We start from the raw sequence: 57,671 nt of genomic DNA, 5'->3' as shown, positions 1-57,671 counted from the left end.
ACTTTAAAGCCCGAATTCCTGAGCACTGATTTAATATGCTGAGATACAAGATACTCGTCTTCGACAATCAATATTTTTTTCATAAATGGCACCAAAATCATGAGAGGGAGATGCTGCTCCATAATTAAAAATCTTACCCTTTCAGATGACAGATAAGCTGTTGTAAAAACAGCTTTTTTTCTCATGTCCCTGAGTTAAGAACGTTTGTCGGAAGCATTCTTATCGCATGATAAATATTCGTAAATGATGTAAACCCGAACTAAAGTCGGCAATTTATCGCAGGTTTTCAAAACCTTTTCCTGAGGTTTCTCTGCGGATGGACTGCCCATGGTAATTCGCAAAAAATGGCATGGTTTAAATTCCCAAAACAGACGAAATATCATCGGCCATTTTTTTTAAAACAGACGAAATACCGTCTGTTTCTGTTATTAGCCCCCACTCCTACACCTTTTGGGCGTATGGCACAGCTTTGGTTGAAAGCGCTAAGGCAATCAAATCATTTTACGGCTATCCCTAAAACTATGACTGAATCTTTAAATATTTCGAACGCTTCTCTCAATGGGCCTGCCTCGTGGCTTTCTGATACGATGGACCGGCTGGAATCCCTTTCCAGCTTCACCCGGACACTCGCAGGAATACAGTCTGCAACGGAATTATACCAGTTGATGAAAAGCCTTGTTTCCCCGGCCTTTGGTATCCACGAATTCGCGATCTTTTCACTCCTGCCGGAAACCGGCATCCTTCACAATCTCCTTTCAGAAGAGGAAGGTTTACCAGCTTCAGCATTTTTCAGGGCGTCTGTATCACTGGTTGAAACACCTTTAGACATAGAGAACCCTCCGGATATAGACAGGCTATGGCCCCTTGATATTGAAGAGGCCATAGCAGCCCAAAATGCTGTGCCATTTCTGAAGCCGGGAAACGTGGCGGACCGGCATTTGTACCACCTCTTTGAGCTGCGCAACGGTGCCGAACTAACCGGGCTATGTATATTTATATTCAACAATAGTAAAACAGGAATTTCCACCCCTACCGCATCCCTACAGTTGCTTTTCGACCAGATAAGCTTGACTGTAAGCAGGATCATTATCAACAAAAAAGTTCAAAAACAACAAGAAGAACGAGAATTGCTGCTGGCGGTAAGTACTTCTATAGCAAAAGTCAAGGATCAGGCACAGTTACATGAGGCACTTACCAAACGCTTAAAAAATTATTTCAGGTTCAGCCACATCGCCATCGCCATGAATGACGAAAACCGGAAAACGTTCAATCTCTTTCTTTTAGATCCGCTGTCAAAATCGAGGAATCATCCGGACTACGAACACCTCAGATCGAAGAGCTACGAGCTTAATGATCAGTTTGTGAAGACGATCAGCGCATCACCCTATCCGGTAAGCATCGATCTCCAATCCTACTCTAACGAGGAACTTCCGCTCTATCTCCGCATCAACAGGGAAAGCGGGATCAAAATGATATGGGGACTTGCATTCAGGACAGAAGAAAAAACGATCGGCATCCTTACGTTCTTTTTTGAAGAACCACGGCAGCTGACCGCCAACCTAATGGCACTGATGACCGGCATAGGACATCTTGCCTCTGTGGCCGTTTCAAATGTCATAGCGTTGCAGCAGGTGAACAAGCTACTGTCATTCAAATCGACAATGCTCTCTTTCGGGATCGAACTCAGAATGACAAAAGACAAACGCGCATTGTCCCGGATCATCAAAAAGCAAATGGCTGAACTCCTGGGGGTCAGAGGCTTTGCAATATTACTGATCTCTGCTGACCAGGCGGCCGGAGAGCTTTTCTTTTATGACCATGACCAGCCCGTTACCGGTAACGCAGCCTTCACTGAAATGGCTGAAAGGCCGGTGCCGCTTAATTCTGATTTTTATAATGAAATACTGAAAAGCCCTGCGCCTGTAAGATTCCCTAATGACAGCCTCAAAAGTAACGTACTTGAGCAGCTGCTGAGCCTGGCGCCGGAAGACGTCCTCGTGGGGACAACAATAAAGCTTGGTGATAAACTTGCGGGTATTATGGTCATGAACTGCAGCGATATGCGGATCATCAGCCGCGACCGGCAAATCTTCGACAGCTTTTGCTCTCAGATAGGTATCGTAATCACCAATATACAGGCGCACAAAGACCTGGAGGCCCAGCTAAAAGAAACGGAGAAATACCGTGAGCAACTGGAAGTAGAAAAAAAATATCTTGCAGAGGAGATCAATATTCTTCATAACACTTCAGAGATCATCGGTGAAAGCAGTTCTCTTAAAGGTGTTTATCAGCTGGTATCCCAGGTAGCCAAATCAAGCAGTACAGTACTTATTTTAGGGGAAACAGGAACCGGTAAAGAGCTTTTTGCACGTGCGGTACATAACAACTCGCCGAGGAAAGACAAAGTCATGATCAAAGTGAACTGTGCAGCTATCCCGGCCAATCTTATTGAAAGCGAACTCTTCGGCCATGAAAAAGGAAGTTTCACCGGCGCAACAGAACGCAGGCTGGGAAAGTTCGAACTTGCCAATGGCAGCACACTTTTCCTTGATGAAGTTGGTGAAATGCCGCTTGACCTTCAGGTAAAGTTACTCCGCGCCCTCCAGGAAAAGGAAATAGAACGTGTCGGCGGCAGGACTACGATTGGCGTCGACGTGCGAATCGTTGCGGCTACCAACCGGAATCTCGAAGAAGAAATGGCTGCAGGTAAATTCCGTAGAGACCTCTACTACCGGTTGAATATTTTCCCGATCGATCTCCCGCCGCTCAGGCAGCGGCGGGACGATATTGAGATGCTTGTGAACCATTTTATAGAAAAATACAACAAGCGATGCGGAAAACAGATCACAGGGATCGGCGCTAAAGCGCTTGAAGACCTCAAGCGTTACGGATGGCCGGGAAATATCCGTGAGCTGGAACATATGATAGAAAGAAGTATTCTGCTGGCCAACGATAGCATTATCAGGCATATTCCGCTTCCGGTCGTTAAAGACGATACTGTAAATATTCCGGACCAGGAGGCACAGTTTGCATTAAAAACGATCGATGAGAACGAAAAGGAGCACATTCTGAATGTACTCAATTACTGCGCAGGACGGATCGCCGGCAAAGGCAATGCCGCGGATATCCTCGGTGTCCCGCCCACGACACTGAACTCAAAAATGAAAAGGCTGGGTATCAGGCGCGGGCATACCAGCTGACGATCGCGTATAATTCTGTTTCCGCTGAAAGATCATTCAATACTGCGGGCAATGTCGCCTGCAGAAAAACTTGATATATACATATATGAAAAAGGTAAAATTAACTTTACTGGCTGCATGCAGCCTGTTGGTGATCAGCGCCAAGGCCCAGCATAAAATGGATATGCCGGATGTAACTGCAACACCTCCTAAGGTCATTTTTTCAAAAGTGCTGAACACAGCTTCGCTAAACAACCAGGAGTTCAAACTGGTGGTCGTAAATTTTGCTCCGGGTGAAAGCTCATCAGCCCACCGTCACCCTATCCCGACTTTCGGATACGTGCTGGAGGGCGAACTGGAATCGACTTTCGAAGGAAAAAAATACCGCTATAAAAAAGGGGAAGCCTTCTACGAAGAACCAAACGGACTGCATAACGGTACGCGGAACGTGAGCAAGACCAAACCGGCAAAACTGCTCGCAATGTTTATCGGAGATAACGGAAAGCCCTTCCTGGTGCCGGAAAAGAAATAACGCTGAAGCCGTAAAGTCTGAGAGAGGGCTTTACGGCCTTCACAGGTACTATATATCGTCAGGCAAAGGTACATCCGCGATATGCAGTTAGCTGCGGGAAACCCTAAAGCCACATAACATACTGTTGTGCAATATATTAACAAACTGGAACACAACTTGAAATCGTAACCATATCACAGTGCATTCGATTGAACGAAGGCATTAAAATATCTTAATATGAAAATAGTAGTAATCGGCGGTACCGGCCTGATCGGTGCCCAGCTTGTTGACAAGCTTCAGTCACTTGGCCATGAAACATTAGCTGCATCTCCGGCGAAAGGTATTAACAGCATCACAGGAGAAGGGCTTGACGATGCATTGTCAGGCGCAGATGCTTTGATCGATGTTTCAAATTCACCCGTTTACAATGAATCGCTGGCTTTCTTTGAACAATCAGGCAATAATCTTGCCGCAGCAGCAAAAAAAGCGGGGATCAGGCACTACGTGGTTTTATCTATCGTAGGTACCCCTAAACTTACCGGCAGCAACTATTTCCGCGCTAAAGAGATCCAGGAAACCATTGCTGTCCAAAGCGGTATCCCGTATACCATTGTCCGGGCCACTCAATTTTATGAATTTATGGGGGCGCTCGCTAATATGTATGAGCAGGATGGAACTGTTCACCTCACTCCTGCCATCGTTCAGCCCATTGCATCAAGGGATGTCGCCTTTAAACTGGCGGAAGTTGTAATTGCAGCACCGCTGAACCGTATCATCAATATAGCCGGTCCCGAACGCTACAGTTTACCGGATATCGTTGCCGGTTATCTTAGGAAAAATAATGATGGCAGGAAAGTGGTTCCTGACGAGAAAGTTGGTTATGACGGCGTGCCGGTCACTGATGACCGTTTATCTCCTGAATCAGCAGACTGGACATCTGCCCAGGCATTCTCAACGTGGTTTGACGAGCATTTTCAAAAAACCGGTCAATAATAAGCGAAGGCGGATGCCCGTCATTATCGGGAAGGTTTTGGCTTTTGTAATCTATTCTTTTTTTCCTATTCTACATGTAGAATCTTTCTGTGCCGGCGGCATCGCCTTAAGAAGCCGGGTTAACGCCCGGCTTTTCCTTTTGTGTCCGGGAGACTTCGGCAGGCCTGCGCCTTTTCAAGTCGCGGTAGCTTCAGTAAAGTCTGGTGCATTTTATGAAAAAATCCCGAGCCTCCCGAGGCTTAAAACACATAAAAGAGGAGTTGAAGGCATCCGGATTTGATGAGATGAAGCCGTTCGGCGATATAAAGTAGAGCAACCAACCAGAAATAAGTATAAAATACTGATATACAATAATTTAAATCAATGGCATTTATTTTGGCATAATGGAACCTATAAATATCTGTGATTATGGAAGCGTCAAAAATAATTCCGGCCTTAGGCCTTGCAGCCGCAGGGCTAAGGCCTGTTCCGGGCATCAAATTTATCTGCGATCAGGATATAAAGGATGACTCATTCGGGATCCTTTGCAAGTATGTTCAGGAGCTTACCGGTATAAGGTTGGCAGAGGAGGATATATCTCTCCTTTTACAAGCTGCTAAATTTAAGACACTTCGAAAAAGGCAGTACCTTCTGCAGGAAGGAGATGTCTGCAGGTACATGAATTTTATAACGAATGGCGCCTTGAAAATGTACTCGGTCAATGAGCGGGGACAGGAGGCGATCATAGTGTTAAGTACAGAGAACAGCTGGATCGCAGACCGTGAGAGCATGGGCCTGCAAACATCATCGATCTATAATATTGAAGCCATTGAGAAAACCCATATCGTCCAGTTCACTCCTGGGCAGCTTGACGCTTTGGGACAGGCAATTCCGGCGATTGCCGAAATGACGCGTTTGCAGAACAAGCAGCTCGCAATCGCTACACAAAAAAGGATACATGCAGCAATAAGCATGACAGCGGAAGAAAGATATCATGACCTGATCAGCTGTTATCCTGAATATATCCAGCGTTTTTCTCAGAATATGCTGGCTTCCTATCTGGGTATAAAGCCGGAAACACTCAGTAGAGTGAGGAAGCGCTGAGGGTGTTAGATTTTACTTTGGAAGCCATCCTGTCTCCGGGAAGGGCGCTGATATGCATTTGCCGGCAAAAGAAAAAATACCTGCGGGTAAATTGTGCGGCTGTGCCCGACAGCCTGTTTTCATAGTCCTGTAGCGCTGTAATGATCCTTTAGAAGGATCGGGGCACCGTTGCGGGCACAGGTCAGAATAAATTGTTCCACAGCATCGCGAACATCATTCCGGTGCCTGTACGGAAATCTCTCCTGGCTGCAGAAGCCAGTGCCACCGCTCCCGGCTGCATCATCTTTTCTCTATTGGGGTAAGCCCTCCCCTTTCTGGCATTAAGCTTAACGTTTTTGTCCTGGTCCGGAAGTACTCCTGCATTCGTTTTCATAGTCGGGATATAGATATAAATGATTTTTTGTAATTACGGACAGATTACCGGCTCTGGGCCTGCAAAACGCCTTAACATTACACAGTAAAATTACGGCATTGTGAACCGGCGAACGTTGACTTATGTGATAAATAGATATTGACCACTGAAAGGCCCCATCAATAAATTAAAATATTCAGCTGTGTTATAATTGCCTGAACGGCCTGGCCAGGTGCCCGAAAATGAAAATAACCGAACAAATGAGTAAGCCGGTCAACCAAACCTGTTGATGAATGTCAAATTTCTTTTTTGATGAATGTCATCAGTACAGCCGCTGCTTCCTTTCAATTTTGCAGTGTTCGAACATTTGATATTAATTAACAACGACAATTATGAAAAACTTCATCAAATCTCTTCTGCTGATCGGCGTGATTATGCCACTTACTTTGAAAAGCGCGTTTGCCCAAAGTGAAAAAACAACTCCATCGTCTTACATCAGTATCGGCCCGGATGCCGGAATCCCTATTGGTGCGATGCACCACAGGTATGACTGGAACCTTGGCGGTTCGGTACAGGTAGGCGTACCTGTTTCTGGGAAATCGCTTTATTTTGTAGGCAATGCAGGCTTTAATAACCTCTTTTCCAAAAATGACGCTGCCAATACCCATAACCTGCAGACGCTTCCGCTAAAAGCCGGCCTGAAATATTTTGCGGCCGGTAATTTTTATGTCCAGGGGCAGGCCGGTGCCGCGTTCCTTTTTAACAAAGAGAAAAGCGGTTATGACAAATCCACGGCTTTCACATATGCACCACAGGTAGGTTACCAGTTCCCGGCAGGGGCTAATTACATCGACGCCGGCATCCGCTGGGAAGGCAACTCAAAATTCAATACAGGCGGAGGTTGGAATAACTTTCTCGGCCTCAGGGTGGCCTATGGCTTCGGACTGTAACAACAGAATGGAAATTATGCCCGCAACAAGGCAGCATCGCGGGATGCTGCCTTTTGATCTAAAAGAATATTGATAATTGTCAATATTCTTTTTTGTCTTTAATCAAAATTAACGCGCCACCATATAGTGACCTTTGCATCAGCAGGTGCAGTTCAGAACACCCGCCAAAATGATCAGTATGATATAGATCATGTGCATCGCTTCCGTTATCTGGATCATCCCGGCATTACCAGGCCAGGCATCATATCTTATGTAAAAGAGAGTTGTGGCACAAATGCCTGCGGAACTCATTCAGCAGACAGGGCATAAAAATTATAGTAAACAGGAAAAATGAAAAAAACAAACAGCTTATACCGTGTTTCATTCAGGAGCGAAACTGCTAAGTGTTCACCGATGGAACGTTTCGCTACAAATATCCTGAATGCTAAAAATATAATGGAAGAGCCGGGCCTCAAACTATGCCAGCTTGAGGACGGGACATTGCTTGAATTTTACGGCACAGGCTCCTTTCCCCCCGAGAACATGTTTAAAAACGGAGATACGGTCATCAGTTTCCGTGTACAGGACCTTCAGCAGTCGGTCACCAGGCTACTGGAGGAAGGCGCCCGGTTGGTCGCTGACATCAAATTTCCATGTTCTGGCCTTGCATTCTGCCATGTTCAGCTGAAAGATGACCATGTCATCGGCATCTTCGAGGAAAAATAAGCTTATTGTGGCGGCAGGCCGAGACGTATCTCCGGCCGCCCGGCAAATACGAAAGGAGCTTTCTTAACTTTGGTTTCATCAGCCAGGCGGCCCCAATAACCGGAATCAACGGATAGCGAATAATCGATCAGCTTCTCTTCATATAACGCTGCTCCCCTTTTCCAGTGTTGCCTGAGGTGCCGGACAAGATAAGAAGCCGTGGCCTCTCTCGAAACATAGCTCAGATAACCTGTAGCGTTAAGCTCCTTCATAGCCGTATCCACTGATGTTTCGCCTGTTTCGCCATTCTTCCATTGCTCGAAGAGTTTTTTTTGCCGGCCCGATATCTTTATTGGTTCCTCATTATTATGGCCTTTAGCCTCCAGCTGCTTTCTTTTAAAAAGAAATTTGCAGTGGTCCCTCCGAATAAGCCCGGAAACAAGCTTGCCCGCAAAACCGGTACGCCTGCCATCGACGGACTTGCTAATGCCCCAGAATATTCTTGCAGGAGATATACATCCGGATGTTAGCCATGGGCTGAGGCTATCCGGACAAATATCATGATAACCACTGCTCAACGCTGCCTGAACCGCCCCCAGCCGCGCCAACGCAACATCTTCTCCTCCTGTGTAACTTCTGTTAACAGGCGGATCTGTAAATGAAGCCGGAACACCCAGTTTTGCAAGTGCCGGCATTTCTCCCGGGTTGAGTATTACAGGCGTTCGCAGGTCATTGATTTCCGGTAACAAAGCCCGGACGCAGCTATCTCTGATCAGCTTTTTTTTGAATACAGCGAAATCGTCCGGAATATCAGCGATACGAAAAGGCATATCTTCCTTGAGATACAGGGTATCCGGACTGAAGTATCGCAGGGGTACCTGCATTTTCCACAACAGCTGTTCCGTTTTCTCCGAAACAAAATTCTCGTAGGGCGTCACTTCTGCATGATGGTAAACAGCGGATACATGATACTGTTCCGCCAGGCGCGATACCAGGACGGCCGGATCGCCCGTCCTTATGATAAGGTCACTGCCACTTGCCCTAAACTTTGCGCGAAGTGCGGCAACGGATTCCAGAAGAAACCTGCCGCGGAAACTCCCCGTCCGGAAAAAGCCATATTCGTTCTTTCCGAAATAATATGGATCGAATATGTACACGGGTAAGATCTTTCCAGCCTTATGCAGGGCCTCAAAGACCACTTCATTATCAGAGATGCGCAGGTCATTCCTGAACCAGATCATAATGGTTTTGTCATTCATGGTAAAATATTTAATGATGAGATATTCCGGCTTCCTTCTCCGCTTAAAGCCGGAGATTAAGCGATACATAAGGGTACCAGCCCTCGGATGAATGGCCGGCAAGCACCTGAACGATAGTTAAACCGGCAGGAGCGAAATAAACCCCTCCGCCTGTCCCGTTATGCCATTTCTCCGAGCGCTCTCCTTTTACCCATACGCGGCCGGTGTCGTTGAAACCGATCAGCCCTAATTCGCCCGGCATAATATAGCTGGCCACATTGAATAGCCGCAGGCGTGCCTGGAAATTATTGTAGGCCATATGATCACCCGCAAACCTGTTTTGGAGATACCCAAGCAGATTCCCTTGCCCGCCCAGAAACACGGATTGGTAGAATGCCGGGCTTCCGGCCGTGATGCCTCCGCCCGTACGGTCGCTGATGACCAGCGCTCCGGCATGATCGATACGCTGGTACCAGGTCAGTTCCGGCCTGATCTGTAAAAATGAACGGCTGTAGCTGTTCAGCCCTTTGTAAGCCCGGATACCCAATTCAAAATAAAACCCTTGGGAAGGTAAAAGCCGCTGATCTCTCTGATCGGCCTTAAACAGCACCGAGAGCCCCAGATGAGCTTTGTCCCTGCTAACCGATGTGCTGTCGTAGCCGCGAATCCCGGCAGATAAAGAGCCGATGAGGCGCCCCGCATTTTCAGCGGGGTCCATATGATAGAATTCAAACCCCGGGCCTGCACTCAAGGATGCTGACCTGCCTAACCACCAGCGCAAAGCAGGCTCCAAACGGTAAGTATCGTACCGCGTCCTGTAAAAGGTAAGGTAGCCCAGAAATTTCATCAGCGGCGTTTCATTGCCTCTGCCAAAAAAATTCTGCGTATTGTTAGGCGCATTGATCACAGCATCCATCATAAGATCGGCCTTGCCGGCGATCTGCACCCATTCGCCGTGATAATTTACACGGAACGCAGAGGTCGCGAATGAATGCGTCACCATCAGCTGCTGCATAGTAGCGTAAGGCTGCTTTCTGAACCCGTCGTGCTGTATGTAACGGAAACCTGCGCCGAGCAGAAAACCGTCATCTCTGTTTCCGGCGGCCATGGCCAGCGGCATCCATACGTTATAGGGGTCGTTCTGAACAAAATGTATATTGGATGTATCTGCCGATAAATGCGCCCTGACATTATCTTTATTCCCTATAATTCGGATACTGTCGGGTTTGCTGTAGATCCCTACCTTCTTTAGCGTCGACCGAACCTCATATTCCTTATTTCCGTCCCGTCCAATCAGCCGCAGCCTGATCGGCGAATTTTTCACATTGATATCGACCCGGTCATTGCCGCCTTCCACATAGATCCGGATCTCCCTGGTGATCTCCGGATAGTAGGCCGTATTCAGGAGTTCTGAAGCTACCGTACCTTTACTGTTCATTGCCTCAATTCTTACCCTCAGCCTGCCATCGCCGTCATCGGTTACTGCAACCCGCTCACCCTTGTCCGAAAGCCGAAGGTCAACAACCCTGTTAACGAACCTGAAATAGCTGTCCATCGCTGCGGGGATATGATCGCGCCGTTTCTTCAGCTTTTCATAAAGCTCAGCATGCCTGATCCGATAGATCTCGGCCGGCAGCCTTCTCAGTGCGTTGAAAAGAACCGAATCATTTTCGGCTTTTACAAACTCACGTGCAGCTTGCATCCAGTCTTCGTAGGAAAATTGAAAATCGGGATAAGGCTGGATAAAACGGGTTTTAGCCAGTGAGTATTTCGGCCTCGGGATATCACCGTCAAAATCATCCAGCAGAGGATTGATCCACGATACAGCCGCTATTGATGGCCCTATGCCCTCCTGTACGTGGAGCACCTGGTCGCGATCACGCGGAATGCCTGTGTACGTTTTTTTATTTCCGCTGTTCCTGAGCACCCAGCGCCATTGTTCTTCGTGCCTGTCCCAGTCACCTACAAGCAGGTCAAGCATCCTTGCCTTTAAAAAGCTCTGCCCGTCAATCCTGTAGTCGTGATCGGAGAGCACCCTGGCCTGCATTTTTACCGTGTTATCAGATTTTCCTTCGGGCTCCCTTTCTTCAAGCAAAACAACCATATGCTCAAATTTCTTGTTGTACTCCCCTAAGGCAGTATCCTTTACAACAACACCAATAACGGGATTAGTATGCGGAACGCCGGCTGCCTCAGCCAGCGGGGGCACGATGAGCGCACCATACGGGTGCTGGCTACTCATGGCATCATCAAACCAGTCGAGCACAAAAGTCTGCCTCAGTTGTTCAGGCAAAATCCTGTCAGGGCTTTTCTCAATACTCCTTATAACCCAGCCCTGCCCCCCGGCATCTGTCAGGCGAAGTGACGTGGACTGCATCCCGCCGCCTTCTCTAACCGGCCTAAGCCCCCCCGCAACCGCAGAGGCCCTTATTAAAGGGAGCTTTACTTGTGTTGCCCATTCGTTCCTGTAATTGCGGCCAAAAAGCCAGCGGTGCAAACCTCCGGCTTTATCATACCGGGGGCGGATACTCACCGTTATGCTATCGGGAAAGCCGCTGCCTGATTGTGCCCGCAATGATTCCTGCGACGCAAGGCTAAAAACTACTGAAAGAATAATGATTACGGCGTTTTTATAAAACATCTTATATTGAATTAACTGACGATCGAAATTTTAGCGGCAACATATAGCCCCGGGAAACCTGTTATCTGTTGGATGGGCACTCGCGGCATCTGTTGCTTTGCGGTAATTCGGCCCGTTCAAAATTCGCCCTATGATCACAGGCAGCCGATGATAAAAAGCATGAAAATATCTTGACAAAAGTCAATTGCCTGATAAATTGCAGGCGTTCAATCCGGGAGTGTTGACTTTTATCAATGATATTTCCTGCCCTTTGTCAAGAAACGGTGTTGGTTTAAGTATTCAACTTTGTAGTAGTTAAGAAACTGATAATGACACTATGAAACAACGGCAGAAGCCCGACGGTGCAACGACAGCAGCAGCAGTGCTTTCGTTGCAGGGCCTTACAGGTATAGAAAAAGCCGGGGCCGGCGCGGGAAGTGGACGTTAACTTTCAGTTGGGGCTGATGGCAATTAAAAAGCAGCCCCTCTATATTCCGGCACGCTACTCATCCGGGTAAAGGCCGTTTTATTAGGAAGTTTAAAAACGTTTATTTTGTACCAATGGCCAAACCTCCACGAATATCGGATATCAGAGCTACCGTCAATGCCCACATCACTTTTGAGAACAGGGCTGAAGGGTTCGGTATGAACAGTTTTGACATCGCCAATTCGATAGAAGAATTTGTTGTGCTGAGCAATGAAGGTGCCTTGAAAACAGGGCCGCCGCTTAAAACTGACTTTTTCATTCTCATATTATGCCTTGAGGGTGTGTCTCAAAAAACACTCGGCCCGTTCAGCCTCGATGTCAGGCCACGAACTATACATCTTGTGTCACCTCGCTATATCAGTTCTTACCAGGATAAAACGGATGACGTTAAGCTATACATGCTACTTTTTAAACCGGAATTCCTTACCGAATCTTTCATAAAAAAAGAACTGATCGAACAGCTGCTGGATCCGGCAACCGGCCAGCCGCCTATATTTGAGCTCGATGAGGATAGTTTCCGGCAACTCAAATTTCTTTTTGAGCAAATAGGCTGGGAAGTAAAACAGAAAAAAAACTTCAGCAGGCAGGTCATCAGGCTACTGCTTATTCAGGTGCTGTTTGAGATAAACAGAGCCTGCGAGACATGCAGTTCAACCGCGCTGAGACAGACAAGCCGGCAGCATACAATTACCTTAAATTTCAGGAAGCAGGTGGATGAGCATTTCCTGGAAAAACGTACTGTACGTGAATATGCAGACCTGGCAGGCATCTCGCCTAAATATTTGCTCGAAGCTGTCAAAAATGAGACCGGGCAGACCGCTTTGCAAATCATACACAACAGGCTCTATCTTGAAGCCCAGTACCTGCTGAACCTTTCCGGCAAAAGTATTAAAGAGGCCGCTTTGGAACTGGGTTTCTCTACCAGTTCGCATTTCAGCAGGTTTTTCAGGCAGATGAGCGGCAGGTCGCCTGTAGAATATCAGCAGGAACGGTAAAATTGGTCCTATTTACCGAAAAACAGGAACGTTCCCCGGCCGGGTGTTGCTGAACTTTGTGGTGTTCCGGTAAAGGAATACAAAACAAAGTTAACAAGGCATGAACGCAGCAGCTATTTTCCGGACAGCTTTTGATCCTGTACGTTACCGGCCATCGGCATTTTTGCCGCGCCTTTATACGAGAACGCTGCACTATCCCGGGAAATATGATCCCCGCGCAGGCAAAGCCCGGGGACTTGCCCAATACTCCCGGCCGAATCTTAAACTCAGTTTACGTTTTTCATTTCAGGCCGGACCCCTTACCCTACTCAGCGAGACCAAAGCGGAAGAAATAACAGCATTTCAAGGTAAAAGCGAGGATAGCGGGTATTCATTTTTTCAGAAACCGCTCAAATTATCTCATTATGATAACAGAAAACACTAAAAGGCTTCAGGCTTGTACCAGGCTTGAAGATGATCAGATATACTGCCCCGGCCTCACACCAGGAGAGGGTACCGGTGAAGTGTATCATCTCGGAAAGGAACAGGAGCTTGCGCTCTTATTCCTGGGCCTATATGGCTACACATCCCTTATAGAAGAAAACAATAGTTACGATGCCCTTTTCGTGGCCCGCCACTTTCTTGAAGAGTCAGCCAAAACCGTGAGGATACACGGCGGCCAGATCGTTGAAGTTGCAGGAGACTGTATTTATGCTGCATTCGGGGGCCAAACAGCGCCTGATGTTGCGGTGCAGTCTGCCCATGCTGCGGCAATAACTATTCTGTCTCTACTGGATTCTTTCAATGAAAAACATCTTACCGGAGGCCGCAGCGCTGTTGCGGAAGCCGGCATCGGGATACACAAGGGAAAAGTCATTGTAGGCTTATCCGACCTGACAGGTAAAGAACAGATGGCCATTATGGGCCCTGCAGTAAATGTGGCAGCAGGGATACAGGCGGAAACCAAAACGTTAAATAATAACCTGCTCATTTCTGCTGATGCCTGTCGGTTGCTCCATCAAAAGTGCCGCCGCTACAGCGCCGCAGAACTTAACCTCCGCGGGATACCTCAACCGGTCAAGGTTTATCTTTTGGGAAAACCATATGAGACGGCATCCGGGCCTGTCCCCCCTGTTCAGCAAGACCTTTCATTCTACATGGCTATCGCCGGTTAATTATTAGAGTAACAAATTAAAGCAAACACATTTTAAACAGACATGAAAAATATCCTTCATATCATTTCGAGCCCGCGCGGCGAGTCTTCCTTCAGTATCAAACTTGGAAAAGCCATCGTTGAAAAAATTCAGAATGTTTATGCGGGGAGTTCGGTTACAGAATATGGCCTCATCTCAAAGAACTTCCCTCATCTTGAAGAACATCACGTCAGGTCTTTCTACACGCCTGCAGAAGAAAGAAGCCCGGAAGCGGTAGCGGCACTTGCCCATTCTGACGAAGCGATCAGTGCGATACGCAACGCAGACTTTATAGTCATCGGCGCCCCCCTTTATAACTTCGGGATACATTCTTCACTAAAGGCGTGGATCGATCATATTACCCGGATCGGCGAGACCTTTAAGTACACAGAGAAAGGGCCGGAAGGCCTGATCCACGGTAAAAAAGTGTATATCGCGATGTCCTCGGGTGATGTTTATTCACATGGAGAAGCAGCCGGCTACGATTTTGTAAGCCCCTATCTAAAAACGATACTCGGCTTCCTGGGCCTTACTGACGTCACAGTATTCCGTATTGAGGGAACAGCTATCGACGGCATTAAAGAGGGCGCGGTGGAAAAAGGGATAAACAGCATCCTCATTGACTGACCGGATCCGAAACGCCCTCCTTTCTGATGCATCAAGGCTGTTTTTCCGAAGACAGCCTTTTTCTTTATACCGAAAGCTTTATCTCATCAACGGAGAATCTTGACTTTTATCAATTATTCGTATCAAAAGGCGGCCTAATTTTACATCATCTGCTCCGGGCAGATGCCTATCTAAAAACAATACGAATATGACAGCAAAGCAAACTCCCGTTGCGGTTTCTGAAGACCCCGCAATTTCAAAATCAACCAAAGCCTTCCTGGCTGCACTGAACGGGCCGGGTGGCCCGGGGCTGGAAACACTCTCACCGCAGGAAGCCCGTGAGGTACTTGTACAAGCCCAACGTTCCGCAGAAGTGGATTATTCCGGTATCGAAGAAACTAAACTGGATATCAGCGCAGACGGTTATCAGATCAGGTTAAACATTGTGAAGCCGGAAAAACCCGGAACGGCACTGCTGCCCGCTTTTATATTTATCCACGGCGGCGGCTGGGTACTGGGTGATTACCCAACACATAAAAGAATGGTCCGCGACCTTGTCGTGTTATCCGGAGCAGCCGGCGTATTCGTCAATTACACCCCTTCGCCCGAGGCGCAATATCCGCAAGCCGTCAACGAGATCTACGCCGCTTCAAAATGGGTCGCTGAAAACGGTGCGTCCATAGGCATTGACGGCGGGAACCTGGCTATTGTCGGTAACAGTGTCGGCGGTAATATGACCGCGGTTACTGCAATAAAAGCGAAGGAAAACGGGGGGCCGCTGTTCAAGGTACAGATCCTGATGTGGCCTGTAACAGATGCCACCTTCGACTGGGATTCTTATCACTTGTACGGAAAAGACAGATTCCTGACTGCTCCGCTGATGCAATGGATGTTCGACAATTACACGCAGGACCCGGCACAACGGAAAGAAATATATCTTTCTCCTCTAAATGCTACTCCGAGCCAGCTGATAGGGCTGCCGCCTACTCTGATACAGGTTGCCGAAGCCGATATTCTGAGAGACCAGGGTGAAGCATACGGCCGTTTGCTGGACGAAGCAGGCGTGCCGTGCACGACGATCAGGTACAATGGAATGATCCATGATTTCGGTTTATTAAATCCGCTGGCACATCTTCCGCAGGTGAGGTCGCTTTTTGTCCATGCTGCTGCGGAACTGAAAAAGTTTTTGGGTGTTTAATTTTCATGTGTGGCCCGTCCGTAAAGGGCGGGCCTTTTTCCATGTAACGCGGGCACATGAACCCTCCTTCTGTGGCAAGAAAAGCCGGCGCAGTTCTCCCTGTAGCAGTGCCGTAAGGATATGCACTTTATGCTATTTTTTTTGCACGGGACATGGAAAATATGCCAGGATGCACGAGGGTATCTGCCAGCTACTAAACCCGGAGAGCGGTTTAACAGGGCTTATTACCTGTTTAGGAAAGCCTTCAGGGGCAGGACGCCAGGCCTATAGCCTGTGATATTGGAAAACCTTTAATTAACAATTATAATTTTATCGATGAAAACCATTAAATTCCTTCTCTACTACCTATTCTTAACCAATGTACTTATTGGCATATGGGCGTTGTTCTTCGCCTATTCATTTTACGAAAACTTTCCAGGCTTCGGATTCCACTGGATCAGTATTTTCGGCCCCTACAATGATCACCTGGTGAGGGATGTCGGCGCGTATTTCATCGCGATGGGCAGCCTGCCCATGTACGCCATCATCAAACCGGAGGAGAACAGGATACAAGTGGCCGCCTATGTGTCACTTGTTTTCGGTATCCCCCACCTCGTTTATCACCTGATGATGATGGGCATGTTTCCCACACTTGCTGATAAGATCGTTGGCGTGACATCGCTTTCGCTGCCTGTACTCTTCCCTGCCATCATCCTGCGGGTGCTGGGAAACATCAAACACGGCGCTCCCTACTCATCTTCCCTATAGCTTCAGGATTTAACACAGTAACCTTAAATAATAATAAAATGGAAGCAATAACTGAAATCGACCAGATATACATCAATGGAAAGTTCGTAACACCCAACGGAACCGAAGTGCAGAGCCTTTTCAATCCTTCTACGGCGCAGATCATCGGCCGGGTCAGGTTAGGCAATGCAACAGATGTTGACCATGCTGTCAGCGCTGCAAAAGCGGCATTCAAGATGTATTCAGGCTACACTATCGAACAAAGAAAATCGATACTTGAGAAAATATACCATGCGATATCAGCAAACCAGGATAAACTGAATGAAGCGGCAGTGGCCGAATACGGCTCGCCTCTGGCAGCAACTAAATTCAGGACAAGCCTTGCCGCGCAATTTTTCATGGATGCAAGCCACGCGCTCGACGAAATCGAATTTGAAAAGAAATTCGATAAAGCCGTTATTGTAAAAGAGCCCGTAGGTGTGGTTGCTGCCATTACGCCCTGGAATGCCGATTACATCCACATGTGCGGGAAGATCGCCCCGGCGCTGGCCGCAGGCTGTACGGTGGTGATCAAACCCAGCGAATTCAATGCGATCGAAACGCAGCTTCTTACAGAATGTTTCCGGGATGCCGGCATTCCGGATGGCTTGATCAATATCGTCAACGGAACAGGTGCGGTGGTTGGAAGCGCGCTTTCTTCGCATCCCGACGTTGCACTCGTCTCTTTCACCGGTTCTACCCAGACCGGAAAAACGATATCCAGATCCGCGGCAGATACAGTTAAAAGGCTGGTGCTTGAACTTGGCGGCAAATCGCCGAATATCCTCCTGGATGACTGTGATTTCGAAGCAGCGGTCCCAAGGGCGCTGCTCATCGCATTCAGCAACAGCGGACAGGCATGCCACGCCGGAACAAGGCTCATCGTCCCGGAAAATAAGCTTCCCCTGGTTTCTGAATTGCTCATAGATGCAGTGAACAAACTGAAGATCGGGGACTTGTTTGCAGAGGATGCGCAGATCGGCCCGATGGTCAATGCCCAGCAGTACCAGAGAGTGCAGTCTTACATACAAAAAGGTATTGATGAAGGTGCTACCCTACTCGTCGGCGGCCCGGGGCATCCTGATGGCCTGGAGGGATTCTACGTCCGGCCCACTGTGTTTACCAATGTAAGCAATGACATGGCCATCGCAAGGGAAGAAATATTTGGCCCAGTCCTGTCCGTGCTCACCTATCGCAGTGAAGAGGAAGCGATCAGTATTGCGAACGACTCGATATATGGCCTTTCCGCATATATCAGCAGCGGCGATGCAGAACGCGCGAAACAGCTTGCAAAAAAGATCGAATCGGGCAGGGTTATCATCAATTCCGTGGTCAACTCCGAGCCGAAAACTCCTTTCGGCGGGTTTAAGCAGTCAGGAATAGGCCGGACGGGCTGGACTTACGGTATCGAGATGCATCTCGAACCGAAAGTGATCGCCTTTTGACGCGTTGCCACAGGATATTTTGTTGATATATGGAAAGAATTCCGCAGACAGTTGCGGAATTCTTTTTTCAGTTTAATGTAGTCGCTGTAAATCAATTAATTAATAACCAGAACGGACACCGGTAACAGCTATGTAAGTCCCGGGAGCTGCCTGCGCAACTGGGCTGTGAACTCCTTCGCGGCTTTTTTTTCATAAGCACCGGATAGCCTGACGAATGCCGCTTTTCTCAGCAGGTTTTTCTCTTTTATGGGGATCGTGTGCAGCGAGCTGTTGCGTACCGTTACCTCTACCATTATACTATACCAGCGCCCCGTTCTGACAAGATCAAGGACAGCGGAGATATCATTGATCTCCATTTTAAAATCAGGTTTCAGCCGATGATTTCTGAACAGGCGCAGAAAAAAGTGGTCAGCGCTATGCTCCTTGGTGGCAATAGCCAGCGGAAGCGCGGCGATATCTTTTAATGACACGGTTTTATTTCCTTTAAAATGCGAGTCATCGGCACAAATCAGGGCCATGGGAGAACTAAAAAGTGTATCATAGGCCAGTGCCTCATCCTCAGGTTCGCCGAAGAATACCAGCGCAAGATCCAGATCGTACGACCGTACTTTTTCCATCAGCTCATCGGAGGTGCCGAATACCGCACGGACGCTGATCCCCGGAAACCTTTCACTGAATTTGATCAGCACCGCAGTGAACAGGCTTCTGAGTCCGTAGGTCACACCTATTTTAAGTGTACCGGTATGCATATCGCTGAGATCTTTCAGCAGAACGGCCCCGTCATTTGCCTTTTTCAGGCTCTCTGCAGCGAACTGATAAAACAGCTCGCCGGCTTCTGTTACGGTTATCCGCTTACCAAAACGGTCGAACAGCAATACCCCAAGCTCATCTTCCAGCTGCTTCACCTGCTGAGAGAGGGTGCTTTGTGTGATATTCAGGCTTCTGGACGCTTCCGTGAAGCTGCCCAAGTCTTTTGTTCTTACAAAATAGCGCAATTGCCTAAGTTCCATCCTTATCGTTTTTACCGATGCCATGCATCGAAAAATACCATTTTGCCAATATAGCAGATTGCCGGAACTTTGTGAAATGAAAACGATCAGTTTATCGTTGAAGGAAACTACACCTTCATTATTCACGAACCTGGGGCTGGGAGCCGGGCAGATATTGCTTTGGGGTGGCTCCTACTTCATCCTGTCCGTACTTTCAAAACCAATCATGGTGGAAACGGGATGGACCTACCAGATGGTTTACGGGGCATTATCCTTTTCACTGGCCATTTCAGGGCTGGTACTGCCCGCCGTCGGGCGTATGATACAATCGCTTCAGCGCAACCATATGCTCAGATATACCGGACTGGTGATGGCCGGAGGATTGACCATTATGGGATTATCAAAGAATTATCCGATGTTCCTGCTGGCATGGGCAATAGCCGGTATCGCCATGGGTATGGGCTTGTACGACGCTCTTTTTGCTTCTATCGGGAAATATTTTGGAAAGAGCACGAGAAATATGATCGTTAAGGTTACCCTGATCTCCAGCCTGGCACCGACCATTTCCTGGCTGATCACCTCATACCTGCTTGGGCATTTCGGCTGGCGCGATACCTGTTTCATATACGCTGCTGCCTTGGCCTTAGGGATATTGCCTCTTCATTTTTCACTATTCCCGCCAACTGCCGCGGCTATTGATGAAAGCAATAAAACTCCGCAAGAGGATGCCGCAGGCCCTGAACCGAAGCTATTTCTTTTACTCATCAGCAGTTTTACGCTGGGTGCTGTGCTCACCACCGGTATCATCCTCAACCTTATCGATATCCTCACCGGGAAAGATATCACGATGGCTGCATCACTGGCAATCATCTCATTTCTTGGCCCGAGCCAGGCGGGTGTCCGTTTACTCGAACTGGTTATGCCGTCTGCAACACCGCTGAAGATGTCTGTCATATCAGCCTTAGCGATGCTCGCAGGTGTGATTTTACTGATGGCCGGCAATAGCCTGGCAATTCCGGGAGTCATCCTTTTCGGCATGGGAAATGGTATGCGGTCTGTAGTGAGAGGGACGCTGCCGCTGTCTCTTTTCGGAGAAAAAAGCTACGCGGTGCTGATCGGAAAACTCGGGCGCTGGCCACTCATTGCACAGGCGGTAACGCCGGTCGTTGCCGGCGTTATCATGCAGAAGTTGGGCAGCATGCATTTCCTCGGGGTATTTCTCGCCATTGCGCTGGCCAACGCTTTAGTGTCGATGGCAATTTACGGGGCGGCAAAAAAAATAAAAGAGAACAATCCACCATTACAACAAATAAAACAAAAGATATGAACTACGAATTCCAACAGGCAAAACCCGGTGACCTGGAAGCGATCTGGGAAATAATGCTTTTTGCTATCAGTAAAAGAAAGGCTGAAGGCAGTGGCCAGTGGCAGGATGGCTACCCTAATCCGGCAGTAATAGAAAACGATATAAAACAAAGAACGGGTTTCGTGCTATTGAAAGACGGGACTATTGCCGCGTATGCCTCGATTGCTAAAAACCAGGAACCGGCTTACGAAAGGATACAAGGCAAATGGCTTACAAGCGGCGATTTCCTAGTTGTACACCGGATCGCCGTTTCATCAGAACACGGAGGAAGGGGTATTGCCGGGCAGATCATGGGGTTTGCTGAAAGTATGGCACTCCGGCAGGGGATACACAGTATAAAGGCAGATACAAACTACGACAATGCTGCCATGCTGAAGACATTTGACAAAAGAGTATATAAATATTGCGGCGAGGTCTCAATCCGCGGGCAATCCAGAATGGCTTTTGAAAAACAGCTTGCATATACTCAGGGAAACTGATTTTTCAACGATCCTGTTATTTTCAACAACTCTGGCGATCGATGATAAGTGGTTTTATTTTAAGGCGAGGACACTCCCCTATACCGGACCATTACAAACTTTCGGATTTCGTTTCGTTTGAAAAAGATAACAGTGCTGGTTATAAGGGTCGCTGCTCGCCGCAGCAGGAAGCAAATATCTATCGCTGGCTGAAAGCGCAGGGCTTCGGTATCAGCGCGCAGGACGATGAACTGCTGATCTTCCGTCGCACAGGTGAAGAGATCCGCCCGGCCTCCGTGATCACTATGAAGCGAAACTTCCTCAATTTCCTGGAGACGGCGAGATTCATCGGCCTCGGAAATGGTATAGTCCTGAATGACCTGATCAACTGGTTTTACGACACTCCGCCCTTAAGAGAAACGAATGCTTCCTCAGCTGCTTAAAAGACGACCTGAGCACGGAGGAGTCTTTTTTCTTTCGAGCCATCTGCGCATAAATCTTCTTACATTGTTCATTGATCTACAACAACTTCAGTAAGCTGTGATCAAAATGATTTCGAGATACGGATTCGAAAAAAAGCCGGACCTAAAAATTACATGTCAGCAACATTACCCTTGCAGAACGCTAACGACAGGAAGATACTGTATGTCTGATCATAGTTTTCCCCTATCTTGTCATGATTCTTAAATGCCGGCTTACAGCAGCAGGGTCATTTTGTTACCATCCTTAAGGCCGCTTACGCCGCCGCCTGTATACCTGACCGTATACCGGTGTGCAGAAAGCTCGTACTTATCAGCGAGGCTGATCATCGTTTTGACACTGCTGTGCGCAGGAACGATCGTAAAAGCCGAAGCGGGCGGCGGCATTACTCGCCTTGCCATAGCGCCCCTGAATGCTGCTTCCTCCCCTTTTTCATCCATGATCCTGAAATATTTACCGATCGCCGGCTCAAAGGGTGTTTCCCACTTACAGAAACGTAAAGGCTTGTTTGTAGGGTTCGTCACGGTAAACACTAGCATGGCGCTCCCTTTGCCGCTGTTATTCCCGGGCTGAAGACGGACTTCGAGCTTTTGCGCCTCACTGATATAGGACTGTTCATTTTTTGTGTCGCCGGCGGTCTTTTGAGTGCGACAAGCTGATAAAACGATAGTTGCGGCGATGAATGAAATATTAATCTGACGTATCATAATTTATTATTTTAAGACGATCGGAACCGATGTTGTTTTAAACGGATAAATCAATTATCAGGCCTAACCTTACTGCAGGGATTACGTGATCAACCGCGAGGCTGAAACAGCTGTCACGGGTGTTATTTTTAAAACGGTGATTACCAGTCAGTAAATTTTATGTTAAAAACCGGAGCGGAGGATTGCAGGCAGATAAAATTACTGAAAGATGATGCCCGGCGGCAACGGCACGCTTTATACCTTGGACGGCGAGAGCCCATACGCCCGTCGGAAAGCATAGGTAAAATGGGACAGGTCTTCAAGTCCAAGTTTATTATAGATTTCGGAAGGACGCTTACCTTCTTCCTTGATGAGGTAGTATGCCTGCCCCAGCCGCCACCTGACAAGCCAGCGGCCGGGTGAAGTACCGAATATTTTTTAAAATCCCGTTTAAACGTACGAGGCTTCTGTCCGTCAGAAAAGCGAGTCTTCCTATATCGGTCTTGATAAACGTGATACGCCTTAAGAAGCAGCGGAACGATTGGTGAAAGATGACCTTAATTTTTTTTAGGTGATAGACCAGGTTGGCTTCAGATCGCGCGGAGCCTTCAGCCATAATTTTATAAAGCAGTTCGGTATTGCCCCAATAGAATTCGTGAAAACGCAAAAGGGGAAATAAGTCAGCACTTACGTTTTGTTTGCCCTTCCTGTCATATATATTTTTCAGTTCAATACCATAATCTTTACTTTTCTATTTTAAACGCGTTAACTTTAAGCCCCGCAATTTATCGTCGGTAGGAAATATCGATGAATCCGATTTCTTACTCTTTAAATCTTCTTTTTTATACTCTCGTTCGTTTTCAAATTAGGTTCAATGAAAATTAAAACGAAATCTACCTATCTTAACGATTTTTTGCTAAATTTACTCTATAAGCATTAGCGAAAATTGAATATATTTTGAGGTGACCTATTCGGTTACCTAGAAAAGCGAAAGAATATAAAGCATTGATTCAGAGAGCACAAAAGCCTTTCGATTGTTCCCTCCCTCTCCGGAATTAACATATCAAACTTTACAAAAGAGCCCTTAAACACAAGATTTAAGGGCCCTTTTTGATTTAAGACAACACCAAAGTATTTAAGCGCTCGCATTCCTGAAGTGACCTATGAGAGACCTTCAACGAACGTCGGTCAAAACATATGCATTTGCGACCGTATATATACTCCGACAAGTATATTTCTTGACTACTTTCTTTAATCCATCGACCGATCATTACTTGATCTTCCCTGAATCAACCAGGTTTCTATAATAACATCGGACCTCGCCTGTTATCTTGATAGGAAGGTACACTTGTGTATTAATATAATCTATAAGCAACAACCTTCATTTGTTTACTTAAAAAACGCTTGTCGTTGCTGCTCAGTTTTATTTTCATTTTTCGGCCAGGAGCTGCATTAACCGTTTCTATCAAAACATGATTCCAGCCTTTTTCAAGAGGCATGGCTTTATAAGTGTTGCCCAAAGGCTTTTGGTTTAGAAATACATTTATGCCGCTATTGGTTATTACATCAAGGTCAACTTTGGGCATGTCTGGCTCAAGTAGCAAATTTGATAACGACCGCGGGGTATAAACCCAAAAGCTGTAATAACCCACTCCCTGTGCCTTATCCTGATAAGCTACCGGGCTGAAATTACTTTCCTCATCAGCATCGGCCAATTTCCATTTTTGCCCGTTAGTAATTTCTCCGGGTATAAAATTAACACCTGCCTTTTCGTTACCGGAGGTTTCGCTTCCAGGCTCAAAAGGCAAGTTGGCAGACGTTTCGAACGGGCCTAAAAACAATGCCTTTTTCAGGAACCCTTCTTCGCTTATCAAACTTTTTGCTGTCCCTGCGGATTCATTGGGTGCTACCCCAAGATTTGTCAACATCTTGCTGATAATACCGGGTGCCGACTTATACATCAGCAATGGGTTCACAGCCATCACGTATATTCCGCCTTTAGCCGCAGGTAAAAAAACCAAAGTGTTGCCATCTGGCTTGGCTTCCCGCTCGCTACGGATCACAGCAGCCGTTTTCAGGTATTCTGCCTGTTTATTCCATACTCCCCAATCGGTATTAGCAGCGGTTAATATCGTTTTCCCCTTTGCTACTAACGGCCCTGAAAGGCCGTACCGCCCCACCGGCTCATTCGCTAACTCAGAAAAGTAAAGGTCGCTGTCGCATAAATTATTCATGATCGCATCCGCCTCCTTGATCAAATAAGAGGTTGATGGCCGTTCCGTAATATCAACGGGTAATGGTAGCATCGTATTTATTTTTTCTTTCGATGCCGGGGTAATTCCCCAGATCAATACCTTCCCTTCTTTTTTTAAAACCTCGTCCTTCAGCTTTATACTTTCCGCATCTATGGGGGGATGGATGCCATCTATCACTAACAAAGGTACCTTGCCTTTCTCAGGTTTACCGGGCGTAAAGCCTGCTTCAGTAAAAACATGTTGCATGGTCGAATCCGGGTCTGCCGAGCGGAGCATCAAATAAGCGTTAGCGGGCGGAGGTATGGGTGCACTTGCCGGCATTGAAGTAGGTTTGCTTTCCGCTATCGCACCGGTATCAGCGAATGAGCGCTGGACCGCATCAAAAAGAGCCCATTTTTTATAGAGTGGGAGATGCGGATCATACCCGGGATTTAGTGTAGTGGTGTATGGTCCGAGGCGTTCGGGCTGTATACCCCTCTTCCCCTCTTCATATGGCCTAAAAAATACACCATCGGTTGGGGTTGGTTTTCTTGTGGTATCCGCCAGGCCCAACTCTAAAGGCTTCACACTATACCAAACAATATTAAATATGGATAAATAAGAAGCGTGATAACGTTTTTGCGCGTTAAGAAGTTCAATGGCTTCGGTAGCAAGCCCCTGCATCCTACCCTGCTGCGAACGGTAAGAAACATTGCCGTTATATTCGGCGGTTTGCTTAGGCGTTCCGTAATAAGCCATTCCTGCTTCGCCTATGCCCCATGGTCTGCCTTGTGACGACCAATCCCTGAATGTATTTTCGTCGCCATAGTGCCCGATAACCACCGGCAGATCGGTAGGTTCATTGGTTTCGCCATCGCCGGATATCCAGGTTCTTGTCGGGTCTAATTTACGAGTGATGGCCACCCATTTATTGATCTGTGCTACTTGTTTTTTCACTAACGAATCGGGCGCGTTAAATACATTCAACGCTACCGCCATGGTCTCATTGCATACGCTCCAGCCAAAAACCGACGGATGATTCCTGTCGCGCAGTATGAACCGTTGGAGATGCGCGTCGGCGTTCTTCCAATATTCGCCGCCATCGATCTTAGGGCCGCCATCACTTGCCCAAAGGGCGGTTTCGTCGAGCACACATATGCCCATTTCATCAGCCATATCCAGGTAGAACGCAGGATACGGTTGTGCGTGCAGCCGCACCGCATTTGCCTTAGCATCTTTCAACATCGAATACCATGCCCAGGCGTATCGGCGCGTCATCTGCGGTATTCCCATGAAATGCCAGGAATCTCCCTTTAACTGAATAGGCTTTCCGTTCAACTCCAGTTGTTTGTTGGCTATCAAAAATTGCCGCCAGCCAAACCTTGTATACTGTTTATCAACTACGGAACCCTTGTACGAACTGCTGATCACCAAGCCATACAAATTAGGCGTTTCAGGCGCCCATTGATTTAACCTGCGGTTTACTTTTAGTTTTAAAACAACCTCTTTATCGCTATTAGGTGCTATAATAATGTTCTTAGCGCCGACATTGAGAACACTTTTGCCAAGTTTCCATTTCACTTCCGGCGCCTCAATAACACTTTTTCCGGCCAGGTTTATCCATGGCGATATGGAACCCGACAAGTTAATTACACGCTGCCTTGTAGTTGTGTTCTTTAGAGTTACGCGGATAGCCAGCGTATCTTTATCTACGAATGGTTGAATATAAGTGCTTGCTACATATACCGCAGGCTTGACCAGAAGATCAACATCCTGCCATATGCCGCGCACATGCTGGCCCCAAAAAGAACCTCCAACAAATATCCGGTTCCCGAATTTACCGGGTTGGTTTAGCAAACGCCCGTCGGCCACCCACAGGCTGAGTTCATTTTCGCCCTGTTGGTTCAACAAGGTGGTCACATCCACTTCGAATGGTAAAAAAACATCAAAATTTTCTGCGATCTTTTTCTTATTGAGGTAAACCTGCGTAAAACCGCCCACGCCTTCAAACCTCAGGATCAACCTTTTCCCGGCCCACCCTTTACGAAAAGTGACTTTGCGGGATAGCCAGCCAGCCTGTATATCTTCCCATTTTTTGGGATAGCTTGGATAGGTAACAAAATCGCCGCCCGCTATCCTCTCTGTGGCGAAACTATTTACATTCCAGGGCGAGGGCACCTTAACCGGCGTTGTTTCCCAACCATTGCCCGGCGGGTAAACGGGGTTCTTTATTTGATCCCTGGAAAGTTGATCGGCATTCCCGAGCGGATAGAACCGCCATGAACCATTCAGCGATACCACGTCTCTGAAGCTCGCCTCCGGCGCTGTTACCGACTGCTCGGTGGGCGCAAAACCTGCCAAAAACTGCGTTTTTTGCCCAAAGCCATTGTAAATAATGCCAAATAAGAAGAGGATAGTAAAAAAGCTTTTTGCTTTAACAGGATGTAACATAAATACAGGTAAATATTAAGCCATTAAACGAAATAGCGGGAGTGCGCAGGCGAACCTCGGCCTTAACAGATCAAAAACCGTGTTATGCCATTTGGATGGCATAACACGGTTATAAAGGGTACAAATTAGGGGATATCTACTTTTACAACGTCGGTGTAATTATAGCGGCGCGACACGTTATCTTCAGACCGTGCGCCCACCCTGATATAAAAGGTCCGGCCGGAAGTGAGCGGAACAGTGGCGGTGTAAGTGGTCGCCAGTATCACATCATCGGCCACGCCCTGCAGATCATTGGTTTGGCTTAACTTGTTATCGAACGACGAATTAGTTGCTTGCGAAGTGTTTGATACGAACACCTTGGCATCAGTGATCTTGAAGGTTGTAGAAGGCCTTTCGATCTTGTAACTTACCGTTACGCTGGTTCCGGCAATTGATGTATTTAGCAACTTCACCCTCAGAAAGGGTTTCACTTTAAAGGTGAGGTCAGCTTCGCCTGATAGATCGATCTTCTGAGGCTCGGTAAGCGGTATAAAAGGGCCATCAACCGGTGTTACATCGTATTTACCTTTAAAAATTTTGGTATTCCGGAAAGTACCGTCCGGCTTCACCCAAAAGTATTGTGGTATCGGGTTATCGTTCCAATCGGTTTGCAGCAACCTGATCCGGGTACCGTCGGGCTGTTCTGTGAACAGGGGCTCGTTGGTATCAGCGTCAATTATTTTGCCGGCCAGGGTTTTGTCCGGTTCAGGGTAGTTGTCCACCTTAGTGCAGCCTCCTGCTAAGGCAGCGGCTAACAGCAATATGGTTATGCAGATCTTATTCTTTTTCATTGTCTTATACTGATATTTTAATAAAGTGGATTTTGAACCAGCAAAGGATTCCTGTTGATCTGGTCGCCGGGTATGGGCTCATAGTAGAATTTAACCTGGAAAGTGAACCTCGACTTTGTTAGCTCATCATCCTTTTTGAATATGTATTTATTCTCGTCGAACACGTAATAGGGAAAAAGCACTTTGTAAATACGGTTATTGAATTCCTTATCGGCCACGCGCCACCTGCGGTTATCCCACCAGCTATGATTCTCAAAAGCCAGCTCCTTACGGCGCTCGTTACGCACCGAATTCACGTTAAGCTGTGCAGGCATCAGCACAGGCGCACCGGCTCGGTCGCGTATGTCGTTCATCGCATCAAGGGCTTTCTTTTCGGTTTCAGAAGTTCCCAGTTCAACACCTGCTTCAGCTTTATTCAATAAAACTTCAGCATACCGTATGTCTATCCACGCCTGGTCTGAACGCCACAGGCTTAGGTCGCCCTGCGGAAGATCGGAGTTTTGGTATTTGCGCACATAAAAGCCCGTGCCGGTAGAGCCACCTATACCCATACCGCTGAGGCCAACAACCCGTTTTCCATTGTAAAGGACATCTATACTACCTGCGGTTTTAAGCGCTGTGCTGTTGGCGGCTTCATCGCCATTTTTGTACGACGGATAAATACCGCGCTGTACGTCGATCACCTCATTGCGAAACTTATCGCCCGGGAAAATAACAGAAGCGCGGAGTCGAGGCTCGGCATTTTTGAACAGGTCCATACGATCGTTAAAGCGGATGGGGAAGCCGTTATCGTCATTTACTTTTAGTTCGCCATAAAGCTCCACATAATCTAAAGTGGGGTTAATGAACGATCCGTAGCCACTCACAAATTGCTTCGGCGCGTTCAGGGCATCCCACGAATGGGTTTTATCCGGGTACTTGTAATCTTTTATAAAAATGTTCTCCGGGCTGTTCCGGTCCAGGAAAAGGTTCACATAGTTTTGGTACTTATCGGCGTTAACGCGATACAAGCTGTATTTACCCTCCAACATAACTGCGGCATCATAACTTTTTTGAAAATAGCTTTGTGCCTGGCCAGATGGGATACCCAATAAGCCACTTAACTGCATACTTCCATATTTTGCAATAGAACCGGCGTACAACATCGCTCGGGATTTTAAAGCCAAAGCAACATTCCTGTTCGCGCGCCCTGTGGTAGCATCGTCTGCGCTTACATCCGGCATAAGCTGGATGGCCTGGTTGAGGTCTTCCTCTATGAATTTATAAACATCTTCTTCGCTGCTGCGGGGTATACGAAGCTCGTCCTGCGATGAATTAAAGGGATCCTGCGGCGTTTTGGCAATAGGTACCCCGCCATACCGCTTCACCAGGTCGAAATAAAAGTACGCCCTTAAAAAATGAGCTTCGCCGAGGTAAGCATTGGCTTGTGCTTCAGAAAAATTGGAAGAGTTTTTTGGTAAAGTTTCCAGCAGGTAATTGATCTTGCGGATCTTGTCGTAAGGCCAATACCCAAAGCTGCCGTGCTCTATCGAGCCCCTGAAAACGTAATCGATCTGCAGGAACTCGGCCGTAAAAAGGCCCAGTGCAGGAAACGGCGGGAATGCATTGAAACCATCGTTAAAATTATACCTAAAATCCTCTATGGGCAGTTCCGCATAGATCGGGATCAGGTAAGCGCCCACACCTGCATCGGTGCTGAATACATCCTTATCTTTCAGGATATTTACCGGGGCGATATCGAGTTTGTTGCATGCCGTTACAATAAACAGCGGCAGCAGTACTAAAAGTCTTTTTAAATATTTCATGGCTTTATTTTAGAAACTAATGTTTATGCCGGCGTTATAAGTTTTGTTCATTGGGTAGGTGTAGCCGTATATATCGGAGGTATGCTCGGGGTCGAGGCCTCTTATACCGGTGAAGGTGGCCAGGTTATAACCGTTGAGGTAAAAACGGGCTCGTTTAACCCCGATCTTGCTCGTCCAGGCTACAGGGAATGTATAGCCGACTTCGAGGCTTTTCAGGCGTAAGTAAGCAGCATTTTGTACCGAGCGCTCAGAATTACCGGCCGGAAGCGTGCCTGTGTAAGCATAATATCCGGGAACCCATTTCGTATTTGGGTTGTATATATCCGTAGTAGGCACTTCGGGGTGCCACCTGTCCATAAACATCTTCAATGCACTGGCGCTTCCGCCAAAAGCAAGCGGTTCTTTCAGCATTTCGGGGTAGTCAACATTAACCAGTGCAGCACCCTGCCAAAGCATGCTGAGGTCAACACCTTTATAACTTGCTGATACGTTCAGCCCAAAGTTGATCTTTGGGATATTCCTTTGCACTACATCGTTCTCCTGGACACCTTTTGTAGCGATCGGGTGCTCGTCCCAGCCATCAATTATGCCGTCACCGTTCCAATCGGTGTACTTATAGTCTCCGGGGAGGGTACCGCGATTACCACCGCCGTAGTTCACGGGCGAATTGTATATTTCGCTGTACGACTGGAACTGCCCCTCGTAACCCAGCCCCCACCAAACATCGTTGTAGCGGTTATTGGGGTTATTGCGCCAGTTCTCATAAGCATTGCCATAAGCGCCAACTTCCTGGTAACGCAGTTTTGTACGGGCATAGCCAATGTTAGCACCAATGTTGTACCCTACAGCACCAATAACGTTACGGTGCGTAAGATTGAGTTCGATACCCTGGGTGCGGTCGCTGTTCAGGTTTTCCTGCGGCAGATCGGCCCCTACTGTACCGGGCAAAGTGCCCAGCCTGGTGCCAAGCAGGCCGTTGCCATCTCTCCTGAAGGCATCTACCTGTATGCCCAGCAAACCTTTCCACAGTTCAAGATCCACACCAATGTTGGATGTGGTGTAAGTGTACCAGGTGATACTGGTGTTAGGCAGCCCTTTATCTTCCAGGCCGTTCACCAACTCGCCGTTCCACAAATAATTTCCGGACGGGAAGTTATAACCCGACAGGAATTGGTAGTTTACCGCGTCTTCGTTACCAAGCTTACCATACGAGCCTCTTATCTTGAAGTTGCTGATGGCCGATAATGCTGAGCTATTTTTGAAAAAGCTTTCTTCTGACACGCGCCAGCCTAATTCTACACTCGGAAAAAGCCCCCACTGCTGATCGTTCCTGAACCTTGAAGATCCATCATATCTAAAGCTTACGGTTGCCAGGTAGCGCGAAGCAAAATCATAATTTAAGCGGCCCACAAATGCTTTCCTTGCCCAGTCGGATAACCCATTCACATCTTGTGTGCCCATCTGGTTGGATGAGTTACCCGCAAAAAGCTGGTCTATTTTGAAAGCCAGTTCGCGGTAGGCGTTGAAGTTATCGCCTTTTCCGGTAGTTTCTTCATACAAGGCCAAGGCACCTATGGTATGCTTTTTAAACGATTTGCTGTAGTTAAGCTGAAATTGCATGAGGTAAGTAGACCCACGGTTAAAGCCCCTTGAAATACTCATTGGCGTGTTGAAAGTCCTTGAGTCGTAGGTTTTATTGCCCGGATCGTAGGTGTACAGGTCGTAAGGTAGCTGATAACCTTTATACTCAGATGAGTTGTAATCGTAACTATAAAAAGCACGGGCATTAAGGCCGGGAATAAAAGGGATCTCGTAATTCAGGCTAACTGAGCCCTGAAATAGGATATTATCGTCACGTTTATAACCCGAGAGGTCTGCCCGCGAAGTTACCAGCGGGTTATTGTCATCTCTCGCTGCCCCGGGATAAGATGGATTGTTGTTGGCATACAGATCGGTAATAGGTAGCTGGCCAAAAATGCTTTTGAACATTACCCAGGTATCTGTCCACGGCTGGTTTTTTGTATCCTTTAAGCCCGAAAGGCGCATTTCTGCTGTCAGGCCTTTGGCTATCTTAGCTGTAACGTTAGAGCGTAAATTAAATTTTTCATAATTCAGGTCGCCGCTTTTCCAAAAGCCCTGCTGGCTGAGGTGCCCTAAACTGAGGTAGTAATTAGAATTTTCCCCTCCGCCTGTTGCCGTGATATTGTGCTGGTTTTGCGGCACCGAACGATCCAGTACCGGGGCATACCAGTCCGTAGTTTTTTTGTTGCCGCTCCTGTAAAGGTTAAAATCATCCTCTGTATACCTCACCACAGGGTTATCCAGGCTATGCCCGAATTTCTCGTTCATCAATGTCATATATTCAATGGCATCAACAGTAGGCTCGAGGCCAACGGGGCGCTGAACGCCAAAGTTGCCGGTGTAGGTCAATTCGGACTTGCCTTTTTTACCGGACTTGGTAGTAACCAGTATCACCCCGTCCGCCGCGCGGACACCATATATGGCTGCCGATGCATCTTTCAATACTGAGATATTGTCGATATCGTTAGGATCGAGGCGCTCTAAATTTCCCCGGGGTACCCCATCAATAATGATGAGCGGGTTCCTGCTCGCGCCCCTGATGCTCAATATGGTATTGAAAGAACCGGGTTCACTGCTCTTCTGCGCAATATTCAATCCTGGTATCTTTCCGGTAAGCGAGTTAAATACGTTCTCGTTTTTTGTGGTGACCACATCTTTCCCGGAAATGGATGCTACTGCGCCGGTTAACGATACCTTTTTTTGCGTGCCGTAACCCACTACGACGACTTCCTGCAACCCCTTATTTACAGGAACCAGTGCTATGGTTATATCGGCTTTGCCGTTGGCCTGCACATCTTTGGGCTCGAAGCCCATAAAATTCACAACAAGTGTGGCGGGTAGTTTAGCGGCCTTGATGGAGAATGAGCCGTTCGTTGTGGTGGTTGTTACGACATCCTCCCCGCTCACCTTAACAACGGCGCCGGCCAGCGGTTGGCCCGTGTCGTCTACAACCTTACCATTAATTGTGGAGCCTTGCCCATAAACCGCCAGGGCAATACACCACATAAAAAAGATAAATAAAATTCTTTTCATGCTTTTGGGTTTTAATTGGTTTATTAATTGGATAGCAAATAAAATTTGAAAGATTAGCAAAGGATTAAAAAAGCATTAATGCCAGTTAGCAATTCCATAAATATCTTATTTACAGCAAATTAATTTATTAATAAAATATTGCAATCGATTGATATATCTTATCCGGAGAAACTCGTCACTAACTACCGTTCCTTATTAGCGATTATAGATAAGTGATGATATGGATGTATTATTGGTGGCTATCTTGAAGATACAGGCATGGCCAAACTTATTAGGCGTCCAAAAAAAAGAGGCAGGGATGTACCCCGCCTCACCTGTTAAAATTGTACCATTGCTATTTTTTCAGCCCCCAACTTTTATTTGGCTTGGGGCCCATTACAAATGTTAATTCTCCCCCACCCATAATATCGGTATGCCTAAAAAAGGGCGTATCAAGCACAGCTCCGTTTAGGGTAGCGCTTTGGATGTATTTATTTTTAACCGAGTAATTTTTAGCGGTAACTTTAAACTGCTTGCCGTTTTGCAAATTGATGGTTACCTGTTCAAATACCGGGCTGCCTATAGTGTAGGCGGGGACGCCGGGAGTAACAGGATAAAAGCCCGTTGACGAAAAAACAACGAAAGCCGTCATGCCGCCGCCATCTTCGTCGCCCGGGATGCCAAAGATGTTGTCTTTGAACCAAACATCAAGCAGCATTCGGATACGCTTTTGCGTTTTCCATGGTGACTTGGTATAATTATACAAATAGGGAATATGAAAGCTTGGTTCGTTACCCATTGAATACTGGCCAACAATACCGGTAAAATCAGGGAATTTAACTTGCAGGTCTTGTTTAGAGCGGCCCAGGTCTTCGCGAAACAATTGATCCAGCCGCTCCTCGAACTTTTCATGCCCTCCCATCAGCCCTATCAGCCCGGGAATATCGTGCTGTACCTGCCACATATACGTCCAGCCGTTATTTTCATCATAATAATCGCGGCCACCCGGCCCGCCGTCAAACTTGGGGTCTATTGCTATCCATTGCCCTTTATCATCTTTTGGCATAAACATTCTTTCATTGGTGTTCCACAGGTTTTTATAATTGAGGGCCCTGCTACCGAACTTGATGGCATCATTACTGCGGCCAATTTTAGTGGCGTATTGCGCAAGCGCCCAGTCATCGTAACTATGCCCCAGGGTAACTGCTACCGCCTGCCGCTTTTCAAATTCATCCACCATTAAATTCGTTTCCTTTTCGCCCGGATGCAGGGCCGGGAAATAACCCTTACTGTAGTAAAAATCTTCCAGCGGGCCTTTCGGTCCGTTTCGCCAGGGCAGCATGGTCGCCTGTGTGGCATTTTTTAGCAGCCCCTGGTAAGCCTTATCTACATCGAAGCGTCTCAGCCCTTTATTAAGTGCATCCGTGAAAACTACAGCAGAATGAAAGCCATTCATGCAGGCATGGTCGCCAAACAGAACCGGGAACGTAGGCATCCATCCGCTCTGGCCGAACATGTTTACATAGGAATTTAAAATATCTTCTTCTTGTACTGGATTAAGTATCGTTCGTAACGGGTGGTGCGCCAGGTAAGTATCCCACATCCAGTCGTCAACGTAAAAGGGCCTGTTACTTTTATGTGTTTTTTTATCATAGCCGCTGTAGTATTGCCCATCTTCAAGGATATCCACCGGCCGCTCGTAGCAGCGGTAAAGCGCCGAATAAAAGGTACGTTTTTGCGCATCAGTTCCACCGGATACCTGTATTTGGCCAATTACTTTTTGCCAGGCGTCTTGTCCCGAGGCTTGCAGATCATTCAACCCGGCATTAGCTAACTCGTTCAAGTAATTCTTTTTGGCCTGCGCGGCGCTCACTAAGGAAACTGCATACTTAAAGCCTATTGTTCGAGATGTTGAACGCGGAAAAGAAAGCCAGGCCCGGGCATTATTCCCTGTTACTTCGGTTGTATTAACAGCTTTATCGCCGGTAAGGGTTCCAAATTCTGCATGCTCGCTTAAAACGGCGTACACGTAAACTTTAATGTCACCATGATAAGTTTCTATGCCTGTTATTTCGTTACCTGAGATGGCCCGCCATTCTGCTGGGCCATCGTTGTACGTACTCAATAAAATATGTTTGTCGGCATTCTCCGGAAAATCAAACTGAAAGATCCCTGCCTTTTTGCCCGGCGCATACTTTACAGAGATATCTTCATCTACCAGGTAGGTGGAATACTCCCATGGCCGAAGTACCTCCAGATCATGATCATAAGCCATCCGCGCACTGAAGCTACTATCGCTAACCCTACCGGCAGAAGGTTTTACAGAAAATGCCTGCCCCAACCTATGCGATAATATGATCAAAGGGAAGCTGCTGATCTGATCGTCTATATAGTCTTTTCGGATAGGAAACATGCGCATCATTTGATTAGGCAACTGAACGGTGGGCCGGGTAGGCTCTAATAACTGCCCAACGTTTCCTATAGATGGGTCGATGTACTTCAAGTTACCCGGCTCTGCTGCCTGCTGGGCCCATGCGGTGGAATTGCAGGCAAAAGTTAATGATACGGCAAGGCATACGATCTTAAGCCCCGCCCGGAGTGTTTGAGTTTTAAACATGTTAGGTTTTAATGAGTAATAAAATACCGGCACCCGCCTCTTAAACAATATGGCGGGCGGCTGCCGTTGTTGGCGGCAGTTGCTAAGTACATTTAATACATTAAAAAAAACTTAACAAATAATTAGAATAGCGGGCACGTACAAAGTTTGGCAACTTTCGGGTATAATAATGTTACAGGTATTTTACACAAAAGGTTATTTAAAGCGGGTTGGGCCTTCAATATTTCTTCAGATGGGAAGAATTCTCGAGTACCGAATGAAAATCTTTATCAAAAGTTCTGTCATACATATGCTTGTACGCCTTCAGGAAATCTTCAAAAGTACTCTTAGCCAGGGAGTGTTTCCCCAATGCAACAAACGAACAGCACTTTAAACTCAATGCTTCCTCGTTCACCGGATCTATGTGCAATATGCGGTTGGCTATATTGATGAGAAACTCCGGGTCGCTGTTATGGGCGGGCATTTGCAAATAATACTGGTACGTGTTAATGATGTCATTCGCGATATCCGATTTAAACTTATCAAGCCATTCGTACTCGCTGTTCGACAGAAAATTACCGCGCTGAACAATGCCCGAAAGATGAATTATGTCAGCATCATTCATCTTTTTGCGGTTATTGATCATATTTAAATAGCTATGATAATCTACATAAAAATGCCGGTGGTCTATGTCTATCATCCAATATCCCGAATCTTTAGATAGCGTACAATATTCCAATTTCTCCAGCAGCGACTTCAGCTTTACAATAGCTACCGAACGGTTATTCCTGGCGCTCTTCTCAGTTTTGTCGAACCAAAACATCTCGTTCAACTTATCCGAGCTTACGCCCCGCCCCAGCTTAACCGAATGGAGCAGAATAAGTAAGAACAGTTCCTTCATGAGCGGCGTGAACAGCTTGGTAATATTGCAACCCGATGCATCGAACACCTGCATATCGCCAAATAATAATATGGCATTTTTGACGGCCGGAGGATCATAATTACTGGTTTGTACCGGCTTTGACTGCTGTGCCCCTGTAACTGCTTCACCCACCTCATCAATGGCAGCTCCGGCTGGTTCAGTAAGTGAAGCTTCTTGTCCCCGACCGGCTTTTTTATTACGGATGCGCAAAAGCAAAAAGAGCGCTGCCACGGAAATTAACCCGGCAATAGCGGCCAAATAATACCAACTATTTAATTTGTGCTCAGCAACTTTTTGTACCGGCGCAACGTAAGGCGGCCCTAGCAGGGTAAATACATTTACAATGGTTCGGTTATCCTCTGTTCGTAATAGGGTGACAGCAACAAATTTCTTACTTTTTTTACAATAGTACAGGTCAGCAAACGAATGCACATCATGAAACAGGAAGGGTATTTGGCTACCTAAGGCCTGAAATGACGGGCTTTTTAAAGAGCCGCTTATCAATTGCAGCGAAGAATTGTATTTATGCCGGGGATATATAAGCCCGTAATAATTCTGTCCGTCGATGATCAATGAATTGGCTAAGGCAAAATCCTCCCTGTTGATCTTCAGTTCGTATAATTTCTTGAAAGTTCTATCGCGTACGGTAAAACGCATCATATCATACAAATTGCCGGGATTGATGATCTGCTGGCCACTTGAGTTTCCGTATCCTCCCAGAATATACGCAGTGTCGCCAAGCGGCGTTGCTCCTGCACCGGCCAGGTATCTCGGTGTAAAAAAATCGCCTTTCGCTTTAATACTGCTCCATTTGCCGGTATTAAAATGGTAACGGTTAATACTATTCTTATACCGCAAATAACCGTAGCCGCCAAACAGGTATAACGAGGTATCGGCTGCCGAAAACATACTGTTAGCATGCCAGTAACCTGTTACGTCTCCAGGTTCAAAATTCCCTTTCCACCTGCCTGCAACCTCGTCAAACTTTACAACCGCCGCCGTATCCTTACCCTGAAAATAACTATATAGGCGGCCATCCACCGGGTTAAAAACAGAACGGCTCCCCTGGTTTAAATTTATTTTATTTTTAGTGACGGCCTTTTTCCAAATTACATCATTTGCAGCATAGGTATAAAGCGTATCTTCAGCTACCAGATATAGCAACTCGCGCTCACGATCGAAACATACACTCGCCATCCCATTCACTGTAACAGGGCTGCCCTTTTGCCACTTTGCATGCAGGGCAGTTTTCCAGGAGGGATTTTTTGCCACAGCTTTGGCGCCTTTCAGGATATCTAAAGCGGTGGTGCCCTCCACCTCTTCCAGGGGCCAATGGTATTCCGGAACTCCTTTTTTAAATATCTCAATATTGCGTATTTTCATTGGCGGTATATCCGTGGTGGAAAACTGCTCCGACTGATTTGCGCCAAAAAGTATTTTATAACAACTATTTTTGCCCGGATGCAATGTTCGTTGTGTATACTTTTTACCGTCGTTTGATACCGAAACTCCGTTTTCGCCATTGAAACTGATGACGATCTTATTCCATTGGTTATACAACTTAGTACGCGATATAGTGAAGTTGATGCCGCAGAGGCTATCACCTGCGATAATATTGAATTGGTCTTTTGCGGTGTTGTAAACCAGGTCGTAGTTACGCCGGCCATTTTCTATTATCCGTACAACGTAACCAAAATATACGGCCCGGCCGGGCTCAAACGATAGTTCGAAAGAAAGAGAGAAATTATCGGAAAGGCATAGGTCGCGGCCAGGCGAAAGATCGATTGATGTCCGCTTGTCCTGCTGTACTTCATGGCTGAAAAACCCCAGGCCATAGTTTTGAGCATAACCATGGCAATGGTATATAATTTGAAACAAAAAAATCAGGATACTTCGTTTTAAGTAAGCTTTCCTCATACGCACGCAATCAACAAGTTACAGTTATTAATGTTACGGAGACGGTTTATAATGCCCTTCCCTCCGCAGACCAATACCAAATTTAACGGTTAATTACAAATGTTTGCTATACCCCATCAATTATAATTACAGATAAGATCGAGCCCCTTTTACAACCTGTTTATCATCAAATTTACACGAATCCTATTAAAGCATAAAAAGCGGGCACCTCTTTCCGGAGATGAACCGCTTTACTTACTTCAGGCTAATACCGAAACCATATCAGGCGGTAACCTTATTTGCTTCGCACGCGCTTATCATCGATTCCGCCGTCGATGGTTTATCGTGGGGGCTACGGGCATACCCGTTCCGGGCCGTTGATACGCTAAGTGTTATAATATTTTGTTCTTCACTGGCCGGGTAGTTACGGTGTTACCGGTAACAAAAATCAATAAGGGGGATAAGTTCTGGCTTTGAGCCGGCTTATCCCCCTTGGTATGTTATTAAATGGTGCCAGGCACAAGGGCACCGCGAAGATCAATTTATTTAGGATTTTGCGAATTTCTCCAGTTCGGTATTGAACTTATCCATTTCTTCTATAAAAAGGGCGTGCCCGCTATTCTCGAATTTGACGATATATGAGTTTTTAATGCCTTTGTGCAGTTGTTCGGCAAATACAAAGTCACATAACTTATCTTTTGTGCCGTGGAATATCGCGACCGGTACCTTTATCTTTGCCAATGCAGGCCTCAGGTCAAGGTCACGAAGGGCTGTAATAGCCTGCGTTGTGGCATAGGGCGATGCATCCAGGTTGATCCCGGCAAGCCATTGCGATCGTTCCGGGGACAAGCTGTTCTCGGTTGCACCAAAGCCTTTACCAAAATCTGCTATCAATTGTTGCCTGTTGGTCATGGTGGTATGTATCAAACCGGCTGCTGCTTCATCGGTCGCTCCGTACGGGAAGCCCTCGCGTTGTTTCCACGAGGGTGCCGCGGCTGCGAACAGTGCCAGCTTGCTTACATGGGCACCATTGTATTTGGTAATGTAATGCGTTACTACCGCGCCGCCCATCGAAAAGCCGCCAAGCAGGGCGTTTTGTATCTTCAGTTTCTCCAGCACTACTTTTATGTCGTCCGAAAACACATCGAAGTTATACTTACCATAAGGCCTGTCCGACTTACCAAAGCCCCTCAATGATATACCAATAACGCGGAACCCTTTTTGAACCAAGTACTGGTATTGGTATTCGTACATGGCATCATTCAATGGCCAGCCGTGGATGAGTACTATAGGTTGCCCCTCGCCAAGGTCGGTAACGTGTAATTTAACATTATTTTCTACTTCGATGTATTCGGCGCGCCCTGCTGATGCGGGAACCCTTTTTTGCTGGGCGCCGGCAGATCCGGCAATGGTTAACGCTGCTAAAAGACTGATGGTTGAGATGATCGTTTTCATTGCTCTAGTTTTTAAGGTTTGTATAGTTATTGTTTTTGGTTGCTTTGTTGCTTGTCAACGATACAAAGGTGGGTAGAAGCGACCGCCCGGGGAATGCACATATGGCGAAGTGTATTGCAGATTTTTCCCGCCGGGTACCGATGCGGCACTTCCGCTGTAAAAAAAGTTAAAATGTGCGCTTTGCAAAAGCCAAGGCTTTTTAATTCGCACCTATCCTGCGACGGCGGCTTAGTGCCTGTCCGGGAAAACCGAACATCATACGATCATGCCTTTTTTGAGTAGAAGCGTTGTAATACTTTAATACGTTGCCTTACAAGTGCAGACCTCATTGGCTCGTAATGGGCGATTTCCCGGCCTTTGCAACTAACGCTGACCCGGAAAGGCTGCTTATACTTTTCAGTAAGATGATATATGGTCAAAAGTTCAGCCAGGTCTTCGTGCCAACTGGCCATGCTGTATAATGATGCGAAGGGCGTTTTAGCAAGGGCGGCATAAACAGTTAAGGCTTCTGCCGGAACAAACCGGCGCCCTCCCGGCCTGAAACGACTTTGAAGCAGCAAAGGATCCTGATACAGCCTGTCATGAACATTAGCACTTTGCCATACACCGTTTGTAAAGTTCAATGTAAATGCGTTAGGCTTCGGTTTTCCTTCAATTGTATCCACTTTAAGCAAGCCTGTCGATCCGTCGACCACATGCGTGCTCTCATGCAGTAAAACATAGGTTAGTGCGCTCATCAGGCCTGCATGTATAGATACGGAAGTGGTAGAATCTCCCTTCTCAAAACAAGTACGTTCTTTTTCGGTTGCCCACTCAGATATGGTTTGATGAAGGATACCTGCGCGGAATGTTATATGAAAAAGATCTGTCCCCTCGTCTTTGGTAACCGGGGATGTAAGCGCAGTATTCGGCATATTATCCAGGAAGCTGATACTTCTCAAGTGCTGTTCCAATACCCGTTGATGTAACGGGGGCAGCACAGCGAAAGCTTTGGCAACGATCTGCATTTCCTCCTTGTTCATAGGGTGTTCGGTTGGGTCCATCCCGGCATCCCTGAACATTTTCAACACGTCTTCAGGAGTAGCGGCCACTCTCGACAGCAGCGGCTTGTTAGGATCAAGCCCATACTTGTTTTGAATTGCACGCAAGCCCTTCGCCGGAGAAAAGCCAGGTTTAACCTGAGCAAAAACACCATTGCCAAACAACCATAGCGCGGCAAAAAAACAATTTACTACTAATGCTTTATGTAATTTCATATGAAGAGGTAGGGTTTAATATTATGTCAAATACTTATATAAGGTAATAAAGGCAACACTTTCCTTCGGCAAGAGCACGCTGTATTGCATCTAAAACCCGGAAGCTGCTAACAGCGCTGATCCTTCCAAAGCGCCTTTTGCGAGGTATTTCGATTTAAAGCCTGATGGCGGTTCACCCGTTTTTATATAAAACAAGCGGCTAAAATATGCCGGGTCGTCGTAACCCAATTCATAGGCAATTTCTTTGGCTGTCATCGAGGTGTGTACCAAAAGCCTTTTCGCTTCCAGCAAAATGCGATTTTTTATCACCTCGTTCGGCTGCGGCAGGTTCATGCGCTTAAACCGATGGGTAAGTGTTTTAGGCGCTACCAGCATGAGGTCGGCGTAATCAGCCACCGTATGTTTCTCCTTATAATATTTCTCTACCAACTGTGTAAAATGCCGGAACGAATCAGGATCATTTTGCTGGTTCATAAGCGCGCCATCCAGGTGCTGCTGCTTCCATAGCCTGGTAGATTTAATGAGCAATTGTTTGAGATAAGTCCGAAGCATCTCTTCCTGCGAAGCTTCTTTTAACCTAAACTCATCCTCCATTTGGGCGAATAGGTAATTGATAAAAGCAGCTTCGTGTTCGGGCACCGCCGTCATTGGCATATTGTTGATGTTGTTGAACAGCAGGCCATCGCAGGCAACCTCATCATCGTGTATCTGTACACAGTAAAAATCGCGGTTATAGAAAATAAAATACCCGGTTTCCGTACATAACCCTACTATATTCAACACCTGGTTCGGGCTTATGAAGAAAAGGGCCGGCCCTTCTGTGTTGTAGACCTCAAAATCTACCTTTATTTTACAGCCCTTTGGCAGGTACATCACCTTGATATAAGGTTTATAGGCCTCCGAATTGATCATTTCCAGGCTATTTTTATCAAGGTGCAGTAAGCCAATGGTTTTCAGGCTCATGTCAAATACATGGTTGGTCATAGGTTTTCCTTTTAAATGATGCTGGTACTTAAGGTCGTTTACATTTGTAGATGAAAGAAACTTGGCGTTTGGGCCAACATGATCAGGAACAACGTGGAAAAATGCTCCCAAAGTAATTGAGCCCTATGCCTCCGAATTTTGACGCCATCAACGCTAAATAATTTGCAGCAAAGGAATAAATAGAGATTAGCAAAAGATTAAAAAAAAATTAGCTGGGCGGTATTTTAAGGAGAGATCACCAGCAGGCACTACATCACCTCTTGCTTCGCAGGATTCGAAATCCATTTATTGGATAAATGCGAACAGCCGGCCGGGCCGTTGGTCACTCACTTAAGAAATAGGTGGTTTAACAACGTCAACGTATACTGCCACTTCATCGGGAGCTGAGATACCCCTCAAAATTTTTGTACGAACGAAGTTAAATGCTTATCTTTAAATCATATTTGCAACGCGGTCGAACGCTGGTGAGCAAAGCGGTGAGTACAAAATGAAGCCGTTATAAGACATTGAATATAAAGCTATTAGCAGGGTCTAAATATTCCCCTACGGGCTACTAAAAACGCTGATTTCTTACAAGAGGTCGGCGTTTTTTCATTTACAGTCTCCTCTACAGGCAAAATATCCTACCTTAACGGCTTACTTATATTAGTTATATGCCCGCTAAACTTTTTGTATTGCTCATCCTGTTACTTTGCCCCACCTTCGTTTTTTGCCAGGCAGATCCAGTACGGTTAACCTTTGAGAACGGACAGATAAAAGGCAGTTTTAAAAGCCCGGGTGGCGAAAAGGTATTTGTTTTGGATGCCACTATACCCTCAACCTATAAAAGCACAAGTGCTCAAGTGCTATCTGCCGACAGCACGCATATAGTTATTAAAAAACATATCGAGTACTTTAAAAACTCCTGCGATATAACCAGTACGGTAAAAAGAACCGCTTATGGTTTACAGTGGGATATCGACATTACAACCAACGATACCGGCAGTTGGACCGTCCCTATAGAAACTTCCTTAAAATGGGTAAACCCTGATTCCGCCCGGTTTTGGACTGCTTGGGCAGGTAACCAGCCTAACGCTAAAACCGATGCCTGGCAAGACCCATTCTTATCTGCCCCCTTTTCAGCAACTGGCGCTAACTTATGGCGGCGAAACGCACCTCTCGCGCAATGCCTTTGTAATACCTATTGCAAGTACTTTATTTAACCGCGATAACCTTGGCTTAAGCTTCGTTCAATCGCTCAATGATACCATTCTCGATCTGGAGATGCACACCACCGCCGATGGCGAAATAGCTTACCGGCACCTTAACCACCGCATCAATTCGGCACATCGTATCCACATCAGCCACCAGATCATATTGCACGAGGCCGACTGGCGCGATGGCATGGCATGAATGACCAAAAACTTCAGCACTTACTTTTTGCCCGAAGAGCCTTTGGTAAACACTATTGCCGGCTGTGCCGCATACTCATCATACGAAGGAGAGCTTGATACCGCCAAATACCGTAAAATGGCCTTCAGCCTGAACTGGAAGGCATCGCTCGATTTTCCGTACATGGGCGCATTTATTCCACCGGTAAAAACAAAGGACGAAAAATGGCTTAAATACAAGCAAAGGGGCGTGCAGGTAGGCGACGGATACGCTTCCATAACCAACTGAACAAATATTCGGAGCGCTTAAACCAACTCGGGTTTCATACCATCAGCTATTTTAACGTGAACGAGTTTGGCAATGGCATTGTTTACCCTTATAAAACAACGCCCGTAAACGGCGATAGCCTCTGGAAAAACCCGAATAACTTTGTATACACTAAACTAAAAACGGCTTTCCTGAAACCGGCAGGCCAACTGCCCGATTGGGACGACAGGCCCGTTTTTTCAAACTGGGAAGATTGCATTGTGCTTGACCCGGCCGACACCGTATATAAGTCTTTTTTATTGAACCAGGCCAGGCTGCATATTCAAAACATCCCGGCTTCGTCGGGAATATGTATAGACAGGCTGGACTGGATGCGTTTTTACAACAGCAATGGCAACGACGGGGTAAGCATGGTTGGCACTCAGAAAACACGATCGTTGCTGCTATCGTGGAAAAACCTTATGGAGCCCCTGGGCCGGATAATGCACGATGCGCATAAAGTTATTTTTTGCAACCCGCTGGACAGGCGGATCGACCTGATGCAGCATATCGACGGGATTTACGACGAATTTGGGTATATGGCATCCAGCTTGAACCTTTGTGCGCAAATGGCATTTTTTAAACCCATTATAGCCTGGACCGCCTCAAAAGAAAACCTCATGCCCGATCCTGATGCATATTTTCAGCGGCATTTATACCTGGGCGCTTTCCTCACCGCACCCTACCCCGGTAACGACCATTGCATACTGCCGGATGCCGAAGCCGAAAAATACTACCTGGATTATGGCCCAATGCTAACAGCCATCAAAGAGCGCGAATGGCTGCTTGCCCCGCATGTGGTGCAGGTAATTAACGGGCCGGCAAAAGCCAACGCCTTTAAAGCAAACGGCAAAGTGGTTATACCCGTGGTGTTGGGCGGCGGTACGGGTAAGGCATCGGTTATGCTCCGGCTTCCGTTTACAGCTTTAAACAAGAAAAAGCTACAAATTAAAGTGCTGTACCCCGGCCAGGCCAAATGGCAGGTGCTTAAAAACAACACGCCATTTGCTCAAACATTAAAATTAGATGTGCCACTGAAAAGAGGCTGCGCGCTTATAAGTATTGATTAGGAAGAAGCGCCCTGACAACACGAAGCCTTCGATAAATACAAAGGGGCGAAGCCTCTCCGGCTTCGCCCCTTCTATTGCTTTATTTAAATTAATAGCCCGGGTTCTGTTTCAGATTTGGGTTATTAGCTAACTGCGTAGATGGTATAGGGTATATCTCGCGGTTAGGGTTATTGGTAGCGGTATGGTCCCACCATGTACCTGTGTTAAACCTGCCGAAACGGATGATATCTGTACGGCGCTTGCCTTCAAAAATAAACTCGCGTCCTTTTTCGGCCAAAAGCTCATCCATGGTAAGCGTTGCCGGGGTGTAGCGGGCAGTTTGCCAATCAGCATCAGAGAACGCTCTTTTACGGCTCTCGTTTATCAGGTTAACAGCTTCCTGGGTTGCACTACCGCCATTTTTACGCATCAGCGCCTCGGCTTTATCGAAGTAGATCTCTGTTAAACGATAGATCATGAAATGGTTTTCGCGGTAGTTAGGGTCGCTTAAACGGCCTGTTTTGTATTTATTGAAACGCGCACCGCTATTTTCTTCGCCCCTGGTCATGCCGCCCGGCCCTGAAACTTCGCCTTCAGTTTCGCGCCTGATGGTGTTAACATATATAAGCGGCTTGCCATTGTATTCCTCGGTACCTAAAATTGGCGTAGTTGTGCCGAATTTATACTGCGGACCAAATAAAAACCACTCTTTTTTTCGGATATCATTTTCTGCATAGGTATCAAAAAACGTAGGGATAACTACGTAACCGTTGTTACCTGCATAACCCACATCTAAAGCGGCGCTCATATTGCTAAAACCAAACAACGGAATAAAATCCCATACGAAACCGCCTTTATTACTGTAAGCATACTGAAATAATGCCTCAGGAGCGGTGCGGTTGGTATTGGCAAATGTTTCGGTAAGGTTTGGCGCAAGTTTTGGTGCGCCGCCCAAACCACCGGCTGTGCCGCCTAAAATTTTGTCGCAGGCAGCTATACATTTATCCCACATGGCGGTACCTGTCCATTTTTCGGCATTCAGGTAAAGCTCGGCCATCATTGCATAGCCCCCGGTTTGGCCTATACGGCCAACAAGCTCAGCCGAATATGGCAGCAGCTGCGGTGTAAATGTCTCGAGTTCAGTTTGGATGAATTTAAACACTTCGGCTCGTGGCTGCGTTGCCGGGTTGGCCGGAAGCCCAACTTGTGTTACTACCGGTATATTGCCCCAAAGGTCCATCAATTTTATGTAGTGAAACGCCCTAAGCACGTGCAACTCGGCCAAAATGGCTTTCATCTCGGTTTCAGACATACCAATGTTACCCGGATTAAGTTTCTCCAGATCCTCAATAGCTGCGTTGCAATAACCCACGCCCGTCCATATGCCTACCCAGGCGTTGCGCATGCGGCCTTCGTTATCAGTCCAGGTGTGGTAGTGCTGCCTTATGTGGTCGCCGTTATCATAAGCGTGGCGGCCTTTTTGTGGCCAGGCCACCTGGTCCGAGCACATTTCGGCATGGTAGTAATAACCATCGCCGCGTATAGGCGCAATCCACGATTGTAAGTGTGTCATGGGGCGCAATGCGGCCTGCAATACCTCTGTTCTGCTTTTGTAAAAATTATCTTTGTAAAGGTCGCTGTACACGGTTTCGTTAAGCTTTGTGCAACCGGCACCTAAAAATAGCAGCGTAAAAACACTGCCGCTAAAAAGTATCTTTTTTATATTCTTCATTATGAAAATCTTAAATAGTGATTACAGGTAAAAGCCATGGGTTATTAAAATCCAACATTAAGGCCAATTGTCCATGAGCGGGTGCGTGGGTAAAAGCCCCTCGAGTCTACACCTGTTTCAAAACCGGTATCCTGTAATTCGGGGTCGAGGCCGCTGTACCCGGTAAAGGTTAATAAGTTGCGGCCGCTAACAAACAGGCGCAGGTTGCGTACATAGGCATTATTCAATTTAAAATTGTAACCCAGTGTAGCATTATCTAACTTAACAAAGTCGCCCTTTTCAATATAGTAATCTGAGTACTGAGGCACATCTTTAAGTTGCGCATGTTTTGTAAATGCACTATTGAAGATGTTATTTGGCAGGTAATTTTTGTTACCGAAGAATATCTCCTGCAGGTTAAGGATATCGAACCCAAACTTGCCTCTGAACAACACTGTCAGATCTAAGTTCTTGTAACGGAAAGTTTGGCTAATGGCCATGTTGTACTTAGGCACGCCATTACCAATAATAGTGCGGTCGTTCTCGTTAATTTGCGATGCAGGTGCTTTACTGCCATCGGCTTTGTAAAACAACCACGTACCATTATCAGCAAAGCCGGCAAAGCGTTTTCCGTAAAAGTTACCTACCTGGCCACCTTCTGTTAAGCGGATAGCCGGGCCCATTGCCCCCGGGTTAGGTATATCTGCAAATTGCAGGTAAGTTGCTTTATATAACTCGTTTGATAGCTTGCTAAGTTTATTGAACTGCGAGCTGGCGGTGAAATCAATGCTCCATTTAAAATCCTTTTTCTTAACAGGAATGGCGCTTATCAATACCTCCACACCGTGGTTGCTTATGGTACCTACGTTGGTGTATAAACCATCGCGAACGAAGGCCGGTTGCTGCGCAGCATAGTTATAAAGCAGATCGCGGGTTTGGCGCGAGTACACATCAATGGCACCGCTTAAACGATGGTCGAACAAGTCGTAATCAACACCAAAGTTCCATTCGGCCTTTTTCTCCCAACGCAGGTTAGGGTTAGGGTTACGCGATGCACCGTATGTTTGGTAATAGATACCGTTTTGCGGGTAAACGCCCCCTGTGCCAAGCGTAATTAACGATTGGTAGTTAGGGATACCCTGGTTACCGGTAATACCATAACCTACCCGCAGTTTTAAACTATTAATAAACGAGGCATTTTTCAGAAACTCCTCCTGGCTAAGCGTCCAGCCGATGGATGCTGCCGGGAAATTACCCCATTTGTTGTTTGCGCCAAAGCGCGATGAGCCCTCGCGGCGTAAAATTGCCTGTGCAAAAAATTTCTCGTCAAACGCGTAGTTTACACGGCCAAAAAATGCGATAAGGGTATTATCATCTTTAAAGCTACCTACACCAGGGCGCGGCAAGGCAGTATTGTTAATAGCGCTGCCGGCACCCAGGTTCCAATCGAGGAAACCATCTGTAGTAAAACCGTTGTTATCGGCGTTAAAGCGCTCAAGGGTTGAGTACTGGTAGCTGTAACCGGCAATAGCAGTTACTGTATGCCTGTTCCAGGTATGCTCAAAATTAATGGTAGGCTCGAGTGTTTTGGTCCAGGTTAGGTTATTAGATTTTGCTGCATAACCCATACCCTGCCAGCTGGTACCCACACGCTGATCCCAATCGCTCATAGAGCGGTAGTTGCGGTCGTTATAATTATCGCGCAGGTACGAACCAAATACCGAGAACGAAAGGCCGTGATTGGCTTTAAATGTAAGCCTTGCATCGCCGGAGAAAGTTTGCTGCGTACGCTCGCTAAGCCTTGTGCTTAAGCGTGCAACAGGGTTATACATCTCCTGTATCTGGTAAAACGTACCATCGGGTTTGTATATAGGCGCAGTTGGGTTCCAGGCCACAGCCTGCTCAAAATCGCCGGTGCCGCCGCCTAATAAATTGGCTTTGTTAAAGTTACCAACCATGTTCACCTGCAACGAAAGCTTATCATTCATGCCTTTCTGGTTGATGTTTAGCCTGCCGCCGAATTGCTCGCGGCCGTTCTCTTTGGCTATCCCTTCAAAATCATTATAAAACAATGAAGTACGGTAGTTTGCCTTATCAGATCCGCCTGATGCCGAAAAGTTATGATACTGGCTCAGGTTATCTTTATTAATAAGCGCATCATACATATCTGTAGAACTGCCCAGATCCGACTGTTGCGAGATAACACCCTCGCCTATACGCTGGCGGAATTGCGCAGCCGAAAGAAAATCAGGTTTGCGGTCAACAAAATCGCGCTGGAAATAGGTGTTGTATTCGTATTTAGGGTCGCCGCCTTTACCTTTTTTGGTGGTTATTAAAATAACACCGGCGTTACCGCGCGTACCATAAATAGCCGCGGCCGAACCATCTTTCAATACGTTAAACGATTCGATATCGGTTTGCTGTATCAGATCGAGGTTACCGCCCGGTATACCGTCAATAACGATAAGCGGGGTAAGCGAACCTGTTAACGAGGTTACACCACGCAACTGTATAGATGTACCGGCATTAGGGTTATTGCCTTGTGTTTTGGTAATATTTAAACCGGCAACCTTACCCTGTATCAATTCAAGCGGCGATCTGATGCCCCCCTGGTTAAAGTCTTCGGCTTTTACGGCTGCCACAGCAGAAGTAATTTCGCCACGTTTTTGGGTACCGTAACCAACTACCACAACCTCGTTTAGTGTGCCCATTTCGGCTTTCATCTGCACATCAAGCTGTGTATTATTATCGGCTTGTACCACAACGCCCTGAAAGCGCTGCGTTTTAAACGTAATAAAACTAACCTCAACGGTGTACACACCGGGTGCGGCCGGCAAACTAAAGCTACCGTCTACGCCGCTGGCAATTGCGCGGTCGAGCTCAAGTATCCTTACTGTGGCGCCTGGCAAGGGTGCGCCCTGCTCGTCAACTACCTTACCTTTTATACGGCCATCCGCATTAGCGGCAAGCTCGCGGGCAGTCATTGGCCTTATTACTATTACGCCGTTCATCTCAAGAAATGCAAGCCCGTTTTGGCCAAGCATTCTCGACAGCACATTGGTTAATTGTTCGTTTTTGTAAGCATGGGCCTGGGCCTTTGCCTGTTGTAAAACTGCTTTGTCATAAGCAAAATTTACGTTGGTTTGCTGCTCTATTTGCTTAACGGCCTGCTCAAGCGAGCCATTTGATACCACTACCGATACCTTTTTGTTTAGCGCCTGGCCTTCGCTTGCGATTGCAGGCAGCAGCATTGATGATGTGAGCAATATACTTATCGAAACAAATGTGAGTCTCATTGCTTTTTTAATAAGATCGTTATGCAGATATTTAGAATGTCTGTATTTATTCATACATTGTATGGCTTTTAGATATTGTGAAATAATATGAAGGCATTGAGCCGTTACAGCGGCTTTTAACGAAGGCTTTGTTACAGCAAAGCCTTTTTTTATTGGGTTATTTTTGGAATATGATTGTGTCCCTCCTTTGTTTAATTTCTAAATGATGAATTGATGCAAGTACCTGCGCGGCTTTAAAAGCAGGCAACGCTGCAGGAATACTTGCCGTGAAGTGTTTTTTAAGAATATTGGGATTGTTGTATACTACTTTAACATTGTAGTTATTGGCCAGGGTTAAGGCCATTTCATCAAAACTGGCATCTTTAAAAGCCAGTTTACCGGCCTGCCATGCGGTGGTTTCATCATCCAACGCAACTATTTTGCCTTTTTTGCTGGTTTTATTGTAAACCAGTTTCTGTTTGGGCGTTAAAATACCCAGGCTGCGCAACTTTTCGCTTACCTGCACCTTACCGCGCAGCACAGCAACCATTATTAAATTCAGTTTTTTATAGGCCTTAATGTTAAAGGCAGTACCCAGCACCCTTGTTAAAAGCCCGCCCGTTTCAATAGTAAAAGGTAGTTGGGGGTTGTGGTGTACATCAAAGTAAGCTTCGCCATCGGTAAGTTGTACATGGCGCACTTTGTTAAAATCGTTATAAACGCGCAGGTGCGATGCGCTGTTGAGTATAACGATGGTACTATCGCTAAGGGTCAGTTGTTTTTTCTCGCCAAAACCGGTAGCAAACTCGGTATAGCCCGCATCGGCAATTTTATTATCAAGGGGTTTGTTGAATAAGGCAAAACACAATGCAGCACCGATAACAACAATAATACCGGCAGCTATTTTTTGAAAAACACTTAAATTAAATACTCTTCCACGCACTGTAAGTTGCGGCTGTAGTTTTCGCCATATTGCATCTTGTATCTCAGACTCCTGCTGTTGAGACAAATGCACCGGATCCCGGGTTTCGAAACTATCGTACCAGGCATCGGTACTTTGCCGCTCGCGGGTATCGGCTTCGCCGGACAGATATCGCTTAAGTATTTTCTTTATATCTTTCATTACCTATACCAACATATCCGCGGTACAGGTTTTAGTACTATACAAAGTGTGTAAAGTTTATATTAAATAATTATTAAGCCCCAAAAAGAGTTACGGCAATAATTGAACAAACAGCAACATCGGTATGGTTGTATTTGCTTATGCCTGTTTTAAGGCGTTTTATAGCGGTAGTAAGCTGGTTCTTTACGGTCTGCTCCGAAAGATTTAAATGCCCTGCTATATCGGCTATTGAGAAGTCGTCGCGCCGGCTCAGGTTAAATATAAGCTGCATGCGTTGCGGCATCAGGTTTATCTCGTTATCTATAACTTCTTTAAGGCCCTTTACATCAAAGGCCGATTCGATATGAGGATCGAACGAAGGGTCGAACCATTCGGCAAGCGGCACCTTAGTGGCATCGTTGGCATAAAATGAAATGATACGGTATTTGAGCGCCTTATGCAGATAGCGTTCCAGGTCGGTTTCACTGTTTATGATGATACTATTTTTGCGTTTCCAAAGCGATAACATTATTTCTTGCACCATATCCTGAGCTTCGTCCTCATCTACCCTTTTACAGGCACTCAGGTAAAGCATTTTCCAATAGCGCTGATATATCTGTTTAAATGCTTGGGTATCTTCTTGCCGGGCGGCCGAAAAAAGTATCAAAAAATCAACGTCAGCATTTTCAATCACGGGCGCAAAACTAAAAATTTGAAAATTATCGTAACCGAAAACAGTATTAAGGAAACGTTAAATATTTAAAGCAGGAAGCCAATTAAAGTGTAATGGTGTTGCATTTTTTTAGCTAAGCAAATATTAGAGCCGCTGGTTATACAAATAGGCCACCGGCTTAAACTTCGCTTAACATCTATCCATTAGCTTTGCCGGCAGATGGAATTTAAAACAGATAAAGAACTGCTTAAGGAAATCTCGGCCGGCGATCAAGGTGCTTTCAGCACTTTATTTGACCGCCACTGGAAACCCCTCTTCTCCTTTGTTTACCATCTTTGCCAGGATGAGGATAGCACTAAAGACATCCTGCAGGACGTGTTCCTGTACGTGTGGGACCATCGCTCGAGCCTGGCCGTTGGCGACAACATCCGCCCATACTTAAATACAATCGCCCGAAATTCGGTAATAGACTCCTTCCGTAAGGATAAGGTGCGGCTACTGGGTACCGATGTGTTACTGGCAGACCTTCAGCGCGTACCGCAGAGCGACGAGCACTTGTTGTTGCACGAAACGCAGCTGGGGATTGATGCCGAGTTAAAGAAAATGCCATATAATATGCAAAGCTGTTTTCGCTTAAGCCGTTTTGAGGATCTATCCATCCGCGAAATAGCAGTCAAACTGGGCATTTCCGAACAAACGGTTAAAAACAATATCTCCGAAGCATTGCGCCGCCTGAGAACAGGCATCAAAGAAAACTCTGTTGTTTATTTCGCGCTGATCGCGATAAATACCTTCTCTAACAATTAACAGAAGCTTAACTTTTTGGTAAAGTACTTTCGGCCCATTCGAACGCTATAGGTGTGAATGAAACGAAAAGACCGCGATAGCCTTAAAAGGTATTTCGACCAGTATAGGGAAGGAACCGGCTCAAAAAGGAATAAAGCCACGCTTGATGAGTGGTTCGGGGAAGCCGCGAGCAACCCCATACCCAACTTGTTGAAAGACCCCGTCGAAGAGCTTCGGATTTACCGGGAGATGACCACGCGCATCAATAAGGCCATTAGGCCGGATGTGAAAAAGATAAGGCCTATAAGCGCTTATTGGCTACGTGCTGCATCCATTATAGCTGTTATCGGGGCGGTAGGTTTCGGCGTATGGCGTTTTGGTAACAAGCCTTCTGCTCATATAGATAAGCCATCGCCCACTTTTGAGGCCATTGCTACACAAAATAAGCAGATGAAAAAATTCATGCTGCCCGATGGGTCGGAAGTGTGGTTAAATTCTGCCAGCAGTATACGCTTTGATGCCTCTTCATTTAATAATGGCAGCCGTATAGTTTATCTCGACGAAGGAGAGGCCTATTTTAAGGTGACACACGATGCATCGCACCCGTTTTATGTATTCAGCGGCCGGGCACGCACCCGGGTATTGGGTACCGAATTTAACGTACGGGCATATAACGACACCAAAAAGATAAGCATAGCGGTGGTAACCGGCAAAGTTGCCGTAGACGAACGCGACGCAAACGGCAGGTTTAAAAATATAGCGCCGGGCCTCATCAAAGGCGAGTCGATAACTATGGCGGCTAACAAAGCGGCCTTGTCGAACGGGTTAACCACTTCATCTATCAACGCCTGGCGCGAAGGGAGAAGCAGCTACCTAACCGATGCCACGTTGGAAGAAATAGCGGCTGAGATAGCAAGGAAATACGACCTTAAAGTATCCGTAAAGCATCCGGAACTCGATAAGCGCCACTATAGTTTACAGATCAATGGTTTATCAACCGATGATTTACTGCAGCAACTTATGCTCCAAACGGGTATCAGCTACAGGCTTTATAATCAACAATTAATTATCTATCCCCAAAAATACCGCCCATGATATAGATCCCTATTAAATATCAAAAGCCGAAAGTGCTTCCAACACTTCCGGCTTTCGGCCCCGGCTGCAGCAGCCAAGGCCTTGTTAATTAACTCGTTCAAAAATTAATTAAGCAATAAATATGCGCCTTTTTATTCAATTATTAAAAAATATAAAAGCAAACTATCTACTAAAAGTTTGCTGTGTACTTGTTTCTATCTCCCTGCTTGCGGTTAATGCACAGGCACAATCTACCGATGCCACCATATCTGGTACCATTACCGATGCCAAAGGTGAAACCATGCCGGGTGTAACCATCGTGATCCAAAGCGAAAGCAATGGTTTTAAAGCAGCTACCATTACCGGTACCGATGGCCGCTATACCTTCAGGCAATTACCTCTTGGTAAACAGTATATGGTTAAAGCATCGTTCATAGGCATGAACTCGCAGGTGCAGAAAGACCTGTCGCTTAACCAGGGCGACCGCCTTACGGTTGACTTTAAACTGAGCCACTTAAGCACCGAATTAAATGAAGTGGTGATAAAAAGCAACTCGCTTAGCAGCCGTAACGATCGTTTGGGCGGAAGTACCTCCATCACCGCACGTACCATTCAGCAAATACCGGCACTGAACAGGAACTTCACCAACCTTATCTCGTTAGCGCCAACATCTAACGGTGGTTCGGTAGGCGGGCAGTTGCCATCATCTACCAATTATGTTATAGATGGTGCCAGCGCGCGTAACAACCTTACATCGGGTGCAGTAGGCAGCGGCCCATACTCTTTATCGCTCGAGGCTATCCGCGAGTTCGAGGTTTCTACCAATATTTATGATGTATCGCAGGGCCGTGCAGGTGGTGCAACCATCAGCGCAGTAACCAAATCGGGTACTAACGAATTTGTAGGTTCTGTTTTTGATTACTACCGTTCTGATGGTTTGGCCAGCCCGTACGATATCCGCGGTAACAAACGCCAGCAAAACTTCAGCACCAACCAATACGGCTTCAGTTTAGGTGGCCCGATAGTGAAAGACAAATTGTTCTTTTTTACCGCTTTAGACAGGCAAGACCAGTCTACCCCATTTAATATAGCCGACATCCGTACCGATGCTGATGCCGTTTCTTTAAGGATAAGCAAAGGCATGCTGGATAGCGTTATAAACATTGGCCGCCAAAAATACGGACTGGGCAGTGGCCCGCAAGTAGGCGAGTTTCCGCGTAAAACATTGGCCAATACTTTTTTTGCAAGGTTAGACTGGCAGTTGAACGATAAGAACCGTTTAACCATCCGCAACAACTACAGCGATTGGAACAACCCTAACAGTGTTGATGACAACACCAACATTAACCTTTTTGAGGTATACGGAAGCTTTAAATCGCGCGAGAATACCACACTGGCATCGTTGCGTACGCAGTTCAGCCCTAATTTTATGAACGAGTTGAAATTGCAGTACCAAACCGCCAAACGCGATTATGTACCTAACAGCGAGTTACCGGCCGCTAACATCCCGCGTGCCATAGTTTCTGTACGTTCAACTTTGCCAAACGGTACTATCGGCAATACGTCGGTACAGTTGGGCGGACAGCGCTTTACGCCTGAGAACAACTTGGAGAACCAATTTCAGTTATTAAACACCAGCTACTGGACCAAGGGCAAATACAACTTCACCTTCGGTACCGATAACACGCTGACTTATCTTGATACTTATATTTCAAGCGAACAGAACGGCCGTTTTATTTTCAACAACATCCAGGAGTTTGATAACCTTAACCCTACCCGCTACGCCAGGGAAGTGCCGCTTAACGGTATACCATCGGTACAGCAATATGTATTAAATGCTTCGCTTTTTGGCCAGGTACAGTTTGACCTGGTTAAAAACCTGAGCGCTACTTTTGGTTTGAGATGGGATATGACCAGCTACCTCACCGCCGGCGAGTACAACCCGGTAGTTTATCGGGAATTGGGCTTAAGAACCAACAGCAACCCAACCGACTGGAACAACATACAGCCACGTTTCCAGTTATCATGGGATGTTAAAGGCAATAAAACTGATATTGTACGTTTAGGCGGTGGTATTTTTTCGGCCAACCCTGTTAACTACGCACAGGTAAACAATATTCAAAACAGCGGTACTAAGGTAGCCTCGATAGACGTTACCCGCCCTACTACAGGCACCAACCTGGTACCTGTACCAAACTTCCCTGCCTACCGTAACGATCCGAGCACCGTTCCGGGTGTTATAGCAGGTGCACCGCAGGTATCTACCATTAACCTGAACGACCCTAACCTGCAGGTACCTAATATTTACAAAGTAAACTTATCATACAACAAATTATTTGGCAACTGGCTACGTATGGGTGTTAACTTGTTGTACAGCCATACTAACGACAACTATGTTTACCTGGACCGCAACCTGGTTGATCAGCCTTATTTCAGGTTGGCTAACGAAGCTAACCGCGGTGTATTTGTTCCGGCTAACACTATCAGCGCTTCGGGTACTACCGATAACGTACGTGGCCGCAAAACCCAATTGGTAGGCCGTACCCTGGAACTGACCAACGGCGCTAAGATCACCCAAAAAGCAATTATTTTTGATGGCGACCTGCGCTATTACAAAGATGGTTACCTATCATTCAGCTACACCTGGAACGATACTAAAGACAATACATCTTACAACGGTAACGTAGCTAACACCTCTACCTTCCGTCCTATCAAATCGGACCCGCGCGACCTGAGCGAGATGAACTACTCAGACAACCAGTTCAGGCAAAAAGTAGTCCTTTTCGGTTCAACGCCAACTTTCTGGGGTTTCTCATTAAGCGGCCGTTATACCGGTATGGGTGGCAGCCGTTACTCGTTAACTGTTGACTCTGACATCAACGGCGACTTTGTGGGCGGCCCGGGCACCGATAACGACCTTGCCTTTGTGTTTGACCCTAACAGCCCTACCACCACTGCAGCTGTAAAAGCTTCGATGGAAAAAGTGCTGAACAACCCTGATAACCGCGCAAAAGAATACATCCGCGAGAGCATTGGTAAAATAGCTAACCGTAATGGTGGCAGCAACCCATTCTCGGGCACTATCGATCTTAGGTTATCAAAAGTATTTAAACTGTATAAAAAACAGGCGCTTACCATCTCGGCCGATGTTTTCAACTTTGCCAACTTGCTTAACAAAAACAAGGGCGTAAACTACAACCTTGGCCAGCAAACGCTTTATACGGTTACCGGCTTTAACCAGGCAACGCAGCAATACACTTATCGTGTAAACGAGAACGTAGGCGTAACTACTGCTAACGGTACGCCATACCAAATACAGTTAGGTGCCAGGTATTCATTCTAATAATCAGTAATATGAAAAAGATACTTTTTGCGATCTTACTTACTTTGCCTGCCTGCGCTGCCTTTGCGCAGCAGGCAAAGCATGTGGTGATCATCAGCATCGACGGCTTTCGCCCCGATTTTTACCGCGAAGACAAATGGGCCACGCCTACCCTGCACCGTATGATGGCCGAGGGTGTATCGGCCGATGGCGTACGCGGTGTATTCCCGAGTGTTACTTACCCATCGCACACTACTATTATAACAGGTGCCAAACCGCTTAAGCATGGCATTTATTATAACTCGCCATTTGAGCCCGATGGCGCTACCGGCCGCTGGTATTGGGAAACCAATTTAATAAAAGTGCCAACCCTTTGGGATGCCGCTTCAAAAGCCGGGCTGAAAACAGCTTCGGTACTGTGGCCGGTATCTGTTGGCGCAAAGGTGGACTATAACATTCCTGAGTTTTGGCCGCTTGATAAAAATGTAGAGCGCACTACGCCGCAACGCGAAAACTCGGTACCGAAGGGTTTGTTCGAGGAGATAGAGGTTAATGCTACCGGTAAACTTGATGCCGCTAAGCTAAGCAGCGATTTTGCTTCGGCAGATGAGAATGGCAGCCGCATGGTGGCTTATATTATCAAAAAATATAAACCCAACTTGCTAACCTTCCACATTTTTGCGGTTGACCATGCAGAGCATGCCGAAGGCCGCGACGGACAACATGTACGCCAGGCCGTTGCCGGTGCCGACCATGCCGTTAACAACGTACTGGAGGCCATAGAGCAAGCCGGGTTGAAAGACAGCACCGCCGTTATTGTAACCGGCGACCATGGTTTTTCTAATATTCACACGGCGGTTGCGCCAAATGTTTGGCTAACTAAGGCAGGCTTGTTATCAAAGGCCAATGGTAAAACCACCTGGAAAGCACAATTTCACACTTCGGGCGCTGCGGCATTTTTAATGCTGAAAGACGCTAAAGACCAACAAACCCTGCAAAAGGTACGCAGCGAACTGGAAGCTTTACCCGAATCGACAAAAAAGCTATTCAGGGTAGTTGAGCGTGCCGAATTGGATAAAATTGGTACCGACCCTAATGTTGCTTTAGCGCTGGCACCGGTTGAAGGCGTATCAATGAGCGGTGCTGCCGATGGCGATGCTGTAAGGGCAGCTTCGGGCGGAACGCATGGTTTTTACCCCGATTTTCAGCACATCCAAACCGGC

44 protein-coding genes (2 of these 44 cut by a window edge) are annotated in these 57,671 nt (G+C 46.7%); 23 read left to right on the top strand and 21 right to left on the bottom strand.

The window, feature by feature from the left end; genetic code table 11:
* Positions 1-185, bottom strand: the beginning of a protein-coding gene (locus BC343_RS24480) for a sigma 54-interacting response regulator (protein ID WP_078350426.1). The gene continues 1,825 nt to the left of window position 1, outside the view; only the first 185 of its 2,010 coding nucleotides appear in the window; it begins with the start codon at positions 183-185; the stop codon falls past the left edge of the window.
* Positions 186-344: 159 nt separating this feature from the next.
* On the opposite strand from BC343_RS24480, the gene BC343_RS31700 reads away from it, so the two are divergent.
* The 4 genes from BC343_RS31700 (at position 345) to BC343_RS24455 (ending at position 5,766) form a co-directional block, all read left to right on the top strand.
* On the top strand, positions 345-3,200 hold the full coding sequence (locus tag BC343_RS31700; RefSeq protein ID WP_238381852.1) for a sigma-54-dependent Fis family transcriptional regulator: 2,856 nt from the start codon (positions 345-347) through the stop codon (positions 3,198-3,200).
* Between the two features lie 85 nt (positions 3,201-3,285).
* On the top strand, positions 3,286-3,711 hold the full coding sequence (locus BC343_RS24470; protein WP_078350425.1) for a cupin domain-containing protein: 426 nt from the start codon (positions 3,286-3,288) through the stop codon (positions 3,709-3,711).
* A 216-nt stretch (positions 3,712-3,927) separates the two neighbouring features.
* Positions 3,928-4,683 (top strand): SDR family oxidoreductase, encoded by a 756-nt coding sequence (locus BC343_RS24465; protein WP_078350424.1) that lies wholly within the window; start codon positions 3,928-3,930, stop codon positions 4,681-4,683.
* 408 nt (positions 4,684-5,091) lie between these two features.
* Positions 5,092-5,766 (top strand): Crp/Fnr family transcriptional regulator, encoded by a 675-nt coding sequence (locus BC343_RS24455; RefSeq protein WP_078350422.1) that lies wholly within the window; start codon positions 5,092-5,094, stop codon positions 5,764-5,766.
* A 181-nt stretch (positions 5,767-5,947) separates the two neighbouring features.
* On the opposite strand, the gene BC343_RS24450 is transcribed toward BC343_RS24455, so the two are convergent.
* On the bottom strand, positions 5,948-6,139 hold the full coding sequence (locus BC343_RS24450; protein WP_078350421.1) for a hypothetical protein: 192 nt from the start codon (positions 6,137-6,139) through the stop codon (positions 5,948-5,950).
* 371 nt (positions 6,140-6,510) lie between these two features.
* Here BC343_RS24450 and BC343_RS24445 point away from each other — a divergent pair, with 371 nt between their 5' ends.
* Together BC343_RS24445 and BC343_RS24440 are read left to right on the top strand one after the other, a co-directional pair.
* Complete coding sequence (locus tag BC343_RS24445; RefSeq protein WP_078350420.1) at positions 6,511-7,068, top strand: hypothetical protein; 558 nt, start codon at positions 6,511-6,513, stop codon at positions 7,066-7,068.
* Positions 7,069-7,398: 330 nt separating this feature from the next.
* Positions 7,399-7,773 (top strand): VOC family protein, encoded by a 375-nt coding sequence (locus BC343_RS24440; RefSeq protein WP_078350419.1) that lies wholly within the window; start codon positions 7,399-7,401, stop codon positions 7,771-7,773.
* 2 nt (positions 7,774-7,775) lie between these two features.
* Here BC343_RS24440 and BC343_RS24435 read toward each other — a convergent pair whose 3' ends face one another.
* The 3 genes from BC343_RS24435 to BC343_RS31255 all read right to left on the bottom strand — a co-directional run bounded on the left by BC343_RS24435 (position 7,776) and on the right by BC343_RS31255 (position 12,356).
* On the bottom strand, positions 7,776-9,011 hold the full coding sequence (locus BC343_RS24435; RefSeq protein WP_162276934.1) for a deoxyribodipyrimidine photo-lyase: 1,236 nt from the start codon (positions 9,009-9,011) through the stop codon (positions 7,776-7,778).
* 43 nt (positions 9,012-9,054) lie between these two features.
* Positions 9,055-11,631, bottom strand: coding sequence for a BamA/TamA family outer membrane protein (locus BC343_RS24430; RefSeq protein WP_078350417.1), 2,577 nt, complete (start codon positions 11,629-11,631; stop codon positions 9,055-9,057).
* Between the two features lie 527 nt (positions 11,632-12,158).
* Positions 12,159-12,356 (bottom strand): hypothetical protein, encoded by a 198-nt coding sequence (locus BC343_RS31255; protein ID WP_162276933.1) that lies wholly within the window; start codon positions 12,354-12,356, stop codon positions 12,159-12,161.
* A gap of 82 nt (positions 12,357-12,438) precedes the next feature.
* Between BC343_RS31255 and BC343_RS24425 the strand changes: the two genes are divergently transcribed.
* The 7 genes from BC343_RS24425 (at position 12,439) to BC343_RS24400 (ending at position 18,278) form a co-directional block, all read left to right on the top strand.
* Positions 12,439-13,092, top strand: a complete 654-nt coding sequence (locus BC343_RS24425; protein ID WP_162276932.1) for a helix-turn-helix domain-containing protein — start codon at positions 12,439-12,441, stop codon at positions 13,090-13,092.
* Between the two features lie 100 nt (positions 13,093-13,192).
* A complete protein-coding gene (locus tag BC343_RS30850) occupies positions 13,193-13,516 on the top strand; it encodes a hypothetical protein (protein ID WP_143822333.1) in 324 nt (107 codons plus the stop codon).
* On the top strand, positions 13,497-14,246 hold the full coding sequence (locus tag BC343_RS24420; RefSeq protein WP_078350415.1) for an adenylate/guanylate cyclase domain-containing protein: 750 nt from the start codon (positions 13,497-13,499) through the stop codon (positions 14,244-14,246). The genes BC343_RS30850 and BC343_RS24420 overlap by 20 nt, the downstream gene beginning before the upstream one ends.
* 42 nt (positions 14,247-14,288) lie before the next feature.
* A complete protein-coding gene (locus tag BC343_RS24415; RefSeq protein ID WP_078350414.1) occupies positions 14,289-14,891 on the top strand; it encodes an FMN-dependent NADH-azoreductase in 603 nt (200 codons plus the stop codon).
* A 187-nt stretch (positions 14,892-15,078) separates the two neighbouring features.
* Positions 15,079-16,068 (top strand): alpha/beta hydrolase, encoded by a 990-nt coding sequence (locus BC343_RS24410; RefSeq protein ID WP_078350413.1) that lies wholly within the window; start codon positions 15,079-15,081, stop codon positions 16,066-16,068.
* 315 nt (positions 16,069-16,383) lie between these two features.
* Complete coding sequence (locus tag BC343_RS31250) at positions 16,384-16,815, top strand: hypothetical protein (protein ID WP_078350412.1); 432 nt, start codon at positions 16,384-16,386, stop codon at positions 16,813-16,815.
* A 38-nt stretch (positions 16,816-16,853) separates the two neighbouring features.
* Positions 16,854-18,278: an aldehyde dehydrogenase family protein gene (locus BC343_RS24400; RefSeq protein ID WP_078350411.1), complete on the top strand. Its 1,425-nt coding sequence runs from the start codon at positions 16,854-16,856 to the stop codon at positions 18,276-18,278.
* 128 nt (positions 18,279-18,406) lie between these two features.
* Here the strand turns inward: BC343_RS24400 and BC343_RS24395 are convergent, their stop codons facing one another.
* Positions 18,407-19,288, bottom strand: coding sequence for a LysR family transcriptional regulator (locus BC343_RS24395; RefSeq protein WP_162276931.1), 882 nt, complete (start codon positions 19,286-19,288; stop codon positions 18,407-18,409).
* Positions 19,289-19,364: 76 nt separating this feature from the next.
* Between BC343_RS24395 and BC343_RS24390 the strand changes: the two genes are divergently transcribed.
* From BC343_RS24390 to BC343_RS24380, 3 genes are read left to right on the top strand one after another with little or no spacing between them, the layout of a single operon-like run.
* Positions 19,365-20,594 (top strand): MFS transporter, encoded by a 1,230-nt coding sequence (locus BC343_RS24390; protein WP_162276930.1) that lies wholly within the window; start codon positions 19,365-19,367, stop codon positions 20,592-20,594.
* Positions 20,591-21,112, top strand: coding sequence for a GNAT family N-acetyltransferase (locus tag BC343_RS24385; RefSeq protein WP_078350408.1), 522 nt, complete (start codon positions 20,591-20,593; stop codon positions 21,110-21,112). Before BC343_RS24390 ends, BC343_RS24385 begins: the two co-directional genes overlap by 4 nt.
* A gap of 41 nt (positions 21,113-21,153) precedes the next feature.
* On the top strand, positions 21,154-21,534 hold the full coding sequence (locus BC343_RS24380) for a hypothetical protein (RefSeq protein ID WP_078350407.1): 381 nt from the start codon (positions 21,154-21,156) through the stop codon (positions 21,532-21,534).
* A gap of 252 nt (positions 21,535-21,786) precedes the next feature.
* Here BC343_RS24380 and BC343_RS24375 read toward each other — a convergent pair whose 3' ends face one another.
* The 11 genes from BC343_RS24375 to BC343_RS24325 all read right to left on the bottom strand — a co-directional run bounded on the left by BC343_RS24375 (position 21,787) and on the right by BC343_RS24325 (position 41,779).
* Positions 21,787-22,278 carry a hypothetical protein gene (locus tag BC343_RS24375; protein ID WP_078350406.1) on the bottom strand — a complete coding sequence of 164 codons (492 nt, stop codon included), beginning with the start codon at positions 22,276-22,278 and terminating at the stop codon, positions 21,787-21,789.
* Between the two features lie 234 nt (positions 22,279-22,512).
* Positions 22,513-22,629: a hypothetical protein gene (locus BC343_RS32010; RefSeq protein WP_394333390.1), complete on the bottom strand. Its 117-nt coding sequence runs from the start codon at positions 22,627-22,629 to the stop codon at positions 22,513-22,515.
* A gap of 983 nt (positions 22,630-23,612) precedes the next feature.
* Positions 23,613-26,942, bottom strand: coding sequence for a glycoside hydrolase family 2 protein (locus BC343_RS24365; protein ID WP_078350405.1), 3,330 nt, complete (start codon positions 26,940-26,942; stop codon positions 23,613-23,615).
* Positions 26,943-27,067: 125 nt separating this feature from the next.
* On the bottom strand, positions 27,068-27,772 hold the full coding sequence (locus BC343_RS24360; RefSeq protein WP_078350404.1) for a DUF3823 domain-containing protein: 705 nt from the start codon (positions 27,770-27,772) through the stop codon (positions 27,068-27,070).
* A 17-nt stretch (positions 27,773-27,789) separates the two neighbouring features.
* A complete protein-coding gene (locus tag BC343_RS24355; RefSeq protein WP_078350403.1) occupies positions 27,790-29,577 on the bottom strand; it encodes a RagB/SusD family nutrient uptake outer membrane protein in 1,788 nt (595 codons plus the stop codon).
* A 9-nt stretch (positions 29,578-29,586) separates the two neighbouring features.
* Positions 29,587-32,691: a SusC/RagA family TonB-linked outer membrane protein gene (locus BC343_RS24350; RefSeq protein WP_078350402.1), complete on the bottom strand. Its 3,105-nt coding sequence runs from the start codon at positions 32,689-32,691 to the stop codon at positions 29,587-29,589.
* Positions 32,692-33,025: 334 nt separating this feature from the next.
* Positions 33,026-35,287: a GH92 family glycosyl hydrolase gene (locus tag BC343_RS24345; RefSeq protein WP_078350401.1), complete on the bottom strand. Its 2,262-nt coding sequence runs from the start codon at positions 35,285-35,287 to the stop codon at positions 33,026-33,028.
* A 217-nt stretch (positions 35,288-35,504) separates the two neighbouring features.
* Entirely contained in the window at positions 35,505-38,066 is a 2,562-nt protein-coding gene (locus tag BC343_RS24340; RefSeq protein ID WP_162276929.1) for a galactose oxidase, read from the bottom strand.
* A gap of 564 nt (positions 38,067-38,630) precedes the next feature.
* Complete coding sequence (locus tag BC343_RS24335; RefSeq protein WP_078350399.1) at positions 38,631-39,539, bottom strand: alpha/beta fold hydrolase; 909 nt, start codon at positions 39,537-39,539, stop codon at positions 38,631-38,633.
* Between the two features lie 263 nt (positions 39,540-39,802).
* Positions 39,803-40,795, bottom strand: a complete 993-nt coding sequence (locus BC343_RS24330; RefSeq protein ID WP_202909848.1) for a hypothetical protein — start codon at positions 40,793-40,795, stop codon at positions 39,803-39,805.
* Positions 40,796-40,885: 90 nt separating this feature from the next.
* On the bottom strand, positions 40,886-41,779 hold the full coding sequence (locus BC343_RS24325) for a helix-turn-helix domain-containing protein (RefSeq protein WP_078350398.1): 894 nt from the start codon (positions 41,777-41,779) through the stop codon (positions 40,886-40,888).
* Positions 41,780-42,862: 1,083 nt separating this feature from the next.
* Between BC343_RS24325 and BC343_RS30840 the strand changes: the two genes are divergently transcribed.
* Genes BC343_RS30840 through BC343_RS24310 form a run of 3 tightly spaced genes read left to right on the top strand, consistent with a single transcriptional unit; the run spans position 42,863 to position 44,526 of the window.
* Complete coding sequence (locus BC343_RS30840; protein WP_143822332.1) at positions 42,863-43,171, top strand: hypothetical protein; 309 nt, start codon at positions 42,863-42,865, stop codon at positions 43,169-43,171.
* A complete protein-coding gene (locus BC343_RS24315) occupies positions 43,172-43,438 on the top strand; it encodes a hypothetical protein (RefSeq protein ID WP_078350396.1) in 267 nt (88 codons plus the stop codon). It abuts the gene before it with no gap.
* 56 nt (positions 43,439-43,494) lie between these two features.
* Positions 43,495-44,526 (top strand): hypothetical protein, encoded by a 1,032-nt coding sequence (locus tag BC343_RS24310; RefSeq protein WP_078350395.1) that lies wholly within the window; start codon positions 43,495-43,497, stop codon positions 44,524-44,526.
* 88 nt (positions 44,527-44,614) lie between these two features.
* On the opposite strand, the gene BC343_RS24305 is transcribed toward BC343_RS24310, so the two are convergent.
* The 4 genes from BC343_RS24305 to BC343_RS24290 form a co-directional block, all read right to left on the bottom strand.
* Positions 44,615-46,237: a RagB/SusD family nutrient uptake outer membrane protein gene (locus BC343_RS24305; protein ID WP_143822331.1), complete on the bottom strand. Its 1,623-nt coding sequence runs from the start codon at positions 46,235-46,237 to the stop codon at positions 44,615-44,617.
* Between the two features lie 44 nt (positions 46,238-46,281).
* Positions 46,282-49,512, bottom strand: a complete 3,231-nt coding sequence (locus BC343_RS24300; RefSeq protein ID WP_238381850.1) for a SusC/RagA family TonB-linked outer membrane protein — start codon at positions 49,510-49,512, stop codon at positions 46,282-46,284.
* A 157-nt stretch (positions 49,513-49,669) separates the two neighbouring features.
* Positions 49,670-50,614 carry a FecR family protein gene (locus BC343_RS24295; protein ID WP_078350392.1) on the bottom strand — a complete coding sequence of 315 codons (945 nt, stop codon included), beginning with the start codon at positions 50,612-50,614 and terminating at the stop codon, positions 49,670-49,672.
* Positions 50,615-50,687: 73 nt separating this feature from the next.
* Entirely contained in the window at positions 50,688-51,287 is a 600-nt protein-coding gene (locus BC343_RS24290) for an RNA polymerase sigma factor (protein ID WP_202909847.1), read from the bottom strand.
* 198 nt (positions 51,288-51,485) lie between these two features.
* Here BC343_RS24290 and BC343_RS24285 point away from each other — a divergent pair, with 198 nt between their 5' ends.
* The 4 genes from BC343_RS24285 to BC343_RS24270 all read left to right on the top strand — a co-directional run.
* The gene (locus tag BC343_RS24285) at positions 51,486-52,073 is read left to right on the top strand and encodes an RNA polymerase sigma factor (RefSeq protein WP_078350391.1); all 588 of its coding nucleotides are present in this window, start codon (positions 51,486-51,488) and stop codon (positions 52,071-52,073) included.
* Between the two features lie 57 nt (positions 52,074-52,130).
* Positions 52,131-53,147, top strand: coding sequence for a FecR family protein (locus BC343_RS24280; RefSeq protein ID WP_078350390.1), 1,017 nt, complete (start codon positions 52,131-52,133; stop codon positions 53,145-53,147).
* Positions 53,148-53,268: 121 nt separating this feature from the next.
* On the top strand, positions 53,269-56,469 hold the full coding sequence (locus tag BC343_RS24275; protein ID WP_078350389.1) for a TonB-dependent receptor: 3,201 nt from the start codon (positions 53,269-53,271) through the stop codon (positions 56,467-56,469).
* Between the two features lie 11 nt (positions 56,470-56,480).
* A protein-coding gene (locus BC343_RS24270; protein ID WP_078350388.1) for an alkaline phosphatase family protein crosses the window boundary here: on the top strand, positions 56,481-57,671 show its 5' portion. The gene runs 165 nt beyond the window's last position; only the first 1,191 of its 1,356 coding nucleotides appear in the window; the start codon lies at positions 56,481-56,483; its stop codon lies off the right edge, out of view.

This window comes from Mucilaginibacter pedocola, from assembly GCF_002013915.1.
Lineage (GTDB): Bacteria > Bacteroidota > Bacteroidia > Sphingobacteriales > Sphingobacteriaceae > Mucilaginibacter > Mucilaginibacter pedocola.
The sequence above is the reverse complement of the archived record's forward strand: the minus strand, read 5'-3'. Positions and strand labels throughout refer to the sequence as shown.

What these genes read in the sequence shown, in the direction of transcription:
- BC343_RS31700 (WP_238381852.1), top strand. Translation starts at nt 345, where the DNA reads ATGGCATGGTTTAAATTCCCAAAACAGACGAAATATCATCGGCCATTT.
- BC343_RS24470 (WP_078350425.1), top strand. Translation starts at nt 3,286, where the DNA reads ATGAAAAAGGTAAAATTAACTTTACTGGCTGCATGCAGCCTGTTGGTG.
- BC343_RS24465 (WP_078350424.1), top strand. Translation starts at nt 3,928, where the DNA reads ATGAAAATAGTAGTAATCGGCGGTACCGGCCTGATCGGTGCCCAGCTT.
- BC343_RS24455 (WP_078350422.1), top strand. Translation starts at nt 5,092, where the DNA reads ATGGAAGCGTCAAAAATAATTCCGGCCTTAGGCCTTGCAGCCGCAGGG.
- BC343_RS24450 (WP_078350421.1), bottom strand. Translation starts at nt 6,139, where the DNA reads ATGAAAACGAATGCAGGAGTACTTCCGGACCAGGACAAAAACGTTAAG.
- BC343_RS24445 (WP_078350420.1), top strand. Translation starts at nt 6,511, where the DNA reads ATGAAAAACTTCATCAAATCTCTTCTGCTGATCGGCGTGATTATGCCA.
- BC343_RS24440 (WP_078350419.1), top strand. Translation starts at nt 7,399, where the DNA reads ATGAAAAAAACAAACAGCTTATACCGTGTTTCATTCAGGAGCGAAACT.
- BC343_RS24435 (WP_162276934.1), bottom strand. Translation starts at nt 9,011, where the DNA reads ATGAATGACAAAACCATTATGATCTGGTTCAGGAATGACCTGCGCATC.
- BC343_RS24430 (WP_078350417.1), bottom strand. Translation starts at nt 11,631, where the DNA reads ATGTTTTATAAAAACGCCGTAATCATTATTCTTTCAGTAGTTTTTAGC.
- BC343_RS31255 (WP_162276933.1), bottom strand. Translation starts at nt 12,356, where the DNA reads ATGAAAAAGTCAGTTTTAAGCGGCGGCCCTGTTTTCAAGGCACCTTCA.
- BC343_RS30850 (WP_143822333.1), top strand. Translation starts at nt 13,193, where the DNA reads ATGAACGCAGCAGCTATTTTCCGGACAGCTTTTGATCCTGTACGTTAC.
- BC343_RS24420 (WP_078350415.1), top strand. Translation starts at nt 13,497, where the DNA reads ATGATAACAGAAAACACTAAAAGGCTTCAGGCTTGTACCAGGCTTGAA.
- BC343_RS24415 (WP_078350414.1), top strand. Translation starts at nt 14,289, where the DNA reads ATGAAAAATATCCTTCATATCATTTCGAGCCCGCGCGGCGAGTCTTCC.
- BC343_RS24410 (WP_078350413.1), top strand. Translation starts at nt 15,079, where the DNA reads ATGACAGCAAAGCAAACTCCCGTTGCGGTTTCTGAAGACCCCGCAATT.
- BC343_RS31250 (WP_078350412.1), top strand. Translation starts at nt 16,384, where the DNA reads ATGAAAACCATTAAATTCCTTCTCTACTACCTATTCTTAACCAATGTA.
- BC343_RS24400 (WP_078350411.1), top strand. Translation starts at nt 16,854, where the DNA reads ATGGAAGCAATAACTGAAATCGACCAGATATACATCAATGGAAAGTTC.
- BC343_RS24395 (WP_162276931.1), bottom strand. Translation starts at nt 19,288, where the DNA reads ATGGAACTTAGGCAATTGCGCTATTTTGTAAGAACAAAAGACTTGGGC.
- BC343_RS24390 (WP_162276930.1), top strand. Translation starts at nt 19,365, where the DNA reads ATGAAAACGATCAGTTTATCGTTGAAGGAAACTACACCTTCATTATTC.
- BC343_RS24385 (WP_078350408.1), top strand. Translation starts at nt 20,591, where the DNA reads ATGAACTACGAATTCCAACAGGCAAAACCCGGTGACCTGGAAGCGATC.
- BC343_RS24380 (WP_078350407.1), top strand. Translation starts at nt 21,154, where the DNA reads ATGATAAGTGGTTTTATTTTAAGGCGAGGACACTCCCCTATACCGGAC.
- BC343_RS24375 (WP_078350406.1), bottom strand. Translation starts at nt 22,278, where the DNA reads ATGATACGTCAGATTAATATTTCATTCATCGCCGCAACTATCGTTTTA.
- BC343_RS24365 (WP_078350405.1), bottom strand. Translation starts at nt 26,942, where the DNA reads ATGTTACATCCTGTTAAAGCAAAAAGCTTTTTTACTATCCTCTTCTTA.
- BC343_RS24360 (WP_078350404.1), bottom strand. Translation starts at nt 27,772, where the DNA reads ATGAAAAAGAATAAGATCTGCATAACCATATTGCTGTTAGCCGCTGCC.
- BC343_RS24355 (WP_078350403.1), bottom strand. Translation starts at nt 29,577, where the DNA reads ATGAAATATTTAAAAAGACTTTTAGTACTGCTGCCGCTGTTTATTGTA.
- BC343_RS24350 (WP_078350402.1), bottom strand. Translation starts at nt 32,691, where the DNA reads ATGAAAAGAATTTTATTTATCTTTTTTATGTGGTGTATTGCCCTGGCG.
- BC343_RS24345 (WP_078350401.1), bottom strand. Translation starts at nt 35,287, where the DNA reads ATGTTTAAAACTCAAACACTCCGGGCGGGGCTTAAGATCGTATGCCTT.
- BC343_RS24335 (WP_078350399.1), bottom strand. Translation starts at nt 39,539, where the DNA reads ATGAAAACGATCATCTCAACCATCAGTCTTTTAGCAGCGTTAACCATT.
- BC343_RS24330 (WP_202909848.1), bottom strand. Translation starts at nt 40,795, where the DNA reads ATGAAATTACATAAAGCATTAGTAGTAAATTGTTTTTTTGCCGCGCTA.
- BC343_RS24325 (WP_078350398.1), bottom strand. Translation starts at nt 41,779, where the DNA reads ATGACCAACCATGTATTTGACATGAGCCTGAAAACCATTGGCTTACTG.
- BC343_RS30840 (WP_143822332.1), top strand. Translation starts at nt 42,863, where the DNA reads ATGCCTGGCAAGACCCATTCTTATCTGCCCCCTTTTCAGCAACTGGCG.
- BC343_RS24315 (WP_078350396.1), top strand. Translation starts at nt 43,172, where the DNA reads ATGACCAAAAACTTCAGCACTTACTTTTTGCCCGAAGAGCCTTTGGTA.
- BC343_RS24305 (WP_143822331.1), bottom strand. Translation starts at nt 46,237, where the DNA reads ATGAAGAATATAAAAAAGATACTTTTTAGCGGCAGTGTTTTTACGCTG.
- BC343_RS24300 (WP_238381850.1), bottom strand. Translation starts at nt 49,512, where the DNA reads ATGAGACTCACATTTGTTTCGATAAGTATATTGCTCACATCATCAATG.
- BC343_RS24295 (WP_078350392.1), bottom strand. Translation starts at nt 50,614, where the DNA reads ATGAAAGATATAAAGAAAATACTTAAGCGATATCTGTCCGGCGAAGCC.
- BC343_RS24285 (WP_078350391.1), top strand. Translation starts at nt 51,486, where the DNA reads ATGGAATTTAAAACAGATAAAGAACTGCTTAAGGAAATCTCGGCCGGC.
- BC343_RS24280 (WP_078350390.1), top strand. Translation starts at nt 52,131, where the DNA reads ATGAAACGAAAAGACCGCGATAGCCTTAAAAGGTATTTCGACCAGTAT.
- BC343_RS24275 (WP_078350389.1), top strand. Translation starts at nt 53,269, where the DNA reads ATGCGCCTTTTTATTCAATTATTAAAAAATATAAAAGCAAACTATCTA.